Below are 56,740 nucleotides of genomic sequence, written 5' to 3'. Positions count from 1 at the left end.
GCGCTTCGATCGGCAGGGTCCTGCGCTGGTACGCGTCCCAGAAGCCGTCGGCGGCGATTGCCTGCCGGCTTTCAGCTTCTTGGTCGATCCTCGTCTCGGGCATATAGCTAGTCTAACTAACTATTGTTGCGGCGCAAGACGCCGGACGATCTGAGCGAGGAAGAACGCGGTTGAGCATGACTGGCAACTACTGGGCACACGCGGTCCGCAATCCCTTTTCGCGTCCGTTCCGAATGGATGGCAGACGCGGTGCCGCGTCCGGGTTCCGCATGCCGCTCACCCCAGCGGGGGACCCTCGGTTGGCGACAGCTCAGGCCTGCAAGCTCTGGACTGTTGGAAGTGAGGTCCACGATGATGCTCGCGATTGACGCAGCGCCGCAGCTCCCTGAACTGCGGGACGCGCCCACCGCATCCGCCGCACCCGTGGCGACAGGTTCGCAGCGGGCGCGGGCGCTCTCGAAGTTCAAGAGCGTTGCCGCCGCCGATGACAGTGATGAGTTCCTGGCCGGGCTCGCCTCCCTCGGTGACGCGCATGCCTTCGACCTGCTGGTGCAGCGCTACCGCACGCTCATGTACGTGTGCGCCAGGCGGCGCCTCGGCTCGGACGCGGAGGCCGACGACGTCGTCCAGGAGTCGCTCGCGCATGCCTGGATGAAGCTGTCGACCCTCAAGGACCTGGCCGCCGTCCGCTCGTGGATGCTGCGCATCGTCGCATCCAGAAGCATCGACGTGCTCAGGCGACGTCGGGAGCACGACCGCGTCGAGGAGGCCGAGTTCCCGGCGCCGGACGACGGATCGCCGACCACCAACGCGCAGGTTGCGCTTCTCTCCGCGGCCCTCCACGTCGCCCTCTCGCACCTCCCGGAGCAGCAGCGCCGATGCTGGGTGCTGCGCGAACTCGAATCGCTGAGCTACCAGGACATCGCGGACGAACTCGAGCTTCCGGTCAGCACCGTGCGCGGCGCTATCGCGCGGGCGCGCAAGGCGCTTGCGATCGCGATGGCCGAATGGCGCTAGGGAGGGCGTGCGCCGGCGGGTGACCGCTGGTGCAGGTAGGCGCTCGGGGGTCTGGGGGCGCCACCGCGACTTGGGTTCGGTCACGAGCAACCGGCCTCGCCAGCGACGCCCGCCGCGCATTGTGGCTCGGGCTGGCGTTCTCTAGGCTCGTCCCCATGAGGGCGACTCGCGTGCTTGCCGTGCTGGGCGCATCCGTCGTGTCGCTCGCCGGGTTCGCGGGGTGCATGAGCGAGGTGACGTACACGCGCAATGGCGTCGAGGTCACCCCGGATGCGGAGCTCGTCGAGTCTGGCTACGCCGACATCGACCCCTGCAGTGCGATCTCGGACGAGACGCTGAAGGCGGCCGGATTCGCGTCGCCGTCAGCTGCCCAGACGCTGTCGCCGGACCCGGACTGCGAGTGGCGCGACGGCATGAAGTCGGCGCCGACGCTGTTGCTGTGGGTGGATGGGCCGACCGAAGCAGACGAGCTGTCGGAGCTCATCGAGGTAAGCGGCGTCGGGGTCGAGGTGTACTTCCAAGCGGGCGCATCCGGCCGCTACGTGGCCCGGTTCGACGACCTCACGCTGACCCTCAACGCCGACCTCGAACTCGAGGGGGAGTTCGACGAGAACTCCGACGCGTTTGGCAAGGACATTCTCGCGCGCGGGCTGAACGACGCGATGGAGGCATACGGGAAGGTGTAGGGGCGGGAGCGAGCCGGACGATCAGGTCGGCGTGACCTGAGGCGTCTCCTCGAGGGGGGACGCGTCCAGTCGCTCCCCGACGATCGCCATCGCTCGCTGCTGCGCTGGGTTGAGCACCGAGGCCGAGTACTCGTCGAAGAGGCCGGCCGCGTCGGACAGGTCGAGCTCCGGCGCATCCGCGCGCAGCGACTTGACGACCTGCGCGAATGTCGAGACGAAGCGGTCGATGAAGGCGTCGAACGTGTCCTCGCTGGTGTGCTCGCCGAGCTGGTGGAACTCGGCGGTGATCGCGACGATCTGCGGCACCAGCTCGGGGTCGCTGAGCTGCTCGTAGTAGCCGACCAGGTGCGGCATCCCTTCTTCGCCGACGAGGTGCGCGAGGAGCACGGTCTGGTCGCGGTCCATCTGCTCGAGCTCGGGGGAGAGGTGGCCCGAGAGGGTGCCCATGAAGGTGGCGAGCTCCGGCGGCAGGTCGGGTGTCGTGGGGAGGCCGCGCAGCTGAGCGATGAGGGCCCGCTGCGCGGCGAGGCGGTCGATCTGTGCCGCGAGCTCGGCGTCGAGTCGGTCGAGCATCGCGGGCGTCTCGGCACCGTCTTCGTCGAGGAGGCTCGGCATGTCCTCGAGGGCGATTCCGAGTGCGGCCAGGCGGCGGATGCGCAGCACTCGGATCAGGTCGTGCACCCCGTACTGCCGGTACCCGTTGGAGGTGCGGGGTGGCTCATCCAGCACCCCGACCTGGTGGTAGTGCCGCAGCGCGCGCACCGTGACGCCGGCGCGGCGGGCGAGCTCGCTGCTGTTCATCGCACACCACCCGCGTTCGCGCTCGTTGCCTGGGGTTCCAGTGTACGAAGTGGGCGAGCGGCGAGGCCGTAGAGGAACGCGCATCCCCACGCCCCGAGCAGCGCAAGCGCGGCGATGTTGACGCTGGTGTACTCGGTGAGCACGGCCGCGAGCATGATGCCGAGCGACGGGGCAGCCGTGGTGAGGGCGTTCTGGGTGCCCATGATGCGGCCGCGCAGCTGCTCGGGGATGCGCTCGATCATGAGCACGCCCATGAGGCTGCCGAAGAGGCCGCTCGCGGCGCCCATGACGAAGGCGCCCGCGAACACGACCCAGACCGAGGTGAGGAGGCTGATGAGGCCGATGCCGATGGTCGTGCCGATCATGCCCACCACGAACCAGGCGCGGCGGGGGCCGCGCGTGCCGACGACTGCGTAGGTGCCGCCGCCGACGAGCATGCCGAGGGCGAGTGCGCTGAGCACGAACCCGAGCAGTCCCGGCTGCTCGACCAGCGTGAAGTAGACGGGCAGCACGAGTCCCTGCAGGCCAGCGAGCACAAACACCGAAACGAGGCTGAGCGCCGTGGTGGCGACGAGGAAGGGGCTGCGGAACAGGGCCCGCCAGCCGTCGCGCAGCTGCGACCATCCGCTGCCGATCGGGGTGGATGCACGCGAACCGTCGTCGGCGACGATCTCGCCGACCGCCTTCGGGATGAGGAGCGTGATGAGGGCGGCGAGGAGAGAGGTGGCGGCCGTGATCCAGAGCACGGTGGAGCCGTCGAAGAGCACCATGAGGGTTCCGGCGGCGGCGGGACCGATGAAGATGGCGACGGCGCTGAGGCTCTCGCGCACGCCCATGAGGCGTTCGGCGCTGATGTCGCCGTGGCGCACGATCGCGGGAAGCAGGGCTTCGCGGGCCGTCATGCCGGGCACGTCGCCGAGGGATCCGATGATACCGAAGAGCACGAACCAGCCGAGGTTAAGCCCCGAGATGAGGTCGATGATCGGCAGCGCCGCGATCGAGGCGGCCGAGATGAGGTCGGTGACGACGGATGAGGTGCGCCGGTTGATGCGGTCGATCACGACCCCCATGAAGAGGCCGGCGAGCACGGCCGGGATGGCGGTGGCCGCCGCGACCGTGCCAGCCCCGAGGGCGCTGCCCGTCGTCGAGAGCACGATGAGCGGGAGGGCGATGCCGGCGATCGAGTTGCCGAGCAGGGAGAGGACGTGCGAGGCGAGGTACGTGACCGGCAGGAGGTTCATGTACCCAGCAGAAACTATGACGTTGGGGCGGGGTCAACAGGGTCGGCTTGACCTAAAGACCAGATTTGACCTCGTTAGAGCGGTTCCGGGCGTCAAGTGGTGTCCACTTAGAGCTGTGCACGACTATGCTGGACCGGTTCAGAGGAGGAACGTGGTCAGAATCAAACATCGCCCTCGGAGTAAGTGGGGCGTCGCTGCAGCGGCGGTGTTTTTCTTGGGTGCGGCAATCCCCATCTTCGTGGAAAATCGAGTCATGGAGCGGGAACCGAGCGAGGCCGCACTCAGAGCTGCGCTGACGACGTGGTTAGCTCTGGGGCTTCTACTTGGTGGTGCAGGCCAACTGATTCGAGTTGCGGCGCACGGAGCCACATCGGTCGCTGGTGAAGCCGCAGATGGGGCGGGGAAGATCACGGGGTTATTCGGTTGGTCGCCGTGGTTGATTGGGGCTGTCATGTTCGCCTTCGAAGGCACAGAGACCAGCGAGGCCTTGCTTCTGGCGCTGATTGTCTCGGTCTATTTGCTGTTTTTCGGGACTCTTGGGGCAGCACTGCTGCCACGCAAAAGTCAGCCGGACTAAGCGGCGGGTAGGAGTGCGCGTCGCGCCGAGTTAGTGCGCGAAGAGGATTCGTTTTACCCGGGGCTCCGATCTTCCTATTTTCGATGGCGTGTTCGAGCAGGAGTGGAATCTCCTACCTCGGTGTCCGCATGTTGCAGGCACGTTGATTCGATGCCCGGCACGAGTTAACTTCGAGTATTTTGCTCGTGGCGGCGAGGCTCCGGACCATGCACCCAAGGTCCTCGATGTTTCATACCGTGGTCTTGGTGCCGAAGCTGAGCGCGAGGTTGGCGAGAGTTCGGCTCGTAGCTATGCCTCGAATATCTACCCGCGCTCCGGTTAGGGAATCGAACGCGACTTCGATTCTTGGGCAGTCCGGCACCCCCCTACGGTGTTGCTCGATCTGGCCGGCGACGGGCGCAGATCAACTCGAACTCGGAGTCGAGGTGCGAGGCAACGACCATCAGCGGCAGGCAGGTTGTCATGACTTGGGTCACTGACGCTGAATGCTCTACTGAGCTAGCAGCCACTTTGCCCCCTACCGGGGCGTCGGGGGCTCTAAGATTCCGCGAACGAGGCGACGCAGGTAGGCAGAAGCCTAGGCGATCCGATACAGGCGCCTACGTTCGAAGGCGGCGGCTGGCAGCCGCGCTTACGGCAACGGGCGTGACGGTGACCGCGCAGATGATCCGTCAAGAGCGCAGTCCGGCGCTCTCAGCCCGCACGTCCGCGCCTCGAGCCCTGCGTGGCAGCAGGCGCGCGTGGCTGGAATGTCCAAACCGTGGCCGCGCACTAGGTGCTCATGGGAAGGGCCTCCTGCGCGCGGCGGTCCCGATAAAGCGCAGCCAAAAGGCACTGGGCAGTGTAGAGACTAATCGGCAAAGTCGAAGGTCGAGGCCATCTCTAAGCGGTGGCGTTGGTAGAGTCAGCGAGAACTCTTTTGCATAGCTAAAACACCCGGAGGGTCCCAGCGGCCTTGTAGTGCCGGTCGGCCGGTGACGCCTCAGTTCCTTACTGCCTCAGGCCGGGTCAGCTTGCGTTGTCGATTGTCCGTCTTCGCGGCTTCCATTGGAGCCGTGACTAGCTGGTGTGTGGCGCCTCTGCTCGTGGTATAAATTCCCTGGCGGCGAATCCGTGCAGGGCCAGATCGGATCCGGTCTGGCCTGGTGTCACGATCTCGGTGGTAATGATGAATGAAAGAAGAACGCAATGCTCAGTAGAGAGCCGGTTGCTCGTCAGAGTCTGGATGCCGTCGAAGATGACCTGCGCATGACGGACGACCAGGTTGAACCCCTGGACCTCAGTGGTGGTGAGCGCAAGCTCGTTACCCAACCTTACGACCTTCCAGTTAGCGGAATAAGTCGAGATATTGAGGCGGGCAGGATAAAGCTGGCGATCGAGTACCAGCGAAAGTACGTTTGGGATACGGGAAAAGCCAGTCGACTTATCGAGTCGCTTCTGCTTAATGTGCCAATTCCAGTGTGCTACTTCGCAGAGGACTCGGACGGCGTCTACGAGGTCATCGATGGCCTTCAACGACTGCAGACAATCAAGAATTTCGTCGACGGTGAACTGGCGCTCTCTGGCGTATCTGTTCTGTCGGAGCTTGAGGGGTTCAGATTCGATGACCTTGCAGCCAAAGATCAGCGGCGTCTCCAGAACAGAACCGTCCGCTGTATTGTGATAACTGAAGATAGTCATCCGGACATCAAGTTCGACGTGTTCGAGAGGCTAAACACTGGGGCTGCCGCACTCTCGGCCCAGGAGCTGCGTAATGCAGTCTACCGAGGTCCATTCAATGACCAGTTGAAGAAGTTGGCACGGGATAGTAATCTCCTGAATTTAACGGGGAGTATGAAAAATTCCCGAATGGAGATCGAGGAGCTCCTGCTGCGATTTTTCGCGCTCCATGCGGGCATTGAAACCTACAAGCCGCCTCTTCGTCAGGCGTTGAACTCGTATATGCGGGCGAACAGATCGGGTGCGCCTAGCGCTCAAGACATTGGACTCTTCGAAAATACGTGCATGCTTGTTGCGCAAGTGCTGGGCCCGCTCCCATTCAAGGCGCCGGAGTCGAATAATGCGGTGAATCGCGCATTATTTGATGCAGTGATGTTAGCGTTCAGTCGTGCGGACCAAGAAGAGCTCATGGATTCCCGGGCGCAGGTTGCTCAAGCGTTCGCGTCGTTGTTTGCAGACGAGGCTTTCGTCGCGTCGATAGGTAGAGCCACAGCAGATAAGTCTCGAATGAATTATAGGATTGGTGCGGTCGCGCGCTTGCTACGCGGAAATAACGTGTCCGTAGACTTGCCCGCGGAGTTCGGTGCTACAGAATAAGGGTGGTGGCATGATCGTGGAAACCACCATCGGACGCTTCGAAGCGAATAAGGCCGAGGTCGAAGTCCTTCTGCATTCTCTCAGTTCAACCGCCACAACTGACATGGAGAAGGTGGTTTGCAGAGCCTCAGTGGTTCTGCTTGTTGCACATTTCGAGGGCTACCTCAAAGACCTTGCTCTCGAATACGTTGACCAGGTCGACGCCATGGACTATGAGAGCCAGATGCTTCCCTTTGCGCTGAGGGACTTGCACGTGCAACCACGCATAGATGAGATCAGCGCAACTCGCGACGGTCAGCAGAAGCGAAAGCTGCTTGAGAAGCTGCACGGATCCTCGGTGCTCTTCGCAAGCGGTGCGAAGCCTTCCAAAGGCACCTTGAAGTCCGCGGTTCTAGCTCGACGGGTTACAAGTGCAAGGCCTGATGTGATCGATCAGATGTTTGCATATATGGGTAGCCTCGATAAGCCCTGTGATGGCGCGTTAGATTTCGAATCAGTGACCACTGGTGAGTTGGTGACGCGCAACATTCGTTTTTCGCTGGAAGAAGTGGTTCAGTGTAGAAATGATATCGCTCACGGAGATGCTGGCCGAAGTCCGACGCGTGAAGACGCCACGTCTTACAGTGAGTTTTTGCTTCACTTTGCTCGTCGATTGCACCGGGCAAAGAGCGCTCTGGTTTCGGAACTAGAGGAGAAAATCTAGCACCACTAGGATTCAGTGTGGTCTTCGGGTTGCATCCATAAGAGTCGACTCATAGTCAGTTTCGGGGTGGCTCGTGTCAGCGGACTCGCGCGGACACCGGAGCACCGTACTGGTGTTCAGGCTCCTCGCTGGTTGACAATCGGTCATGCTGACCTACGGCACAGTCAACGAGATTGCGTCAGATTCTCCATCTTCTACGCGTTGGCATCGTTTAGGGCTTCCCGTGGGGCCACCCTTCTTCGGCTCGCCCGAGAGGAAGACGTCCCATTGACGCAGGAGCTCACCCGCAAGCTCGGTGTGCCCGGAAGTGTGTTCGTGGTGATCGCGGCCGCCGCGCCCAACACCGTGGTCGCCGCGAACTTCCCCACCATTTTCGGCGTTCCCAGTTTCGTCGGCGCGTCGCTCATGATGCTCGTCGCGACCGCGACCCTGCTGTTCTTCTCGGTCGGGTGCGCGTAAATGACTCCGCATGTGCCCGACTCGGGCGCCCTCCACTCCTACGTCGACCGCAATCTCGGGCGATGCTTGGGCTAGGCGCCGCTTTCATCGCTCTGCTCTTTTTACGTGCTGCTCACTGAGTCGATGACCTGCTACCTCGGTGTGTTCGCCTCCGAGCGCAAGCTCACAACGCTTTACCGCACACGATCGGTACTTTGGTGCCGGCCCGTGGTGTCGATCACGGTTGGGTGCCTGCACCACCTCTGCGGTCAAGCGCCGTTGAGTCGCGAAACGCGGGGCGGACGCGGGTGCCCTGCCGACCATTGACCTGCGGCCGCCCGGACCTTCCCGAACGTAACCTTGAACACAGTGTCGTGAGCTTTAACTTTAAATACTCTAAAGTTAAAAAACTACACGTGCGCCAAAGCGAGGAGAGGGGCCCCGATGGTCTACATCGACCGCATCTGGGAGCCTCAGGACACCTTCGGCGTGAGCCGGAAGGACCGCGCGGGCGGCAAGTACCGCGCATTCGTCCCCGACGAGCTCAACCCCGATCTCGCTCCACTCTCCGCAGCAGCTGAACGCGCCGCGGAGGGCGCGCTCCAGGCGCTCACTCGCGCAGACGAGCGCGTAGGAACAAAGGGTCAATTCCTCAACCACCTGCTCATTCGATCCGAGAGCATCTCCTCGTCCTGGATCGAAGGAAACCGCGTCACGCCCAAGCGTCTGGCGATCGCCGAGCTCTTGCGCCAAGGCAAGCCCGTCGCGCTCGACGTGGTCGCCAACGTGCGCGCCACGGAGGACGCGATCGCCGCCCTCGCCGACCACACGCGACCCATCCAGGTCGCCGACATCGAGGCGCTCCAGCACACGATCGAACCGGGCCTCATGCTCGGCATCCGCACCGAGCAGAACTGGGTAGGCGGCCCGGGCTACTCACCTCTGCGCGCCGACTTCGTCCCGCCGCCCGAAAGTGAAGTGGGTCGCCTCATCGGCAACCTGGCCGAATTCGTGACCGCCACCGAAGGGAATCCCGTCGTGCGCGCCGCCATCGCGCACGCGCAGTTCGAGACGATTCACCCGTTCGTTGACGGCAACGGGCGCACCGGTCGTGCCCTCATCCACACCGTCCTCAAGCGTGCAGATGCCCTCCGCAACATCCTCATCCCCATCAGCACGGTCTTCGCAGGCGCAAAGAACGCGTACATCGACGGGCTCACCGAGTATCGATCAGGACGCGTCGACGAATGGGTCATCGCCTTCTCTGAAGCCGCGGAGCTTGCCGCCGCCAACGCAGTTCGTCTCGCGGACGACGTGCAACGACTCGACGCCGAGACCCTCGAGCAGCTCATCGAATGGCGCACGCAGCGGCGGCTATCGCCCGCGCGGCCCAGACGCGACGCTGTCGCGCTGCGCATCCTCGGTCGGCTGGCAATCGAACCTGTCCTCACTGCCGATTCTGTTGCCACCGCCCACGGCGTCTCCAACGTCGCCGCCCATAAGGCGCTGACGCAGCTCGGCGAGGCCGGGGTGCTCTCCCGCAACACGGACCACAAGGGGCGCGTCGTCTGCTGGAGCGCAGACCGACACCTGGCACTCGTCGCGCTCACCGAACGCAGCAACCGGGTCGGCGGCGCCGACACCGCCGGACGGACTCCACCTCGCGGGCCGGACGCCCCGGATCGCAGTGTCCTCGGGAACCTCAGAGGCGACTAACGCGTCCTTTCTTTACTGCATCCGTGCGTCACGGTGTCGGAAGAGAACGAACTCCAGCCCGGCTGCTCGGCTCCGGGCATCCGGGGGCCCGCCACCCCACTAAAGTTCAGGGGTACCCGCGCGAGCCCACCCCCTTCTCCGGCTCGCCCGAGAAGAGGACACCCCCTTGACGCAGACACTCACCCGCAAGCTCGGCGTGCCCGGAATCGTGTTCATGGTGATCGCGGCCGCCGCGCCCATCACCGTGGTCGCCGCGAACTTCCCGATCATCTTCGGGGTCTCCGGCTCTGTCGGCGCACCGCTGATGGTGCTCGTCGCCACCGCCATCCTGCTGCTCTTCTCGGTCGGCTACGCGTGGATGACCCCGCACGTGCCCGACGCGGGCGCCTTCTACTCGTACGTCGACCGCGGTCTCGGGCGGCGCCTGGGGCTGGGCACCGCATCCATCGCCCTGCTCTCCTACGTGCTGCTCACCGTGTCGATGACCTGCTACCTCGGTGTGCAGGCCGGCAACCTCTTCGAGCTGTGGACTGGAATGCAGCTGCCCTGGTGGCTCATCTCCGCCCTCATGATCGCGATCGTCGGGTTCCTCGGCTACCGCAACATCGACCTCTCCGCGAAAGTGCTCGGCGTCGTCCTCGTGCTCGAGGTCGTCGCGGTCGTCGTCATCGACGCGGGCGTGCTCGCCTCCGGGCGCGAGCTCACGACGCTGCCGTTCAGCGTCAGCGAGGCCGTCTCCGGCACACCCGGCCTCGGGCTGCTGTTCGCGTTCCTCGGCTTCTTCGGCTTCGAAGCGACCGCCGTGTTCCGAAACGAGGCCCGCGACCCCGATCGCACCGTGCCCCGCGCCACCTACATCGCCGTCATCGCGGTCGGTGCACTCTACTTCGTCTCGTCGTGGCTCGTCATCGCGGGCCTCGGAGCTGACAACGCGGTCGCCCTCTCGAACGAGGACCCGGCCGGCGTCGTCGTGGGCCTCGCCGGTGACGTGGTCGCGCCGATCATGGCCGACATCGTGCAGGTGCTCGTCGTGACGAGCATGTTCGCGTGCATGCTCGCGTTCCACAACATCGTCACCCGCTACCTGTTCACGCTGGGGGAGCGGGACGTGCTGCCGCGCACCCTGGCCGCCGTGCACCCGAAGCACTCGGCACCGTCGCGCGCATCCCTGTGGGTGACGATCATCACCGCATTCGTGGTCGTCGTCTCCGCGCTCGCACAGCTCGACCCCGTGCTGCAGATCTACACCTGGTACTCCGGGGCTGGCGCCGTGGGCGTCATTGTCATGATGACCCTCGCCAGCTTCGCCGTCGTCGCCTTCCGTGCGCGCCTGAAGCGGGATGCAGCCGAAGGAACGGCCTCGTCGTGGGTCACAGTCGCGTCGCTGGCCGGCGGCATCGGGCTCGTCCTGGTGCTGATCATCGCGATCTGGAACTTCCCGTTCCTCGTCGGCGGAATCGTCGCGGCGATCATCTGGGGTGTTGTGCTTGCCGGGTTCTTCGCGGTTGGGACGCTGCTGCCGAGCAAGCGCTGAGGTTCGCCCGCGTAGCTGCCTGCTCTCCTGGCTACTCGCCCTCGTAGCGGACCGCAGAGTCGAGACACTCCGCAGTCGTGCCGACTCCCTCAAGCGCGCACCCGCCGTCGATGAGCGAGCGCGAACCGATCGGCTCCGTGAGCTGGACGGTGACCGGAACTGCGTTGTTGCCCGGGCATGTTTGAAGGCCTGAGATTGGGACAACGTCGACGCGAATGATGATCTGCTCCGCCTCGTACGTGACCTGCGGTTCAAGAACCTCACCGGTCTCGCCTCCGGAGCAATCAAGTCGAGTGACCTCGATGTGCAGCTGCTCGCTGGAACTCGAGACCGCGTTCGGGTCCAAGAGCTGCCACGTCGCTGGATCACCCGTGTTCGTGAGGAAGGCCAGCTGCTGGCAACCGGCAAGCACACCCACGGCGGCACTCGCGAGGAGCAGGGAACCCACGATTCGGCACGGCGTCATGAACATATTCTGGCGGAAGCAACCGGTTGCCGGGCCTGCCCCGCCCGGCTCTCGTTCTCGCTAGTGACCTTCAACGTGTGGCCAGAAACGGAGCCGCCACTCGAAGTTGGGCTCACTCGCCGACTCGACATCCCAGTCGGCGTTGGATTCGCGCCCGCAGACTTCGACGTTGTAGCCGACCTCCTCGAAGGCGAGGGGCAACGGCGTCGCGTCCACCGTGGCGGATTCCAACCAAACACCTGGTTCAGTCCGAACGTTCAACGCCTCAAGCGACACCTGGTCCCAGTCTCTTGAGTCCTGCGGCGGGACCCCCGACCAGATTTCCACGCGGAACTTCGCCTGGAAGTTCCACTGCTGTGGGCTCACAACGACGATTGCATTGCCGTCTCCGGCGCAAGGAGGTTGCGAGAGCGCGGCCTCGAGCAACGGCATCGGGTCCAGGAACGGTGCGCAGCAGATGTAGAACTGGCCGTAGTCGATGGCTTGCGTCACCGTGGCGCACTGGAGTCTCTCGGATGTCTGCACGCTAGGAGGCTAGGCGAAGGGCGTCGCCGCGGTCCTGCCCATCACGGGCGTAGGCGCCGATTCGGTCTTCGACTTCGTCGGCCTCGGCCCGGTCACGCAGCAGGCACTCCAGCTGGTCGCGCCCGGCGGAGGGTTCTACCTCTACCTGCAGGGTCGGTTCGAGCTCGACGCCCTCGTCTCCAGCGAGATCACACTCGCCGACGTGCAGGACGGATACGCGTCGCTCAAGAATCCAGAGATCGCGCGTGTCGTCGTCACCGGCCTGAGCTGACGCGACTGCGGGCGGCGGGGCAACCCGCCCGCCGCCCGCGCCCCGCGCCACCGCTAGAGATTCACCGCCCCTAGGACGTGCACCTTGATGCCCATGTCCGCGAACATGGCAGCCTTCGCGGTGAGCGCCTTGTCGGCGATCGCCGCGTCGGGGGCGTACGCCAACTGCACGTGGTTCGCCTTGTGGCGGGCCATGAACTGGTTCCGGGAGATGCCGTGCAGCACCACGTGAGCGATCGGCCACTCTGGGTTCGTCGCCTCCTTGCGGCGCTTCGTCTCCTCGGCTGGCAGCTCGACGACTGATCCGCGGAAGATATCGGCCTGCAGGATGCCCTCCGCGATGTAGACGCGACTCAGGACGACCTCGCCCGGCTTCGAGCATCCATTGATCGTCGCCCCACCGGCAGGGAAGAACACCGGATCCTGACGCCACGCCTCCGCGTTCGACCAGCCGCCCAAGTGCGAGCCAGGAACCGAGCCGGAGATCTCGTAGACCCACACGAACTGCCCGTCGAAGTCCTCGCCCCAACGCACATCGTGCAAGGTGTTGTCCGGCAGAAGATCCATTGCGCGCCACACCCGGTCAGTCACGAGCGCGTCGACGGCGACGCCTTCGTCTGCTTCGTTGAAGTGCGGGAACGCGCGCCCCTCGTGCAGCCCGCGGGCACCGTCGCGCGAGCGCACGGGTGGCCGATCGGTCGAGTTCAGCAGCCCCTCCGCAAGGTCGGAGGCCGGCACCAGATCCTTCAATCCCTGCTGGTACTGGATGCCCAACGCGTCCAACCCGAAGTCATCCGCGATACGCAGCGCGGCGATGTACATCTTCAGCTGCCACTGCACCTGCTCCCGCGTCAGCTGCGTCGCGTCGTCAGCACCGAACCGGAAGTGGAGGCCCTGGTCTACGAGCCACGCGAACGCTTCGTCCGCATCCGCATCTCCGACCTTCAGCATCTCCGCGTACAGCGCCGACTGCGACAGTCGCTCCTTGTAGATGCCCGTCCTGTTGAGTAGCTCGTCGTCGATGATCGCGTTGTACATGCCCATGCAACCCTCGTCGAAGACGCCGATGATCGCCTTCTCCGAGGCGAGCTTCGCCGCCAGCGCCTCGCCAACAGCTCGCTCCGCGCTCACCGGCAGGTCCCGCTGGGGATGCACGTGCGAGTCGTCGTGCGCGATCACCCCGGACTGGGTCCACGATCGCAGTCCATCCAGGAACCACTCGTCAGCGAAATCGACGGACCACAGCGTCGAGTATTCGGTGCCCATCTTCGTGAGCGACGCGTTCAGCCCTAGCAGCCCGACGAGTCCCGGCCACTCACCGCTGAAATTCGCGACCGTCAGAATCGGCCCCCGATGGGTGCGCAACCCCGCGAGCACATGATGCGAGTACTGCCAGACCGCTTCAGCGACGATCAGTGGGGCGTCCACCGGGATGTGTTTGAACACGTCGAGCCCCATTCGCTGGCTCGAGATGAACCCGTGACCGGTCTTCGGGTCGACGTCATTGGCCCGCTGCACGTGCCAGCCAAGGTTCTCCAGCGCGCGAGTCACGCCGTGCTCGAGTTCCAGTTGCGCCGGCCAGCCCGCGATGTTCGCGGACTCGCGCAGGTCGCCAGATGAGATGAGGTACGCGGTCTTCGGGGCCGTAGCTGGGCGGGGGGACAGAGTGGGAAGCGTGTAGGTCACGGGTCTCCGATCAGAGGGGTGGATGCGGCGCTCAGCTGTGAGCGCCGCGGTGCAGTGCTGCGAGTTCGTGGACGACGGACTTCGAGTCCCCGTAGAGGCGCAGGTAGAGCTCGAAGAGTCCGTCGTAGAAGTCCTTCAGAGCCGGGTTCGGGGTGATCACCTCGGTGGGCGGATTCCAGTCAGTGATGCTGGGCAGGCCGTCTTCGCCCGCCGCACGGGCGAACGCGCGCGCCGCGAGGAACGCGGACCCGTAGCTGGCGCCGATCGTCGCCGATGGCACCTCCTGTGGAAGCCCGCAGACATCGGAGACGGTCTGCAGCCACAGCCGTCCCTGCGTTCCACCGCCCACGGCAACGATCCGCTGCAGGGCAGCGCCCGCCTCCCGCATCGTCTCGATGTTGTGGCGAACGCCGAAAGCTGTCGCCTCCAGTGCCGCGCGGTACAGGTCGCCGCGGGTGTGCTCGAGTGTCAGCCCGGCGATGACGCCGCGAGCTTGCGGGTCCTGGATGGGGGTACGCTCGCCCGCGAAGTAGGGGAGCGTCAGCAGCCCGTTCGCACCAGGGCCCGAGGCGGCCGCCTCCTCGAGGAGCTGCGGGTACTCGGCGCCCGTGAGGTTCCGCAGCCACGCCGTCAGCGCGCCTGATGTTGCGAGCCCACCGGCGAGATTGCGAGTGCCAGGGACAGTGCCGACGGTGGTCCACATCGACGGTGAGCGGTGCGTCTCGTCCGTCGTGGCGATGAGGAACATCGTCGTGCCGTACATGACCATCAAGTCGCCGACCTCGAGCGCGCCGACGCTGGCCGCCTCAGCCCAAGCGTCGATCGTGCCGGTGATGACCGGGGTTCCCGGAGCGAGGTGCGTCTCGGCGGCCGCCTTGGCGGTGATGACTCCGGCGACATCACCTGCCCACGCGAGCCGTGGCCGCTCGAGAGACCCGGCGTAGCGGTCCCACCACTCCTCGTGCCAGCGCTCGGCCTCGATGTCATAGAGCGGTGACACCTGGCTCGCCGAATGGTGGTCGAGATAGTACTCGCCGGTCAGCTTTCGCACGAGCCATGAGGCAGGCATGAACAGACGCCGCGCCTGCGACCAACGCTCCGGTTCCGACTCCGCTATCCACGCGATCTTCGGGCCGCCCGCCTGTGAGCTGAGCACCGAGCCGCCGACCGCGGTGATGGCCCCTTCCCCGAGCTCTCGCGTCATCCGGGCAACCTGTTCCGAGGCGCGGGTGTCGATGCCGTAGAGAATCGCCGGGCGCACCGGACGGTCGTCGTCGTCGGCGAGGAGCACGCACGGTCCCATGCCGCTGACGCCGACAGCGTCGACGACAACGCCGGGGAGGGAGGCGACCAGCTCCCGCGCTATGTCGGAGAACTCCGACCACCAGATGTCGGCGTCCATCTCAACCCACCCGGTGCGGGGTCGGTCGACCTCATGCTCGCGCACCGCCTGCGCGACGATGGTGCCGTCGCTGGCGACGAGCACGCCCTTGCTGCTCGACGTGCCGATGTCGACTCCGAGTGTGTAACCCATGGGCGGTACCTCCAGGTTTTGAAAGATGTGGCAGTGCAATCGATTACAAATTGGGGAAAGAGAGGGGGCAGGCCCTTGGTCGCAGGTCAGTCGCGAGCTGCGGCGGCCCGTTGGACGGTGTGAGGCAGCACGACCGTCTGAATCGGGCGCTCATCTCCGGCGATCCGCTCGATGAGCACGCGCGCGGCCACGCTGCCCATCTCCTGGGCGGCGAGCCGCACGATCGTCACGGCGCTCGGTGAGATCGTGCTGAACGGCAGCGAGCCGATGACGGCGACGCCGAAGGTCGGCGGGGTCAGTCCTCGTTCGCCGAGCAGCTGAATTGCCCCGACGCCGATCAGGTTGTTGCCTGCGACGACGGCATCCGGTGGCTCCGGCAGATCGAGCAATTCGCTCATCGCGGCGCGGCCGCCGTCGACGTGGAACGTCGAGAACCGGAGGAGGTTCTCGTCCACGTCCAATGGAGACGCCCCAAGCGCGGCCCGCCAACCCTCAGCCCGTTCGAGCGCCGTGTCGATGTCCGCCGGGCCCGCGATGTGCGCGATGCGCGTGAACCCGGCCGCAAGGAGTTCCTCGGTCGCGGCCGCCCCTGCTGCCCGGTTATCCATCACGACGAGGTCGGCGTCGTGTGCGGTGCGGCGGTCGACGATCACGACGGGTCGGTTCGTGGCGAGCATCTCGTCCAGTCGGGTTGACGCCGAGGCCGGGGCGATGATGACCCCCGCCATCGACTCCCATCCGCTGACTTGCAGATAGCGCGCCTCCTTATCGAGGCGGCCGTCGGAATTGCAGAGCACGACGGAGTAGCCAGCCTCCGACGCGACGTCCTCGACCCCACGGACCATCTCGGTGAAATAGGGGTTCTGCACGTCGGGGATGATGAGCGCGATCGTCTCGGACTCCCGTCGGCGTAGGTTGCGCGCCACTCGATTCGGCGTGAAGTTCAGTTCCTTCGCGGCGGACCTGACCGCTTCGGCTTTCGGTGCGGAGACGCTCGCTCCGTTGAACACACGCGAGACCGTGGCCGTCGAGACTCCGGCGAGTTTCGCGACGTCATAGATCGTCGACATGTCAGCACAGTAATCGATTTCGCGGGGGTGGCACGGAGACAGCGGACGCGGCGTTCGAGTTCGCCGGGCCGGCCTGCGCACCGAAGAGGTGCGCGTGCGCAGGCCGCCCGACTCCATGTGTTCCGCTCCTCGTCGTTCCGGTTACTCGCTGGTTACTCGCTGCTCGCGGCCTTGCGGCGGCGGAGCAAGAGCGCCGCAGCGCCGATGAGGACAAGAGCGAGCGCGGAGGCGGCTCCCAGCCCGGGAACCTCGCCGCCGGTCGTCGCGAGCGAGTCGGTCCCGTCGGCTGTCGCGCTGCCAGTCGACGAGGGCGTGGCCGTCGTCACAGGCGCAGCGGTACCTGACGTGGTGGCCGTCGGTGAGACGGTCGCCTCAGCGTCGGTCGGGACGGGGACAACCGGAGCATCCGTGGGGGTCGTCGTCGGTGCCGTGGTCGCCGGTGCCGTCGGCGTGGGAGTGACACCCGGGGTCGCACCGAGCTCGAGGTCGGCAAGCGGGATGCGCGAGAACTCGACGTCCTCCTTGTTGGTGCCATAGGAGACGTAGAGCGAGTCGCCCCAGACGAGGCTCTTCTGGTAGCTGTAGCCCGGGTTCTTGGACTTGCCCTCATAGCGCTTCGGCTGCAGGTCGGCCGAGTCGCGGATCACGAAGCCCTGGTCGAAGGTCACACCGTCGGCGCTCAGCACGATGACGAGCGGGTAGCGGGTCTTCGTGCCGGTCAGGCTCCCCGTCAGGTACGCGGTGCCGTCGGGCAGGTTGCCCGCGCTCTGCTTCGTTCGCGAATCAGGCACGTTCGTGACGACGGCCTGAGACCACGTCTCGCCGTTGTCCTCGCTCTTCGAGGCGAGCTTGAACATCGTGCTGCCGCCCTGGTCGCGGAAGGTCATGAAGATGGATCCGTCTGCCGCGACGTGCCAGCTCGGCTCCAGCTCGCGCGACATCTCGTTCTCGAGGTAGGGCTGGTTCTCGAACTCACCCTGAGTCCAGCCGCTCACGCCGGTGGGGTCGTCCGTGTAGTACGGCTTCACGTGGAGGCCTGGCTGCACATGGAATGCGGTCAGCAGGCGGCCGCTCGGCAGGGCTTTGACGTCCTGCTCGATGATGCCGAGCACCGGCTCGCCGGCCTCGTCCGTCACGCGCTGTGGCTCCGACCAGGTGACACCGTCGGTGCTGGAGACGTACTCGGTGTACCCGCCGCGAGGTTCGAGCGCTGCCGGCCAGACGTTCAGGTACGCGATGAGCGTCTCTCCGTCTGTCCACCAGCCGCCGTTCGACGTGTACCCGTCGTCGCGGGGTTCGGTGAGGGGGATCGGTGCGGACCACTCGCTGCCGTTGTCGCTCACGCTGTACGTGACGATCGTCTCGGGGGCGTCCTCGTCGAGCGCCGACGACTGCCACTGCGCGTAGAGGCGGTCCTTGAACGGCATGAGCACCGTCCCGTGGTTGAACTTCGCGTCGTCGTCGCCAGGCTCGAAGATGGTCACGGTCTCGGCGTTCTCTGCCTGGGGGAGGCCGAGCGCATTCAGATCCGTGGTGTCGATCAGGCCTTCGGTGACGCCGATCGTGGTCGGTGGCTCGGTGGTGTCCGCGAGGGCTGGGCCCACGGCGATACCTGCGGTGAGCGCGAACGCGCTGAGCAGAGAGCCGCCGATCAAGACAGGGGCGCGGTGCCGGGTTTGGGGGAGCGTCATTGCAACCTTCTTTTCGGTGTGGGGATCGTGCTTCTAGTGGAACCGCGCGACTGCGCGGCGGAGGCGTGCGACGGTGACCTCATCCGGTTCCTGGATGGGCATGCGTCGACCACCTACGTTGTGGCCCGCAAGGCGATGCACTGCACGCATCCGGGCTGGAGAGCCGTCAATCGCCGCGACGGCTTCGTCGATGTCGGGTTGGATGCTCGCAATGCGTGCCTCGTCTCCGTCGATCAGCGCGTCCCGCATCCGCACGAACGGGCGGGAGAAGGCGGAGGCCACCCCGGAGATGACACCGTCGGCACCGGCGGCACCCGCGCGCGCGAAGTCGCCGTCGGAGCCCGTGTAGATCCGGAACTCCTCGGGAAGCTCGCTTCGGAACGAGGTGATGAGCCCGAGCGCCTCACCGCTCACCTTGACGCCGACTACCCCGGGCAGGGTGCTGAGGCGAAGCAGCAGCTCCTGGTCGACGGGGATCCCGGTCCGCGCCTCGAACATGTACACGTAGACGTCGAGCCCGTCGGCCTCGGTGACCACATCGCGGAAGAAGCTGTACACCTCGTCTGGGTGGGCGGGCAGGTAATACGGCGTCAGGACTGCGATTTCCTTGGCGCCCGCCGCACGCGCGCCGGCGATGAGCTGCGTGACCTCATAACGGCTCGCTGCTCCGACGTGCACGATGACGCGGATATCGGTCAGCACTTCGACCGAGAGTCGCGCGACGGCGTTGCGCTCCTCGATCGAGAGCGCCGGGAACTCTCCCGTCGTGCCGAGTACAAGCGCACCCTGTACGCCGGATGCTGCGACGTAGTCGAGGATGCGTCGGCACGCGGCGAGATCGAGCCCGTCGCTTTCGTCGAAGGCGAGGGGGACTGCGGTGATGATGTCGTGCGAGGACATGGGTCGCTTTCTGCTGAGGGGGTATGGCCGGGCTCCGGACGCGATCGCTGATCGCGTCCGGAGTCTCGGGGTCAACTGGAGTACGCCTGATCCATCGACTGGAGCACCGCGTCGGGGTCGGCCTGGCCGGAGAACAGCTGCTGGGTGCCGATGAACAGCGCCGACTGCGCCTTGGCGTTCGGCCAGCCCTGGTCTGGCATCGGTGCGGTCTCGCCCGAATCGATGACATCGGCGGCGCCCTGGAGCACGGGGTCGAGCTCGACATCGGTGTTCGTCACGGCGGGGAGGCCGGGTGCTGTGTCGAACCAGACGCTTGTTGCCTCCGGCGTCGCAAGCCAGTCGACGAACTCCAGCGCGTTCGCCTTGTTGGCTGCTCCCTCGTTGACGGCGAAGGCGACACCGATGCCGCGCGGGATGGCCGTCGTGCCCGAGTCATCGCCGGGGAGGGCGAAGAAGCCGAACTCGGTGCCCTCCGGTGACGCGGATGCGAGCTGCGGGTACGAGGCGAGCACCTGCACGACACCGACCGCTTCGCCGGTGGCCACGAGGTTGTACGAGGCGGTGACGTCGGTGCCGAGGGGATCCTCGTTGAAGCAGCCGGCCTCATCCATCTCGAGGTACTTGTCGAAGGCGGACTTCCAGCCGGAATCCGCGAAGGTGGCGGAGCCGTCTGCGAGGCTCGCATCGAATTCGGGAGTCTCGCCGTAGACCGTGTTCGCGACGAGTGCGTACGGGATGAGCTGCGTCACCCAATCGGTCTGGATGCCCAGCGCGAACGCGACCTTGCCTTGCGCCTTCACATCCGCGCAGTAGTCGAGCAGCTCCGTATAGGTCGTCGGAGCTTCGAGGCCGAGCTCGCTCAAGGTCGCGGTGTTGTAGATCGCCCCGACGGCGTCGAGCTTCGACGGAAGGCCGTAGGTGCCTCCATCGATCTGCAGCGTCTCAGCCGTGCCCGGGTCGACGGTGCCCACCCAGTCGCGATCGGAGAGATCCGCGAGGTAGCCGGCGCCCTGCAGGACATCGATGGCGCCGGGGTTTCCGCCACCGGCCCAGACGGTGAAGACGTCAGGAGCGGTTCCGCTAGAGAGCTGCGTTCGCAACGTCGTCTGGTACTGCGAGGTGTCGGCGACCGTGACGTTGACTTCGATTCCGGTCTTCTCCTCGTAGGCGGCGACAACCGCCTCCATAGGAGCTTGGTTATTCGAGGTGGTGGCGATGTTGAGAGCGTCAGTTGGCTCCATCGAACCCTCGGCGGGTGCGGAGTTCGAGCAGCCCGCGAGGACGAGGGCAGCGATGCTGACACCGGCGACAGCGGCGATGTTGCGCATTTTCATGGTTATGGGTCTCCAGAGAAGGCCGAAACGAAATCAGCCTGAGAGGGGGAGGGGAGGGGGCCGACGTCAGTCGACGGGGAACTGTGAGTAGGTGCCCGGTTCGAGCTGCAGCGTCGTGCACGCCGAGCCGAGCTCGGTCACGGTGATGCCCGTGGACCGGCTGATCTCGATACCTCCTTCCGTGATCGTCGAATCGGATGTGCAGGGAAGCTGTGCGGTAGCGGCGGGCCCCGGCGGAACCGTGACCTGCCAGGTGATCCCGTTCGAATCCCGTTTCCAGGAGCTCTCGACTCGACCTCGTGGTGTCTCGAGGGCACCGGTCGCGTGGTCAAGATGGGGGTCGAATCGTGGCGCGAGCGCCAGCTGCCGGAACCCGGCCGAGGTCTCGGACTGGCGTATGCCGAGGATCCCGGAGAGGAACCACTCGCCGACCGAGCCGAGCGAGTAGTGGTTGAAGCTGTTCATCCGTGCCGATTGGAAGCCACCTTCTGAGCTCCAGCCGTCCCAGCGTTCCCAGATCGTGGTCGCCCCGTTCTTGACGGAGTAGAGCCAGGACGGGTACTGCTCGTTGTGCAGCAGCTGGAAGGCGAGATCCTCACGGCCGATCTCGGCGAGGATCGGACAGAGCAGGCCAACCGTGACGAACCCCGCCGTCAGCGTCGTGCCCGCGCGGACGACAGCTTCCACGAGCCTGTTTGCGATGCGCGCACGCTCGGCCTCGTCGGCGTGGAGGTCGAAGGCGAGCGTCAGGAGATAGGCACCCTGAGTGTCGCCGGCGACGGTTCCGTCGGCTTCGACGAACTCGTTCCGGTAGGCCTCGACGATGCGGGCGTGCAGCGACTCGAGCTCATCGGCCTCTTCCGTCCGGCCGAGCACTCGCAGGGAGCGCGCCGTCAGATCTGTGCTGTACGCGAAGTACGCCGTGGCCAGGAGATCCTTGCGAGTCTCCGCCCCGACCTGCAGCCAGTCGCCGTAGTTGTTGCCTACCTGGTTTCGCCAGATGAGGTCCGTGTTGTGCCGCTCGATGTGCCGGACCCAGGCGATCATCGACTCTGCCGATTCCCGCAGGATGACGTCGTCGCCGGTCGCCCGGTAGATGTTCCAGGGAATGGTGACGCCGCCGTCACCCCAAGCGGGGGCTCCTTCCCGGAGGTGGATGAGGTGCGGCGCGATGTCGGGGAACGCCCCGTCGTCGCTCTGCGCGCTCCGCACATCCCGCATCCATCGGCGAAGCAGAGGCGCGACATCGGCGATGGCGAGAGCTGTCGGCGCGAAGACCTGCGCGTCTGCGAGCCAGCCGAGGCGTTCGTCGCGTTGCGGGCAGTCGGTGGGAATGGAGACGAAGTTGCCGCGCAGCCCCCATTCGATGTTCTGGAAGAGCCTGTCCAGGGCCGGGCTCGACGAGGCGAACTCGCCGATGACGTCGAAGCCGTTGTGGAGGACGACAGCCGAGATGTCGGCAGGATCGAGGTCGCCGTCCAGGCCTTGGACTTCGGCGAACCGGAAGCCGTGGAGTGTGAAGCGTGGCTCGAACGTCTGCTCATCGGCCCCGTTGGTCCAGAACACGTCGACGGGCTCCGCGGTTCGGAGATTGGCCGTGTACAGCTCCCCGGCGTCCAGGACTTCGGCGTGGTTCAGCTGGATGCGCGTGCCGGCAGCCTGTCCTCGCACGGTCAGTGACACGCGGCCGACCAGATTCTGTCCGAAGTCGACGATGTGCCGCCTCGGCTCACGTTCCGTGACCGACACTGCCTTCAGCGTCAGGGTCCGGCGGACCCCGGGGTCGACCTCCGGCGTGAGCTTCGAGTGCTCGTGGTCGACGACGACAGCATTCGACCACCCCTCGAGATCGCTTCCGGGAAGATGCCAGTCAGGTTCTTCATGCCTGGAGTCCTCGTACTGGCCCATGAGCTGGTCCGCGTAGATGATCTCGCTCGGAGCCTCGCGCCAGGAGTCGTCGGTGGCGATGACGCTGCGGCCGCCATCCGCGGCATCGAGCATGAGCTGCACGAGCAGCGCAGGCTCCTTGCCGTAGTGCTGAGCCTGGTGTCGGCGATCCGTGCCGATGAAGCCGACGTACCAGCCGTCGCCGAGGAGGGCGGCGATGCTGTTCTGGCCGACTCGGAGCAGCCCAGAGACGTCCCAGGATTGGTACGTGATGCGGTCGCGGTACTCGGTCCAGCCGGGTGCGAGCTCGTCGGTGCCGACTCTCGTGCCGTTCACGTAGAGACGGTAGATGCCGCGGGCTGACGCGTGAACCCTTGCGGACTCTGGAACCGCGTTGAGCTGGAAGTGGCGGACGAAGCGCCGAACCGGCTGCAGCTTGTTGACGGTGAAGCTGATGTCCGTGTCCTGCGGCGGCACGGCGGTCTTCCGGAACACAGGGTTCTTGCCGATCCAGGCGGCGCTCCACTCATCCGGATGCACGATGCCGGTCGCGAAACCACTCGTCGTCGTGGTCGTCTCGCCCGTCGCATCCTCGATGTCGAGCGTCCATTCGTACGCGGCGGAGCTCGACAGCGGGTAACCGCGATACCGAGCTGCGGTCGTCTCGATCGTCTCGACGCGCCCCGATTCCCAGACTCGCACCCGCCCACCGGGCAGCAGCGCGTCGACACGGATGCGATAGGCCAGCTGCCTCGAGCCGCGGTCGGCCGAGCGGAGTCGCCACGAGAATGTGGGGGAGGTGACGATGCCCTGCGGCTCGCGCTGGCCGTCGACGCTGAGGTCGTACGCTGCCACGCTCATCCCTTCAGCCCTCCTGCGAAGCCCTTGATGATTTGCTTCTGCATGAGGAAGTAGACCGTCAGCACGGGTAGGACGCTGATGATGAGGCCCGCGAAGACCACTGGCCAGTTGGAGACGAACTGTCCGACGAACGCGAAGAGCGCGACGGGGACCGTCTGCTGGGGCGTGCCGCTGAGGTAGAGGAGCGGCACTAGGAAGTCGTTCCAGATGGTGATGGCGTTGAGGATGATCACGGTGCCGGTGATCGGGCGGAGCAAGGGGAAGACGATGCTCACGAAGGTGCGAACTGGGCCGGCCCCGTCGATGGCGGCGGCCTCCTCATAGTCTCGATCGAGGGTTCGGAGGAAGCCCGTGTAGAGGAAGACGGAGAACGGCACCTGGCTGCCCGTGTAGAAGAGGATGAGCGAGAAGAGAGAGCCGAGCAGGCCGAGGTCCCTCATCGTCTGGTAGAGCGGAATCAGCGCCACCTGGAACGGGATCATCATGCCGACGAGGACCACCCAGAAGAGGGCAGTGGAGAGCTTGGACAGCACTCGTGCGAGCGGGTACGCAGCCATGGCGGAGATCGCGACGATGAGCACGACGCTCGTGACTGTCACGATCGCACTGTTGAGCAGCGCCGACGCGAGTCCTGCCTGGTTCCAGGCCTCGATGAAATTCCCGAACGTCGGCTGGGTTGGTGGGAGCAGGGGAGAGGACGTGTCGCCGGACGGTCGGAGCGCCATGTTGACGAGGATGTAGACGGGGAAGACGAAGACCACCGCGAGGGCGAGCATGACGACTTCACGGGCGAAGGTCGCTTTCGAGTATCGGAACATCAGCTGTTCGCCTTCCTGGACAGACGCTGCTGGCCGACAGAGAAGATCGCGACGACGACGGCGAGCACAAGCGCCATGGAGATGCCGTAGCCGAACTCGTTGAACTGGAAGGCCGACTTGTAGAGCAACGTCGACAGGGTCTCGGTCGACCCACCCGGGCCGCCAGCGGTCAGCACGAACACCTCGGTGAACATCTTGAGCCCGCCGATGATCGTCGGCATGATGTTGATGGCGAGCGCCGGACCGAGCAGGGGGCGAGTGACGTACCAGAAGCGCTGCCAGGCGCCGGCGCCGTCGATCGCGGCTGCCTCGTTGACCTCCTGGGGGATGGACTGCAGGCCAGCCAGGTAGATCACCATCGAGTAGCCGGCGTGCTGCCACACGATCATTCCGATGACCGAGACCGACGCCCAGAAGGGATCGCCGAGCCAGCTCGGGGCGCTTTCTCCGAGGCCCACCCCGCCGAGCAGGGCGTTGACGGCCCCGTCGGGTGCCAGGAGGAACTTCCAGAGGTAGGCGACGACAACCGGTGTGATGACGACGGGTGCGAAGAAGAGGACGCGGAGGAAGTTCTGCGACTTGAGTCCGCTGTTCACGCCGAGCGCGAGCAGGAGGCCGATCAGGTTCTGCAGTACCGTGACCGCGAGGGCGAAGATCAGCGTCATTTTCAGCGCATCGAGTGAACTCTGCGTCGTGAAGATGCGCACGAAGTTGTCGATGCCCACGAAGTCGTAGGACTGGGAGAGGCCGTCCCAGTTGGTGAACGCGAGGACGGCGCCGCGGAGCGAAGGCACCACGACGGCGAACCCGTAGAAGACCAGCGCCGGGATGGCGAAGACGAGCAGCGTCTTCGAGCGACCGACCGCCACGAACTTCCGCTTGGGGGCGCTCGCGGGCAGGGGCTCAGCCACGGTATCGGGGGTGCTCGCCGGGAGCGTCGCCACCGTGGTGTCGGGGGCGCTCACGACGCGATCTCGTTCTGAGGTCCGTCTGCGAGCAGTCGCACTGCGTGCGCCATGCGTGTGCGTGCGCCATCGAGGTGTTCGCGCAGCTCGGACTCGAGTTCCTTCGAATCCCCCAGCTCGATCAGGTCGACGAGTCGGCCGTGGTCGAGTGCTGATGGACGCAGGTCCACGTCCTCCTCCACGGTGAGCTGCATGAGGCTCGCGAAGACGGACTCGTGAGCGACCCAGACGTCCTGGAGACGGCGGTTGCCGCCCATGACGTAGAGCAGCGCATGGAAGCGCATGTCGGCTTCCGCGAAATCATCCGCCGCCGATTTCTCGGCGTGCTTCACCATCTCGGCCACGATCTCCCGGGCCTCCGCGATCTGCGTGGGGGTGACGTGCTCGATCGCGCGGAGGCAGGCAGTGATCTCGATCGATTCGCGCAGCTCATAGAGGTCGTTGATGTCGTCCTGGGTGAGGCCGACGACGAAGAAACCGCGGCGACGCGACTCGACCAACCCCTGGGCTTCGAGGAGTCGAAGGGCATCTCTCACCGGTCCGCGACTCACGTCGTGTTCCTGCGCGAGCGCATCCTCAACGAGGTGTGTACCTGGCTGTCGCTGGCGGCGCACGATCTGGTCGCGCAGCACTGCAGCGAGCTGTTCGCCGAGGGCTGGCGCTCGGGTGGGCTTCATCGTCACAACGTCACTCCTTCGTGGACCGTTAACGATTGACAGTTAACTGCAACCGATTACAAGAGTCAAGAGAGTCGAGCAAACGAGAGCCAAGACGCCTCGGTTCAGCGTCGGACGTGCCGGAGGGGGCAGACTTCGGGCATGCCCTTCGCCCCGCCCCAGCTCGACCGCGCACGCGGCGCCGTCCTCGCCTCCGCCGTCGGCGACGCCCTCGGCTCGCAGTCCGAGTTCGGGCCGCCGCTCTCGGACGCAACGCCCGTCTCCTACGGCGTCGGCGTGTTCGGCCACGGGGTCGGCGAGTGGACCGACGACACCTCCATGGCCATGCCGATACTCCAGGCCCTCGCCGCGGGGGAGTCGCTGAACGACGCTCACGTGCTCGCCCAGATAGTCGTCGCCTGGCGCGAGTGGGCTCGGGATGCGAAAGACGTCGGAGCGCAGACGCGCACCGTGCTGTCCGCCCTCGAAGGCGACGTCACAGAAGACAGAGCCCGCGGCGCGGCCCGCGACGTCCACGTGCGCGCCGGCCGAAGCGGCGGCAACGGCGCCCTCATGCGCACCGGCCCCGTCGCCCTCGGCTACCTCGCCGACGGCCAAGAGCGCGACCTCGTCGACGCCGCCACCCACATCGCGCAGCTCACCCACTGGGAAGACGACAACGCCGACGCCTGCGTGCTCTGGTGCCTCAGCATCCGCCACGCCATCCTCACCGGCGAACTCGACGTCCTCGGCCAGCTCGACGTCCTCCCCAGCGAACGCCGCGACCGGTGGCGCGGGTTCACCGAGGAAGCGCTTGCGCCCGGCGCCCACCCGCGCGACTTCTCCGAACAGAACGGCTGGGTCGTCCGCGCCTTCCAAGGCGCACTCGCCGCGATCGCCGGCGCGACCTCCGCAGTGGATGCACTCGAACGCGCCGTCCGCGGAGGCAACGACACCGACACCGTCGCCGCCATCGCAGGCTCGCTCGCCGGAGCCGTCTTTGGCGCGGACGCCTTGCCGCCAGCCCTCGTCGACCCCGTGCACGGCTGGCCGCGGCTGCACGCCGTCGACCTCATCACGCTCTCCGACTCAGCCGTCCTGAAGCGGAGCGCCTGACGTATCCGCGTCCCTCAGCGCACGCGTACGGGGTGCGTCCGCCTGCTGACGCACACGCGAGCCGATACCTCGTCCTGGTTGCATGCACCGATCGGTCTCGCCGCCGGCCCGTAGCCTGTCGGTATGTTCTCCGCGCATCCACGACGCCTGGCGGCACTCGCGATCGCGCTGGTCGTCTCCACCGTGCTCAGCGGATGCGGGCCCGCCTACCCGGAGATCCCTCGCGACGCCGAGACCGGCGGGCAGACGCTCGTCGAGCTCGAGGACACCCTCGACTCCATTGAGGGGCTCACCTTCTCCGACGTCGGCGGTCCGGATCCCAACATCAAGGGCAACACCGGGTTCGGGGTGAACGTGACCCTGGAGGAGGGGTACCAGCTCGCCAACCCTGGCGCGCTCCTCGTCTTCCTCACCGAATCGGCGTGGTCGGTGCGCGACGGCTACATGCCGAACATCGCCGTCGAGATCCGCTACACGGGACCCGTGGGCGACGACATCGACATGACCACCGTCGGCATCGAGGCGGGGTGGGTGCCGAGCACTTACTCGACTCCTGGGGTTGCCGACAACGGCTTCACCAGCGTGTCCGTTCCCGTCGCCGACTACGCCACCGAGAAGGGAGTGCCCGAGAACGCGGTGCGACTCGGGCCGTGGCCCGGCGACGTGCCCGAGGTCCCGATCGGGATGGTCGTCGAACGCCGAGACTGACCGACGCGCCGACCCCGCAGGCCGCGGGGAAGCATTCGGCCGCTCGCGTCGCATACTGGATCGGTGGCACACGCAACCGAGACCCCAGACCGACGCCAGTGGATGCGCGAGGCGATCCGCGTGCTCGAGGCCGACGCCAACCGCAGCGCCGACACGCACCTCCACGTCTTCCCGCTTCCGCCCGAGTGGGGTATCGACCTGTACCTGAAGGACGAGTCGGTGCACCCGACGGGGTCCCTCAAGCACCGCCTGGCTCGCTCCCTCATCCTCTACGCCATCGTGAATGGGCAGGTCGGCCCGAGCACGACGCTCGTCGAAGCCTCGAGCGGGTCGACCGCCGTGTCCGAGTCGTACTTCGCGCGGATGCTCGGGCTACCGTTCGTGACCGTCGTGCCCCGCACCACGAGCCCCGAGAAGATCGAGCTCATCGAGTTCTACGGCGGCCGCTGCCACATGGTCGATGAGCCCCTCCACGTGTACTCCGAGGCGGAACGGCTCGCCGCCGAGCTCGACGGGCACTACCTCGACCAGTTCACCAACGCCGAACGCGCCACCGACTGGCGCGGCAACAACAACATCGCGAAGAGCGTCTACGAGCAGATGACCCTCGAGCGCTTCCCCATCCCTAGCTGGATCGTCGTCAGCGCCGGCACCGGCGGCACCTCCGCCACCTTCGGCCGCTACGCCAGGTACTGCGGGCACGACACCCGTCTGGCCGTCGTCGACCCGGAAGGCTCGGCGTTCTACGAGGCCTGGAAGACCGGAGACCGCAGCCACGCGACCGGTCGGGGCTCGAAGATCGAGGGCATCGGCCGCCCGCGCGTCGAGCCTTCGTTCATCGAGACCGTCATCGACGACATGATCCAGGTGCCGGACGCCGCCTCCGTCGCCGCGATCCGCGTCCTCCGTGAGCGCACCCAGCACTGGGCGGGCGGATCCACCGGAACGAACCTCGTGGGCGCCTTCCAGATCATCGCGCGGATGCTCGCCGCCGGTGAGAAGGGCAGCGTCGTCACCCTCATCTGCGACGGGGGAGCCCGCTACGCGAACACCTACTACGACGACGCCTGGGTTGCGGCGCAGGGATGGGACCTCGAACCCCACCTCGACCGGATGCATTCGTTCCTCGACACGGGCAAGTGGAACGACTGAGACCAACTCGAACCTGCACCACACGTCGTCCACTTTCTGGACAACAGTCCGAAACTTGCTAGGCTCGTCGTGTGCCAACGACCGCCACGCCCCGCTCGCCTGACCCTCGCCCCGCCCGGACGCAGGCCGCGATCGTCGCCGCCGTCGAGGAGCTCTCAGCTCGTGGCGAAGAGGTCACGGTGCCTGCGATCGTCACCGAAGCCGGCGTCAGCCGCTCGACCTTCTACGCGCAGTTCCGCGACCTCGACGCGCTCGCCGTCCGCATCCTCACCGAGGTCTTCACGCAGATCGAGGAACTCGACCTGAGTTTGCGCGCGTCCGCGACCCCCATCGAGACGGCCCGGGCGACGACCTCGCAGCTCGTCGCCGAGTTCGCGAAGCGCCGCACGCTCTACGCCGGGGTGCTCGGCAGCCGCACGACCACGGAAGCGGCCCGGGCCGTCCGCGCGGCCTTCGCCGAGCAGGCCCTCGGCACGATGCAGCTCACCGTGCCCGCAGGCCTCGACCCGAAGGTCGCCGCCGAGTACGTCGCTGGCGGCAGCCTCGCCGTGATCACGGCCTGGCTGCTCAGCGACACCCCAGAACCCATCGAGCGCGTGCAGCACCAGCTGCTCGCGCTTCTCCCCGCCTGGCTCATCAACGACGATAAGGACACCCCCTCATGACCCGCACCTACGTAGTCACCGGCTCCGCCTCCGGCATCGGCAAGGTCACCGCCGAGAAGCTCCGCGGCGACGGGCACACCGTCATCGGCGTCGACCTGAAGAACGCCGATATCAACGCCGACCTCACGACCGCCGAGGGCCGGGCCGAACTTGTCACCCGCGCTGAGGAGCTCAGCGGCGGCGTGGTCGATGGCGTGCTCGCGATCGCCGGCCTCGTTATCCCGGCTCCGGTCACCGTCGCTGTGAACCATTTCGGCGCCGTCGCCACGCTTGAGGGCCTCCGCCCGCTGCTCGCGAAGTCGGACGCGCCCCGCGCAGCTGTCGTCGCATCCCTCGCCGCGCTCGAGGAGGTCGACCAGCAGCTGCTCGACCTCATCGAGTCGGGCGACGAAGCTGGCGCGCTCGCCTACGCCGACTCGCTCGGTGCCACCGCCAACGCGGCGGGCTCTTCGGTGCTCTACACAACCTCGAAGCTGTCGATCGCCCGCTGGGTTCGGAAGAACGCCCCCACCGCCGAGTGGGCGAAAGCTGGCATCGCGCTCAACGCCGTCGCGCCCGGCGTCATCCTCACCCCAATGACCGCGGCCGCACTCGATACCGAGGAAGGCCGCGCGGCGATGGATGCGGGTGCCCCGGCACCATACGGCGGCCCGGCCGCCGACCCCATCCAGGTCTCGAACCTGCTCGCGTGGCTCACCAGCGTGGACAACGGCTACGTCACCGGGCAGATCATCTTCATCGACGGGGGAGCGAAGAGCATCCGCCGGCCCGAGCAGGTCTAGCGAGCCGGGCCGTCTCTTCGGAGTATGCCGGCCGGCGGCGGAGTCTTGCCGTCGGTCGGTCCGTAGGTCCTCGGTGTCATACGACCTTCTTGACCACGCTCGACTTCAGCTGCATCTGCCCGAACGCTTCGGACTCTGGTGATGCGGCGCAAAGTATCGCGTCACCGAGGTAATAGGTATCGAGCTTTAGGCGCGGTGGCTATCCTCGCTAGCAAATACCGTGGCTCCTGCTTCAGAGAGCGCGGAAAGTGAGGCGCTCGGTCCGTGGCGAGCTTTCCGTGGGTAATTTCAATGACATTGACGGTGGAGTCGCCAATCTGACCAGTTCGATTTCTTCGGAAAGAGTCCGCGCGGCCAAGATCGGAAGGCTGCAACAGGGCAGCGAAGTAACTGGGGGAGAACATGGGATTCTGGGGCGACCTTCCGACTTGGATCACGACTGTGGCCGTTGGCCTCGCGGTCTGGCAGTTCTGGCACGAGCGGCAAAGGCGGCGAGCAGAGGTGGACCTTGATCGCCGCGCGCAGCCTTCGCGCCTCACCACATGGGTCGTGGCCAGAATCGGAGACCAGCCGTACCCCATTTCTCGTGGGGTGGTCGTGAATAACCACTCCGGTACGTCGTTCAACAGTGTGCAGATCTCAGTGAAGTTCGATAATCAGGAGATGAAGCCAATCAATATCAGCGTACTGCCGCCAGGGGAATTCTTCGTCGAGTTTGATGCCAATTCGAAGAGGTGGAATTTTGCTGAGCGTTGCGAAGATGCCAAGGCTGATGGCACCTGGTTGCGTCCCGTGATGCAGACAGAGAAGTACACCGTGGAATCAGTTGAGTTCTCTGACAACAAAGCTCAACGTTGGCGGACGAACGACCGAGCGATTCTTGAGCTCGTCGCCACGTGAGCCCCGGGCATGGCAACTTGTGCGCGGAACGTCAGCTGAACGGAGCCGGGGGCTCGCGCAGACTCGCGCTGGCCTTGGTCAGTCGTAGGTCGAACGAGTAAGCGGGGCGCGGTGCGTGGCGTCTCCTCGACGCCGTTCTGTCACGGAAAGGCGCCCGGCGGATCGATTTCGAGGGGCGGTCCGCCGGTCGTCAGACGATCTTCTTGACCACGCTCGACTTCAGCTGCATCTGCCCGAAGCCTGGCACCTTCGCGTCGATGTCGTGGTCGCCGACGCCGTCCGTGATCAGGCGGATGCCGTTGACCTTCGTGCCCACCTTGACCGTTCCGCCGCCTGCGCCCTTGACCTTGAGGTCCTTCGCGATCGTGACGGAGTCGCCGTCGGCCAGCACGTTCCCGACCGAGTCCCGAACCTCGACGTGTGCCTCGGCACCGTCGGCGTCACCGGGCGCCCACTCGTGGCCGCACATCGGGCACACCAGCAGCGCACCCATCTCGTAGGCGAGCTCGCTCGCGCACTCGGGACACGGGGGAAGCTGATCAGGCATCGAGGCTGACCTCCAGGAAATCTTGCCGAACTCGGAACGTCGACAACGCTAGGGCACGAGGCGTCGCCGCATCGAACGATGGCGTCGGAAACCCGAGAGGGAACGCGACGACGGCCTGCTCCGTACGATGGTGCAGATGGATACCCCCTTTGCCGTTCGAATCGTTCTGGCAATCGTCATGGCCGGATCCGGGCTCCTCACCATGTGGATGGCCCAGGCCGCCGCCTCGGGCCAGCTGAAGCGGAACGACATCGCCGGCATCCGCACGCCGAGCACGATGTCGAGCGACGTCGCCTGGCTTGCGGCGCACGTGCGGTCGAAGCGCGCCACGATGACCGCCGGCATCCTGGCGCTCGTGACCGGCCTGGTGGTGATGATCCCGATGCCCAACCCGGTCATGATCGGGGTTGTCTTGGCGGGATGCGCGGCCCTGCTCGGGTTCGTCCTCTACGGCGCCCGCGTTGGCGTCCGAGCGGCGAAGGCGGTCGGAAGAAGCTCGCAGAGCTGAGGCTCTCACTTAATGCATCGAGATGTTCGCGGTCTTCATCGGGTTGGCAATCCGGGGACTGCCCGGGGATACGCATCGTGAGTATTTTCCCTAGCCTTCAGGCAACTCCCAGTTTCCGTCAGAAGGTTTCCGAATGTCCCTTCCTCCAGCAGCACCCAACTTCGGTGCGCAGTCGCAACCTCAGCCTCCGCAGAACGGGTACGGCCAGCAACAGAATCACCACAGCTTTCTCCCGGCTCAATCAGTTGGGAGGAAGCTCAAGGGGCTCGCGGTGACGGCCCTTGTAGTCGGCATCGTCGCTTTCCTGATCGGGCTCGTTCCGGTTCTTGGATTGCTCGTCGGGTTCGTGGCGATCGTGTTCGGTGTTCTCGCTCTCAGCAAGGGGCAGAGCCGGCCCATGGCGGTCGTTGGAATCGTCCTCGCGTCGTTGGCTGTGGTCGCGTCGATCGGCACCACGATCGGACTGGGCGGTTCGGGAGATGCAGACGAGCCGGTAGCGGCCGTTGCGACGACGGAAGCGACCGCTGCCGCAGAAGTAGAAGCTGTCGTCGAAGTGCCCGCTGAACCCGTTGAGGAGGCCCCCGCGGTTACTCCCACGCAAGCGCCGGCGGAGCCGGTTCCAGCTGACGCCTACGGTGGTTACCCCGACCAGCAATTGTCATTTGTCACGGTCGCTGATCAGCACCTGGACGCTTACGACGCAGCGTCTACAGAACTTCAGGAATCGGAAGCCATCCGTTCGAGAGATGCAGCGCTCTGCGAAACCGTCCCTGGCGGTGCTACCCAGCAGTGGGTGGGCAAGATCATTGAGATCGGGGCCAACGATGAGGGCAAGGCGCACGTTCGCATCGAAATTGCGGAGAACATGGTCTTCCAGACCTGGAACAATGCGTTCTCGGACATTGGCGACAACACTCTGATCGAGCCTGGGACTCCGATGTTCACCGCCCTGACCTCAATGGAGGAAGGGCAGCTCGTCACCTTCTCTGGGACGCTCCTGACCGGTACCGACTCGTGCCTCAAGAAGGCGAACCTGACGGACGCCTTCTATGCCGTCGACCCGAACTGGCTCATGGTCTTCTCCGACATCCGCGCACAGTAAGACTTCGAGTGAACTGAACCGTCGTGGCTGCTGCCAGAGCAGTGGCGACGACGGTTCATCCGCGTCCGAACGACTCCACCTGAGTGCGCTCGCCGGCGCTGAACTCCTCCAAGGCACGATCGAACGTGTACGACGAGGCGCGGAACATGACGGACTCGTCGTCCCCGACGAGGATCATGCCGCCGACGCGAACCGCGCGGAACACCGCGACCCCGCCCTCGAATGGCACCGCGCGCAACGGGTGAGGGGACTCCTGACCGGCCTTTGCCGCCATCACGCCGAACAATCGTCCGGCGGTCAGCGCGAGCCGCCGCTCATCTGGCGTCAGCGCCACGAACGAAGGGTCGGTCTCAAGGTTCTGCTCAGTCCCGGGCTCCTCGGGGTCTCGTTCGGGAACCGCGTCGGAATCTCCGGAACCGGAGTCGACGCTGTTTGCGTCCCTCACGCGACGGAGCCCTTCGCCTCGACCTCCACGAACGTGAACTGCTCGTCGCGGTCGTTCACGATGTTGTGGCGTGCGCCGGCCTCGCGGCTGTAGCTGACGCCTGCTGTGCACTCCATCGCGAACGGGTCAGCAGTCTCGGTCTCGACGGTCAGGGTCCCCGTCGTCTGCGGCACGACGACGTACGGCATCGTGTGCGTGTGCCAACCCGTCTCGGCACCGGGCGCGAAGCGCCATTCGGTCACGCGGAATCGCTCGTCGTCGACCTGGACGGTTGGGGTGGCAGCTGGGCGCGTCATGACACGACGCTAGCGGTCACAACGGCCTGACGTGCCCATCCGTCTAGTTCTGCTCCTCGGCAGGGTCCTCTTCCTCCTGCTGCGTCTCCTCGGTGCGGTCGCGGAGCTTGTCCGCCATCGCGGCCGCGCCGTCGCGCCCGTGCTCGCCCTCGACCTCCTCTATGAGGTCGCGCAGGTTCTCGTCGCCCGTCGAGGAGTCGCTCGAGTCGCCGGACGCGGGGGATACGTTCTGTGGAGTGGTCATGGCGCGACCGTACGCACCCAGGCTGGACGGCCGCAGATCATCGCCTGACTGCGGGCTCCCATGAACCCACGGTGCGCTCGCTCCGCCCCGGTTCCAGCTTCTCGATCGCCCGCACCGCATCCCGCCCCGCTCGGTTCGCGCCGACGGTCGACTGCGACGGTCCGAACCCGATGAGGTGGATGCGCGGCTCGTCGGCGACCTGCGTGCCCCGCATCGTGATGCCGCCGCGCTCGTTGCGCAGCCCCAGCGGGTCGAGGTGCGCGAGGTCGGCGCGGAAGCCGGTCGCCCAGAGGATCGCGTCCACCGGGGTGAGGGTGCCGTCGGCCTCGCGCACCCCATCCGGCTCGATCGACGCGAACATGGGCCGCCGCACGAGCGCCCCGCGGTCGCGCGCGGCGATGGCATACGGCGACCAGCCGAGGCCCGTGTACGAGACGACGCTGCTCGCCGGCTCGCCCGCCTCGACGTCGGCGGTCACCCTCGCGATGGTGTTGCGCCCCTCGACCTCCGGGTTGAAGCCGCCCTCCAGGAACACCGGCTCGCGCCGCGTGTACCAGAACGTCTGGGCCGTGCGCGAGATCTCCTCCAGCTGCTGCACGGCTGAGATGCCGCCGCCCACGACCGCCACCCGCTGACCCGCGAACTCCTCCGCCGACACGTAGTCGCGCGTATGCAGCTGGTGCCCCGCGAAGGTCTCCCGGCCCGGGATGCTCGGCAGCAGCGAGTTGTTCCAGGTGCCGGTCGCGTTGATGATCGCGCCGGCACGCCACGGCCCAGCCGCATCGGTGTGCACGAGCAGCTCACCGCGGGGGTCTGCATCGACGCGCGAGACGTCGAGCACCCGAACCGGCCGCACGATGGGCAGCGGATGCGCCCGCTCGAACGCAGCGAAGTACCGCGGCACCGCATCCCGGCTCGGCTCATCGTCACTGCCGGGCGTGCGCGCGAACGTCGGCAGGTCGAAGATGCCGTTCACGGTCGCCATCGTCAGCGACTCCCACCGGTGCTGCCACGCGCCACCCGGCTCGGGGTTCGCGTCGAGCATCACGAAGGTGCGTTCGGCCCCCGGCTCGTCCAGGGCACTCACGAAGCCCCGCCGCTGCAGGTGGAACCCCGCCGAGAGGCCGGCCTGCCCGGCGCCGATCACCACGACCGTCGCGGAGCGGGCGTTGTCAGCCAAGATCGGACCCGCCCTCCGGCTCGTCGAGTCCCAGATGCCCGCGAAGCGTGTCCGTCAGCGCCTCCACCTGAGCGAGCTGTTCGGGGGAGAGGGCGTCGAGGAACAGCTCCTGCACGGCCTTGAGGTGCGGTACCGAGCCGCGGCGGAAGGCGGTCGCCCCTTCCTCGGTGAGGCTGACCACCGACCCGCGCGTGTCCTCGGGGCACGGGTCGCGGCGCAGCAGTCCGCGCTTCTCCATGCGGCCGAGCTGATGCGAGAGGCGGCTGCGCTCCCAGCCGACCGACGCCGCGAGCTCGGACGAACGCAGTGAGCGCCCCGGCGCCTCGCGCAAGGCGAGCAGCACACCGTAGTCGCCCGTCGACAGTGCGGACTCGCTCTGCATGCGGCTCGCGAGGCGGGAGTTGAGCACGCCCGTCGTCTCGATGAACCCGCGCCAGACGCGCAGCTCCTCGGCGCTGATCTGCGTTCTCGGCGATGCGTTCATGAGGCCTCCAGGGTTAGGAATGCCTCCATCATGCCACGTAGTTGACATATCAACTACTTCGGCGCATGATTGACGCGTCAACTACTTGGAGGAGCCATGAGCACGCAGCAGGGAACGCAGATGAGCGCAGTGGATGCAGGCCGGTTCCCGTTCGAGATCGGCCTCAACTCGTTCGGCGACGTGCCGAACGTCAACGGCACGCCCCTGTCGGATGCCGAGACGGTTCGCCTCCTCGTCGACGAGGCCCGCCTCGCCGAGCAGGTCGGCCTCGACGTCTTCAGCATCGGCGAGCACTACCGCGACGGCTTCGTCGACTCCGCGACCCCCGTGATCCTGGCCGGCATCGCGACCGCGACCGAGCGCATCCGCCTCGGCTCTGCCGTCACCGTGCTCAGCACCAACGACCCCGTTCGCCTCTACAACGAGTTCTCCACCCTCGACGCGCTCTCGAACGGGCGCGCGCAGATGGTCGTGGGCCGCGCATCCCAGACCCAGTCGTTCCCGCTCTTCGGCTACGACATCGCCGACTACGAGCAGCTCTTCGAGGAGAAGCTCGACCTCTTCATGCAGCTGCAGCGCAGCGACTCGGTCACCTGGTCGGGCAGCGTGCGCGCGCCGCTCGTGAACCAGACGCTGCACCCCACCATGCGCCCCGGCGGCATCCCCACCTGGGTGGGCGTCGGCGGCAGCCCGGACTCGGTCGTGCGCGCCGCCCGCTACGGCCTGCCGCTCATGCTCGCCATCATCGGCGGGCAGCCCGAGCGCTTCGCCGGCCACGTCGACCTCTACTTCCGGGCGCTCGAGAAGTTCGGGATGCCCGCGAACCGGGTCGGCCAGCACGCCCTCGGCCTCGTCGCCGAGACGGATGAGGAAGCCGCCGAGACCTGGTGGGAGTCGTGGAAGCCCATGGTCGAGATGATGGGGAAGGAGCGCGGCTTCTACCCGCCAACCAAGGAGCGCTACCTCATGGAGCTCGAATCCGGCGCCCTCTTCGTCGGCTCGCCCGACACGGTCGCCGCGAAGATCGCGCGCATGGTGGAGGTTCTCCGCATCAGCCGCTTCGACCTCAAGTACGACGTCATCGGCCTGCCAACGGAGGCACGCGCCCAGACCATCAGCCTGCTCGGCACCGAAGTCGCACCCCGAGTGCGCCGACTGCTCGCGAAGGAGTCCATCAATGTCTAAGGCCCAGCTCGACCCGAACCGCCCCAGTGAGGCCCTGCCGACGATCGGCATCCTCGGCGCAGGCAAGGTCGGCACCGTGCTGGCCCGCCTCCTCATCGGCAGCGGCTACCGGGTACTCATCTCGGGTTCCGGGGCGCCGAGCAAGATCGACCTCATCATCGACGTCCTCGTGCCGGGCGCGACCACGGGCACGAGCGCTGAGGTGGCGGCCGCGGCCGACGTCGTCATCCTGGCCCTGCCCCTCGGCAAGGCGCTCCCGCTCGGCGCGCGCGAGACGCTCCCGCTCGACGAGCTGCGGGGCAAGCTCGTCATCGACGCGATGAACTACTGGTGGGAGATCGACGGCGTGCGCGACGACCTCAACGACCCGACCGTGGCGACGAGCGAGCTCGTGCAGCGGCTCCTCTCCGACTCGCACGTCGTGAAGGCGTTCAACCACATGGGCTACCACGACCTCGACGAAGGTCCCAAGCCGACCGGTGCCCCCGGCAGGCGGGGGATCGGCATCGCGGGTGATGACGATGCCGACCTCGCGGCAGCGGCAGCGCTCGTGGATGCGGCCGGCTTCGACCCCGTGCGCGTCGGCACCCTGCACGAGAGCTTCCTGCTGCAACCGGGCAGCGGGCTCTTCGGCGCGAACTTCCCCGCCGACGAGGTTCGTGCCGCCGCCGCGCGCTTCCCGAGCACCGAACGCGGCCTCGAGCTCGCCGCGCAGCGGGCCGAGAACGACCGGACGGTACCAGCGGACACCGTGCGAGTCTGACCGCACGTCAAGCTCCCGCACACCCCGCATCCACGTGCGGATGCTCAACTCGGTGCAACGCAATCGCGTTGATCCGACGAAGCGAAGGAGACCACCATGGTGTTCGAGAACATCGGCGACAAGGCAGCCCAGGCAGCGAACAGCGAGCAGGGCGAGCAGCTCACCGACCACGCCTTCGACGCGGCTGGCGACCACGCGGAGACCGCGATCGGCAACCAGCACGACGAGCACATCCAGAAGATGCGCGACGGCGCTGACGCGGCAGTCGGCAACGAGTGACGACGAGCCACTAGCTCGCGCGACAGCACAGGAAAGGCCCGCCACCGGCGGGCCTTTCCTGCGTCAGGGCCGCTTCCTGAACGAAGCATCCATGATCCTGGGTGTCCCGTGAATCCATTTGACTGACCCCAGACCCAGCCTCATAGGGTCGAAGACGTCGGGCCACAACCGGCACTCACGCAACATGCACTCGATGAGCACACTCACGGAGGAAACATGAAGCTGAAGAACACCGTCACCCTGGCCACATCCATCGTCGTCGCTGGAGCCCTCGGCGTCGCAGGCAGCACCGCCGCGAACGCCGCCCAAGCACCTGTCGTCACCGCAGCGTCCGCCACCGCAGACAGCGGGGGCTACTCGCAGGAGGCATTCGCCGCAGAAGTCGAATACACCGCCTCCCTGAGTGCCGAGGAGCAGGACGCTCGCGTCCAGCAGCTCATGGCAGAGGCGAGCGCCGAAGCAGAGGCCGTCGAAGGCCGCGCCGCGCTGCCGCTCATCCCGTTCGCGGTCGTCGCGGCCTGCATCGGCTCCGCCGGATACGGCGCCTACTCGACGTACAAGTCCGGCGACCCCGTCGACTTCATCGCGCAGACCGTGATCGGCTGCATCCCCTTCGGTGCCGCAGCCAAGCCCGTCGTCGTGACCCTCATCAACGCCAACAAGCCGCTCGTCATCTCCGGCCTCAAGGCGCTCGGCCTCGGCGCGAACTCCGCCATCATCCTGGCCCTCGGCGGCGACAGCTGAGGCAGGTGATCTGAGAACGCGTCCACGTCCGCAGGCGACAACCACGAACAGGAGTCCCACTCATGAGCAGCAGCACTGAACAGCGAGACGGCAGCCGACTGGCCGTCACGGCGTCAGCGGTCTTCTTCGTCGGCACCGCCGCCGCATCCGCCGTGCACAGCACGGCAGGGTGGGCGGATGCGCTCCTCGCGGGTCCGGTCGTGCTCGCGCTGATCCTGCTCGCCGCGACAGCGTGGGTGGCGCGATCCCGTCCGGCCGCCGCCAGCCGCCGCGCATCCGCGACCTACCTCGGTGTCGCCCTCGTGGCCAGCGTCGGGATCGCGGTCGCGCTCGCGCTCACGGGCGCCGAAGCTGGCCTCCTGCTCTACGCGCTGCCGCTCGGATCGGCGCTGCAGCTCGCGCAGCTGGCACGCTCCCTCACCGAGGGCCGGGCAGGCCGACCCGTGAACGGCTGACGGGCGCGCAGCGGCACGTCGCACGCCCCGAACGACAGACTGCGGGCGGTGGAACAGAGGTTCCACCGCCCGCAGTCTGCTGGCGTCTCCGCCGCTGACTTTTCGCTGGCTCGTCGCTGTCAGCGAGACGCTGCCTGCTAGACGTTGCCTGAGCGACCTCGCCGGATGAGCGTGAGTGCGGCGCCTCCTGCGAGGAGCGCGAGCGCCCCCAGCACCCAGGCCAGCGTCGATCCGTCGGCGCCCGTCGCAGCGAGCTCGTCGCCAGCGGCTTCGGATGCATCCGGGCCGTGCGCCTCACCCGTGCCGTCAGCCTCACCAGAGCCGTCAGGGGAGTCGCTCTGCTCAGGATCCGATGGTCCCTCCGTCTCGGAGGGGCCTCCCGGAGCAGACGTCTCACCGGGCTCACCGGGCACGCCGGGCTCGCTCGGCCCCGGCGTCTCTCCGGGCCCCGTCGCTTCGATGACCGTCAGCTCGGACACCCGCGACAGGCTCACCGCACCGAACGGGTCCGCGGTGCGCACGTACCAGCCGAGCTCGCCGAGGGGCGCATCCGCCCAGCTTGCCGTGAGGGTGGTGCCGCTCGCCACGTCCTGGAACGACGCGATCTCGTCGCCCGTGAGGATCTCCGCGGCGAAGGAATCCGTGCCGAGCGTCCGCTCGCCGGGTTCGATCCCCAGGTCCGCGTAGGCAAGCTCGAACTCCTGCGGCGCATCCGCGAGGCTCGGGTCGTCCGAGTTGTGCACATCCAGCGACGGCGAGTAGGTGCGCACGATCATGCGCTCGCCCTCGTTGTCGAAGTGCATGAGGCGCAGGAAGCCGAGGCCGCCCTCCGGCAGGCCCTGGTAGTCGAAGAGCATCGAGTGCACCTTGCGGTCCGGGGTTCCGTCGCCGTTGTCGTCGAACTCGTCGACCCGCGTGAACGCGTCGTGGTAGTGCCCCGAGATGACCATCTTGACGTTCGGGTTCGGAGCGACGACCTCGTCCATGACGCGCTGGGGGATCTCACCGAGACCGCCGGTCGTCAGCATGAACTCGTGCTGCGCGATCACCGCGACCCGGTCGGGGTGCTCGGCGAGCACCTCGTTCATCCACGCGATGCTGTCGTCGTTCGGCAGCCATCCCGTGTAGAGCATGAGGAAGTCGATGCCGCCAGCCGACACCAGGTCGAAGTGGCCGCGGTTGTCCTCGTAGGAGCCGCCGTACCAGGGGTTGCCCGCGAAGCGCTCCTCCCCGAAGTACTCGCCGTAGTACGAGTAGTCCTCGAGGTCGTTGCCCACGTCGTGGTTCCCGGCCAACACGCCGTACGGCAGGCCGGCGTCGTCGAGGCGCTGGTACTCGGGGTCGGCGTTCTCCCACTGGTAGCGCTGGTCGTAGTCGTCGATGATGTCGCCCGTGTGGAACAGGTACTGCAGGTTCAGCTCCTCGCGCTGCTCCAGCAGGTAGGAGTGCATCGCCTGCTGGTGCTTGTACGGCTCGCCCTCCATCGTGTTCTCGTTGTAGTACTGCGTGTCCGACTCCCAGGCGAGCGTGAAGTCGTACTCCGAGCGGGGCGTGTCCGCCTCGTTGTTGGGGGTCACGGGCGTCGTGCGGTCGCTGAGGTTCTCTCCGGCGAAGCCCTCCGAGTGCTGCACGAGCACCTGCACGCTCCCGTCGCGGGCGTACGAGGCCGCAGCCACGGTGCCTTCGAGCGAGATCTTCTCGTCGTCGGCGGATGCGGTGTGCCGGGTCACCTCGTCCCAGCCGCTCCCGTCCGCTCGCAGGGCGGAGAGGATGACGGTGCCGTCGGCGTTCGCGGTGCCGTCCCAGCTGACGCGCACCTGCGCATCCTGCTCGCCGTCCCGCAGCGCGACGTCGAAGAGCTGATACGGGAACTCGGCGTTCGAGGTCACCTCGGCGGTCAGGCCATCGACGCTCGCGAGCTGATCGAGGGACTGCCCGGTCGGGACGCTCGTCGGGTCGCGGTCGACGCTGGCCGCGTCGTTCACGGTTCCAGCTGCCGTCGTGACGCCGCCATCAGCGAGGTCCGCCTGGCGACCCTCGAGGAACGTCACGTCGAGCGCGTCACCGGTCGGGTCCTCGACCTTGGCCTGCAGCTCCACGCCGCCCGCCTCGACCTCGGCTCCCTCGGCTGGCCAGATCGACGACGAGGAGGGGTGCTCCTCGGGGGTCGTGAAGCCGGTGCGCCACGTCTCGGCGTTGCCGAGCGCATCCGTCGCCGTCACCTCGACCTCGTGGCCGCCAGCGGGCAGCGTCACCGAGGAGGCGGTGTGCGGCAGCTTGATCGGCGCGCCGTCGAGGGTCGCGGTGACCTCGCGGACCCCGGACCCGGCGTCGCTCACCTGGGCGTCGATGACGAACTCGCCCTGGTACTCGCCGCCGTCGCGGAGCTCGGAGGAGACCGTGGGGGCGGTGTTGTCGACCAGCACCTGCCTGGTCACGCTGTCGGTGCCGTCGGTCGCCGAGATCTCGACCGGGCCATCCGCCGCGCTCGTCGTGTCCCACTGCGTCGAGGCCGCGGCGAACGCGTCGTCCGGCAGGGCGAAGCGCGCGTCGTAGAAGTCGTACTTCCCGGCGCTGTCGCCCATGGCCAGGCGCAGAGCTGGGTCGTCGTAGCCGATGGGGCGCAGGGTGCGGCCGTCGGGCAGCACGAGGCGCAGGTCCCAGACCGTGAAGTCGTCGTTGTTCTCGGCCTCGTCGATTTCCGGCGCCTTCTTCGAGCCGGCCCAGATGCTCACCACGAGCTCGTCGCCGAGCTTCGTGAACTCGAGCGGCACGGGCGTGACGATCGTCTCCGACCCCTCGTAGATGCCCTGGTCGAAGATCGTGAGCACGTCGTCGCCCACTCGCACGCCGTTCTTGAAGTAGTAGTCGACCCCGGTCGCCTCGAAGGCGAAGACGGGAGCCCCCTCGAGCGACGGCGACGTCTGCTGCCGCTGCCCGCCGATCGACAGCTCGATCGGGCTCGGGTACTGGTCACCCGCGGCGGCGATCGTCGTGGTGCCGCCCACGTACTGGCCTTCGTCGACGTTCAACCGCACGGGGGCCGAGCTCGCGCCGGCCACCTGCATCCGCCGCGGCTCCGTGACGACACGGTTGGTGCCGTCCGAGACCGTGACCGTGTACTCGTACCAGCTCTTGCCCGTAAGGTCGGCGACGTTCACCGAGGTCGTGAACATGCCGTCGCCCGCGTCCGTCAGGTTCAGCTGCACCGGGGTCGCGTCGACGTCGTTGCGGAGCTCGACGGCGACGGTGCGCAGCTGCGTCTCGTCGCTCGCCGCGAAGCGCAGCTCGAAGTCGGCGGCCGGGTCGATCCCGGCCGCGGTGCGGTCCTCGATGGTGGGCGGCGTCGCATCCGCCGGCACGATCGTGAGCCCGGCCGGCACCTGGTCGGCCTGCACCGAGCCCGGGGTCGCCGGGGCGAGGCCGAGCAGGTCCTGCTTCGTGAGGTCCGCGGCCGACGTCGTGTAGCGGATGCCCTGATCCGCCTGCGTGTCATCGGTGCCGGGGGTCACGTTGTAGAACGCCTGGTTGACGGTGTGCCCCGTGTTGGTGGCGATCTCCATGCCGCGGGCTCCGCTGTTCGCCATGCCGCCGGAGAAGACCTCGACGAGGTTCTCGCCGAGCGTCAGCTCGGTGCCGAACGTGGCGTTGAACTCGGCATCGCCGAGGTCGTCGTTCTGGCCGTTCTTCACCCACAGCACGAGGGTCTCGCCGGCGGGGATGCTGACCTCCGCCGGGGTGGCGGGCCAGAGCGCGGACGTGCCGCTGTCCGGGTACAGGTAGGTGAGGGCATAGTCGCCGAAGCCGATCGCCTCGCTCGACGCGTTGTACACCTCGATGAACTCGTAGCCGTCGCCCGTGCCGACGTTGCTCGAGTCGGGGAGCAGCTCGGTGATCTGCAGCGGCGACGTCACGACGCTCGCGTCCGGCTGCGGGTCGAAGCCCGGTTCTGGTGGGAGCGTGGGCGTCGGCTCCGTGGGCGTCGGCTCGGTGGGCTCCGGCTCGGCGGGTTCCTCCTCGCCGTCCTCTGGCGTGCCGGGCTGGAGCGCCTCCGGCACGACCACGCCGGGGGAGCGCTCGGCCTGCTGCCCGAAGACGTCGAGGCTCAGCTTCGAGGCTTCCTCAGGCACCCGGAAGTGCACGGCGAGGTCCTCGCCCATGGAGTCCTTGGGTGCGTGCGACCACGAGGTCAGCGCCTCGCCGCGGAGGACGCGGATGCCGCGGTCGCCACCGTTCGCCATGCCGGCCTGGCCGCTCACGCGCGCGACCTGGACGCCCGCATCCACCCCGTGGTGGTCGCGGAACTCGTCGACGGTGCGGGCCGACGAGTCGACGGCGCCGTTCGCGCTCGTGTAGCTGAGCCAGAGCACGGCGGTCTCGCCTGGCGCGAGGACAAGCGGCTCCTCGACGCTGAGGGGGACGTCTCGCGACCGGTCGTCCGAGTCGACGTACGAGTACGCGAACGAGTAGCCCTCGGCCGCGAGGTCGACGGGGGCCGCCGACGTGTTGTGCACTTCGAAGTACTCGAAGTTGTCATCGCCGACGTTGTTCGCGACGATCTCGGTGACGATGATGGCGGACTGGCCCGCGTCTGCGGGCGACGAGACGGGCGCCGCTGGCAGCCGGCCTGAGACGGCGGCGGACGCGGCGGGGGCCATCGTGAGGACGGCGGCCGCGACGCAGGCGGTGGTCAGCGCCGCGAGCGGGGCCCTGACGTGGTGGCGTGGCATGGGGGAATGCACCTCCGGGAACATGTGGGGGACCCGGGGAACCGTATGACTCGCGAGCAACCGGCCGGTGACATGAGGTCGATGGCAGGTGACGGGGAGGTTGCCGACCACGTTACCGACGTCTGCTACCGCGCGAGGCGGGGCGGGGGCGCCGACTGGCGACCCCGCCCCGCCTCCGTGCGTCAGGTGGTCAGCGGATGCGCGTGCGCAGTGCTTCCGTCGACGTCACGCCCTCGTCGATGACCGCGCGCGCGGCGTCGCGCAGTGCCTCATCCTCGCCGACGTCCCAGAGCAGCACGCCAACCGGGGCACCCGAGTCGTCGCGGTAGTAGAAGACGCGGCTCGCGTCGGACTCGCCCGATTCGGGCAGTTCCGCCTCGAGCACGTCGAGGTCGGGATCGAGCGTGCCGACCGCCTCCCACCGCGTGCCGAAGACCATCGAGTAGAAGTACGGGGTGTGCGAGTAGGGGTCGGTGGCGCCTGCCATCGAGCGGCCTACGGCGGTGCCCATCTCGGTGGCGTTGTCGACGTGCTCGACGCGCGTCTGCCCGAGCACAGGGTCGGGGTAGACGGCGATGTCGCCGGCCGCCCAGATGAACGGGTCGCTGGTGCGCAGCTGCTCGTCGACGACCACGCCACCCTCGTCCACGACGAGGCCTGCCTCCTCCGCGAGGTCGACGACGGGGGTCACACCCAGCCCGAACACCACGAAGTCGGCCTCCGTCTCAGCGCCGTTGTCGAAGACGACCGTGACACCCGTGGTGGCGGTCGGCGATGCTCGCACCTCGGAGGCGGCGGCTTCCGCCGCGACCCCGTCGGCGGCCTGCGCGGACGCATCCTCGAGCGTGTGCGCATCCGCGGCCACCTCGAAGTCGGCACGCACCTCGTCGCGCACCGTCTCGACGCGCCGCCCCGGGATGAGGCCGACGCCGTGCTCGACGTAGAGCTCCTGGAATCGCGACGCGAGGGCGGGCGGGAAGGTCGACGCGCCGAGCACGTCGTCGGGGAACACCAGGTCGACCTCGACGTCGTTCTGGGCGAGGGCCGCGGCGATCTCGGTGCCGATGTAGCCACCACCGACGACGACGGCGTGCGAGCCATGGGCCGCCAGCGCGCGGAGGCGCCGGTAGTCGCTCGCCGAGCGGAAGAAGAAGATGCGGTCGCTCTCGGGTGCGGCCACCTCGACGGGCTTCGAACCGGTCGCGATCAGCAGCCTCCCGTAGGTGATGGACTCACCGCCGCCCGTCGTCACCGTCTTCGCTGCACGATCGATGCCGGTCACGAGGGTCCCGAGCGTGATCTCCGCACCCGTCGCCTCGCTCGTGCCGAGCGGCGTCTGGTCCCAGGTGAAGTCGGGGTCGACCCAAAGCTTCTTCGACAGCGCGGGCCGCGCGTAGGGTTCGTCGACGTCAGCGCTGAGGATGCCGATGGTCCCCGCCTCGTCCCGTTCCCGGATGCCGCGGGCCGCCGCATCCGCCACCATTCCGCCGCCGATAATCAGGTAGTCGTAAGCGCTCATGCCATCGAGGCTACGAACCGCGCTCGGGTGGCCGCTGGGAACGGTCAATGCTCGAGGGCGGAAAGGGCCGCAGCCGTCGTGCTGTGCGCAAGTCGTCGCACACGGATGCTCTCGCGGCGGTTGCGGGGGGGTGACCCACCCCGCAACCGCCGCGAGAGTCGTCGTGCCGACCTCAGTTGAGGCTGAAGGTGGTGGTCTGGGCGTTCCCGGCCAGGTCGAAGACGGTGAGGGTATTCGTTCCGGTGACGGCGCCGAATGCTCCCGGTGCGATGTGGTTCACGTCTGACCACGTGTTGTCAGTGAGGTCCTTCACGACCCCGTTGAGCTCGACGCGATCGACCTTGCCCGCATCGTGCAGCTTGTAACTCACCATGTCGTAGCCCGCACCCGTCTGCGTCGTGAACTCCGGCCCGGATTTCAGCGTGATGCTCGGTCGTGTCGCGTCTATGGTGAACGCCTGCGTTCCTGTCTGTGAGACGTTCCCCGCGTTATCGTGGGCATTGAATCTCAGGGTGTAGTCACCATCCGGAAGAGCGACGGTGGCCGTGTGGGAGCCGCTCGTGACTCCGTTCAGCGCGGTCTGGGTGCTCTTGACCAGCTGCGAGCCCCGATACACATTGGCGACGATCTTCTGCAGGCCTCCTTCATCGTCGGCATCCACGGAGATGGTGAGCTCTGGGAGCGGTGTGTTCGAGGTGGGGGCGATCAGCGTGACGCTCGGACGTTCCTTGTCGGGTTCGGGTGCTCCCGGTGCGTCGACATAGGCGATGTTCGGAACCGGTGGCTCCTCCATGTCGTGCCCGAGGAAGTAGTCGACGTTGTTCGACTGCTGGTAGCCCTTCAGCGTGACGCCGTTGCGGTAGGCCGGATTGTGGGCGAGGGTGGAGAGGCGGGTGTCGGTCGCCTGATCGGTCGTGAAGATGACGAGCTCGTCGAAGGCGGCGTTCGGCAGCACGACTTCCTCACGCCAGTCGCCGAGGATGTCGGCGATCAGCGTGGGGTAGACCGAGTTCCCGGCGCCGGTCACGGCCCCGAAGTCCCCGAACGTGAGGATGCGCGGCACGGATTCGCGATCTGTCGGATTGGCCGGATCCCACTTCGTCAGACGTGCATCCCGGTTGTCTGGGACAGGGGCGTTGTCGAACAGCTCGCGCAGCGGGTCGCCGTCCCACCAGACCCCCAGGTGCGGCCAAGGCTGCTTCGAGGTGTCCGGTTCTGTCAGCGAGTTCGTGGGTGCGTTGTAGACGCCCGTGGGCACACTCTCGTGGTAGTTCACCTCGCCGTCGTTCGACCATGTCTCCATCCCGGGGAAGCGCGGGTCGATATCGGCGACCATCCCGCGCCCCGCGTCTGCGAGTGGTCGATCGGAGTAGTGCTTCCAGATGATCTCCCCGGTTGCCGCATCGTAGTAGTAGTCGAGCAGCTTGGCCGGGTGGTCCTGCTGAACGCCGTAGCCCTCGAGACCCGGACGGCTCGGGTCGATGTCGGCGATGTACCAGCGGTCCCCATGGATGATGTCCTGCGGGGCGAGGCTGTAGCGCAGCGTGCCGTCGCCGTTCAGCAGGAAGCCGATCTCGCCGAGTTCGTCGCGTCCGTCGCCATCGACGTCGATGATGCGGGTGTTGTGCCCGTCGGGCAGGTCTTGATCGCCTCTGAGGAACTTCCATTCCTGTGTGAGGGCCTCGCCGTCGAACTGCCAGGCCAGGTACATGAGGTTGAAGCCGGCGCCGCTGCCTCCGCTGTTCCCGATCCGATTCTTCAGGAACCCGACGAGGCTCGGGCTGACGCCATCCAGGTGGCCGACCCCGAGCCTTGCGTACATCGGACCGTCTGAGCGGTAGTCGCCTGGCACCGGGGCGTGCGCACGGAGCGCGCCCGTCGTCCCATCGAGGATCGCCATGGACTGGCCGACGTCGTCGGTGTGCTCCTCGAAGACCGTTCCGTCACCGAACGTCACGCCGTTGGCGATGCGGATCGCGACTTCGGCCGTGCCGTCGCTGTCGAGGTCGTAGACGGTGACGCCGTCGTTGTGCCCGACGTCGATCGTCGAGGATCCGCCCTCGATGTTGTTCTGGTCGATGCTGTTGCGGCCCAGGTCGACCGCCCAGAGGAACGTGCCGTCGCTGCGGTACGCCTCGATGGATTGGGGGCTCGTCTGGCGGTCCACCACGTAGTCGTACGCGCCATCGCCGTCGAGGTCGCCGACCCACACGAACTTGATCGGGCCGCCTTCTCGCAGCGGGACCCGCACGGCCGGCTCGATCGCGTGGTCTGCGTCGAGGGTGAAGGAATCGCCCGGGGCCGGCTCGATTGCCGACCCCGCGACGCGCACGCGGTAGGTGTTCGAGGAACCGAGGTCCGCGGTCTCGTCGATGAAGCTCGTCGCTTCGACGATCGGCTGCTCGGTCAGCGGCGTGAACGGCCCGTCGTCGGTCGACCTCTCCAGGGTGAAGGCGGTGTCGGCGGGATCGAGCCCCAGCAGTCGCCAGCTGACGTGCACGCTGGTCTCCGAGGCGCGGACCGCGACGATCCCTCGGTCAAGCCATTCCATCTGGCGACTCGTGCTCGCATCCTGCGCCGCGTCCGAGGCGGTCGGGGTGCTCGGTGATGCGGCCGCGGGAACTGCGTACAGCGCTGATCCCGCGATCACGCACGCAGATACGACGGCCAGGTACCGGGTGAGGGCAGTCCTCGGTGAACGTCTTGGGAAGTCCATCCATCTCCTCCTTGAAATGGGATGCACCCGCGGTGGGTGCTGCATCGAGCATCCACTGCAACGCTTCCCAGGATCGAGAATCGTGCAAAACCGTTCAGAGCTCGAGCGCCGGCCGTCCGAGCGCAGCGAGATCGCGTGCGCGCACGTCGATTCCCGGCTGGACGCATCACCCGCGCGTCCTTCGCTGCAGCGGCGCTGCAGCCAGCTGCTTCGCGTGCTGCGTGCGTGAGCGGTCACATCCGTCGCCCGCGCCCGCAGGGATTCAGAAAGCTCAGGCTATGGTCGCCAGGTCGTGGGGATGGATCTCCGACCGTATGCTCCGCGTCGTCAGGTAGAGCTCCACCTCGTCGACGACGTGGTCGCCGATGCGCCGCAGCTCGTTGCCCATCGAGCCCGCGATATGCGGTGTCAAGACGGCATTGGGCAGGTCGAACAGGGGGTGGTCGCCTGGAAGCGGCTCAGGATCGGTCACGTCGAGCACTGCCCTGATCCGTCCGGTGCGCAGCTCGTCCACGAGCGAATCCGTGTCGATCAGTCTGCCGCGCGCCGTGTTGATGACCGTGCAGCCGTCGGAGAGCAGTGCGAGCTGCTCGGAGCCGATCATGCGATAGGTCTCCGGCAGTGACGGAGCGTGGATGCTGACGATGCGCGAGCGGCGCAGCAACTCCGGCAGCGAGACGAGCGTCGCGCCAAGCGCGGCTGCCTCCTCGGAGGAGATCGAGGGGTCGTAGAGCAGCGCTGTCATGTCGAACGGTCGGAGCAGCTGGAGCACGCGGCGCCCGATGCGCGAGGCGCCGATGATCCCGACGGAGATCTCATACGTGCCCACGGGGGCGATCGGGCGCGCCGACAGCAGATCTCGCGTCTGCGTGAACCGGCTCGCCGAGCGGAAGACGCCCTTCGCCTCCTGCAGGATCATGGCGAGCGTGTACTCGGCGACGGGCAGCGCGTTCGCGTCAGCGCTGCTCGAGACGCGGATGCCACGCTCCCACAGGGCAGGTGAGACAATGCGCTTCACTGATCCTGCTGCATGGAAGATGGCCCGAAGCCGCGGCCACTGCTCGAGCATCGCCTCGTCGAATCGTGGCGCGCCCCATCCCGAGATGATGAGTTCCGCCTCAGCGGCCGAGTCGGGGATGCGGGGGGACTCGCCGCTGATGACGGGGTCGGCGAGGCCGACCGACGCGCGCAGGCGCGCCATCGCCGCGGGCTTGAAGAGCTCAGGCACCAGCGCGGCCGAGTCCATGACCATGAACGCGGTCGGCTTGGTGCTCGTGGCCGGCACCGCGCTGAGGACGGGTTCGGCGCTCACGCTGCCGCCTCTGCACTCGAACGTCGAGGCACCTGGTGCGTCGTCCCGTCGGCCCAGCGGATGACGATGACGGTCTCGGAGACCTCCACCTGAGGCGGAACCAGGTCCTGCGGCAGGGGTGCGGAGGTCAGGCTCACGTGTGCGGCCACGACCTCGCCCTCCTCCACCTCGCCGGTGCCGCACCAGGGTGTGGCCGTCGACGCCCCGCCCATCGGGGTGTCGCCGGATCGCTCGGTGACTCCGGCGGTCGCGAAGCCGCGCAGGCCACGGACGTGCGTCGTGAGACCGTCAGCGCGGGAGGCAGTCGCTGTCGGCGCATCCGTCAGACGCCTCGCCGCCGCGCTGGCCTCAGCGGGGGAGCAGGGCAGGGGCCAGCCACCCATGCGGATGCGCCATGGCCCAGCATCGCGAGGCCACACGGCGTCGGCGACCACGGCTGCGCCCGGCCACGCGCCATTCTTCGACACCTCACCATCAGCCACGTCCCACCACGCGAGCCGCACCTCGTGCGCGTCGTGAACCACAGAGGCGACCGTCAGCACAGGCCCCACCCGCAGCCCGGACCACGAGGCCACGTCCCCGACACCGCCGTTCCCGTCTGCGCCCGGCAGATCCAGCCAGTGCACTCGCGACCGCGACACGGCCACCGCGTCCGACTGGAACACCCGCTCGATCGCGTCCCGGTGGGAGGCCAGACCGCGCGCATCCAGGAGCGCGACGTGCGAGTCGAGCGGTGCCGCGATCGATTCGCGGGAGAGATCGGGAGATGTGAGGTTCGAGTAGGTGATGCGCCCGTAGAAGGGGTCGTCGGCACGCGGTGACCCCGGTGCCCACTTCGCGCCGTCGGAACCGTGATTGAACATCCGCACGATGCCGTCCCGGGTCCGGGCGACCAGCCAGCCTGGCGCTCGCAGCGACTCGATCTGGTCGCGTGGCGCCTCGAGGCCGCTCGGCTGGGTCGACCATTCGGCATGTTCCGGTGGGAGGAGCAGCCCTAAGAACCCCTTGCTGGCCCAGTAAGGAGAAGAGGAGCTCGTGTACACCTGTCGGATCCGCTCGAACTCCCCGTGCCAGCCGATCGTGAGGAGGCCGCGCCCGTCGATGGCACCCGCGTCGATGAAGTGGTCGAGCACGCTGCCGGCGAGCTGGCGAGTCGCCCCGGTCTCGAACGGGGAGGCCTCGGCGAGCACGCCAGCCCAGAACGGTGCGAGCATCCCGAACCTGTACGTGAGCGACCGGCCCTGGAACAGCGGGGCACCGGTACTGCCGACGAAGAGCCTCGCCTGCGCGAGGTAGGCGCTCAGCCGCTCCCGATGCAACGGCTCGAGCGGTCGTCCGTCGATGCGAGCCCTCAGCAGCGGGTAGACGTGCCAGGCCCACCCCGCGTAGTAGTCGTAGTGGGAACGGCGCCCCGTGGCGCTCCGGCCGTCCGAGTACCAGCCGTCGCCGACGTACAGAGCTTCCTGCGTATCTTCGTTCCGGTCGAGGTCGGCCTGGCTCCACGGTCCGCCGACGCTTCTCAGGAAGGCCTCGATGACGTTCTGGAACCAGATCCAGTTGTTCGTATAGCCGGTGGTCCCGACGATTCCGCTGAGCCACTCGACCGTGCGCTGCCTGACGGCATCGTCGAGCACGTCCCATAGCCAGGGGCGGGTCTCCGACAGGGCGATGGCGATGGATGCGCCCTCGACGACGGCCTGTCGGCGCTCGGCGACCGTCGGCCACCGCTCACTGCTCGACGGGTCCGTTCCCGCGGCGAGCCCCCGCGCGTAGCGCTCGAGGAGGCAGGACGGGTCCTCGCCGCGTGCACCACCGACGCGGAACGAAGCCAACAGGAACGTGCGTGCGTAGCCTTCGAGCCCGTCGCTCCACCGCCCTGACGCGCTCGAGAGGCCGGGGAGGTTCCAGAGCGACTGAGACGGCGAGGCATAGCTCGAGGCGGCACCGGCGAGGCGATCCGCGAGCACCTCCAACCCCTGGCGCGTGCTGAGATCGGCTTCGCTGCCGTGCGACGTGGTCATGACGTCGATGGTGCACGGAATCGTGCAGCGCGTACAGTAAACGCACAATAACGATCAGACGCGGGCAGAGCCGCCTGCGTCCAGCACGGTCTTCAAGGGAGAAGAGATGCCGGACTCGACACGCGGTCCCCTGTCAAGAACACGCCACGCCTTTCTGCTCCGCGAGCTCGAGCTCCGAGGGAGCGTGACGGCGGCGGACGCCGCCCAGTCCCTCGGCGTCTCGCAGGTGACGGTCCGCCGCGACATCGTCGAGCTGGAGAACGCCGGGAAGCTGGCCCGGGTCCACGGTGGCGCGATCCGCGCGGTGGCCAAGTCGGCGCCGAAGGCCGCGCGAGTGGACGTCGGGGTCATCGTGCCCTCGTCGGTCAGCCACTTCCCGGGGATCGTGCGTGGCATGGAGGCCGCCTCCCACGCGCTGCGTGCCCGCATCGTGCTCGCCGTGTCGCACTACCGCCCTGAGCTCGAGCGGCGCCAGGCGGAGCGGCTCATCGACATGGGGGTGCAGGGCGTCGTGCTCGCGGCGACCCTCAACCCGAGCCGCGAAGACGAACTCGGGGCTTGGGTGAGGGGCCTCCCTGTGCCCGTGGTATTCCTCGAGAGACGCCTCGACTCGACGGCGCTCGCATCCTTCGATGCCGCCAGAACAGACCATGCGCGAGGGGCGACGCTCGCCGTCGAGCACCTCGCCGGTCTCGGCCACGGGCAGATCGCGCTCGCCCTCTACGAGCGCACACCCACAGCGCCGCTCATCCGCGACGGCTACGAGCGAGCTGTGCGCCGGCTCGATCTGGCACCTGCACCGCAGATCGCGCTCCCCAAAGGCGAGGGGGACGCATCCGGCACCGAGCTCGACATCGCACTCGAGCGCATCCTGGACGACTGCATGAGCTCGAAGACGACGGCGATCGTCGTGCACACGGACGTCCACGCGGCCAGGCTCGTCGAGCTCGCGAGCGACCGGGGGATGCGCGTTCCGGAGGATCTCGCGGTGGTGGCCTACGACGACGACACGGCTGCGTTGGCCATGGTCCCGCTGACGGCCGTGACGGCGCCGCGAGCCGATCTCGGACGCGAGGCCCTGCGCATCCTGGTCGAGCGGATCGCGCAGACCGACGGAGGGGCCACCGCCAAGCATCTCGAGCTCGTGCCGACGCTCACGGTGCGAAGCTCCTGCGGTGGAGCCTGATCATTTTTGTCCATTTGCTCACTCCCAAGACCGTCCGTGCCTACAGTCGGGGAACCGCGACGGGTGTCGGAGAGCAAGGAGGCTTTCATGTGCGGAGCGTGCAGGCAGACGTCTCGCATCCATCCACCCGCCGCGCAGATCTCGCTGTTCGACCGGCCTGCTCCAAGGCCCAGTGCACGCACAGCCCAGACCCGACATCTCGGAGGACCCCTGCAATGAAGCACTCAACTCGCCTCGTCAGCCTCATCGCCGCATCGGCCGTCGGAGCCACGGCGCTCGCCGGATGCGCCAGCGGTGGGAGCGACTCGGAAAACGTGACCCTCAACGTCGTCTGGTGGGGCAATGAAAGCCGCGCCGACATGTACGAGCAGGCCATCGATCTGTTCGAGACGCAAAATCCCGGCATCACGGTGAACGGCAACTTCGCCGACTTCTCCTCCTACTGGAACGCACGCTCGACGGAGACCGCAGCCCGCTCGCTGCCTGACGTCATGCAGTTCGACCAGGCCAACCTCGTGCAGTTCGGGCAGAACGGGCAGCTGCTCGACCTGTCCCCGTACCTCGGCAACCAGGTCAACACGGGCGAGATGGACGACGTCGTCATCGATGCGGCCACCGTCAACGGCACGCAGGTCGGCGTGCCCGTCGGGACGAGCACGCTCGGGCTGTTCGTCGATCCCTCGCTGGTCGAGCAGGCTGGCGTCGCGCCTCTCGACCCCGACTACACCTGGGAAGACCTGAACACCTGGGTCAGTGACGTCACTGCCTCCGGCATCACGACACCAGACGGCAACGCCGTCTACGGGGGCTTCGATCACGGCATCACGATGTGGTTCTTCATCCAGTGGCTGCTGCAGGAGGGCGTCGAGCCGTTCACCGAGACCGGTGAGTTCGGTTTCACCAAGGACGACGTCACCGAGTTCATGTCCTCGACCTCCGCGCTCCGCGACGCCGGCGCATTCGTGCCGCCGGCGCGCATCACGCAGCTCGCGCCCGCCGACGGCTTCGCGGCCGGCGAGGCGGCCAGCTCGCTGACCTGGGACAGCTACTTCGCCCGCTACACCGACATCGAAGACCTCCAGACGCTGCCTGTTCCGACGGGCTCCAACGGAGAGAAGGACATCTTCTACACCGTCCTGCACATGGCCGGCGCCGCCAACACGGAGCATCCGGAGGAGACGGCGAAGCTGCTCGACTTCTTCGCCAGCGACCCGGAGGTCGCCAACATCTTCGGCACCTCGCGGGGCATCCCCACGAACCCGGCCCAGCTGGACGCACTCGAGGTCGAGGATGGCTCCCTCGAGGCTCAGTCCATCGCCTACCGCGAGTCCCTCGAGGGCTACGAGACCGTCAACACCCCGCAGCTCCCGCCGTACTTCGCAACTCTCGAGTCCGCCTGGGTGAGTCTCAACAGCGACCTCACCTACGGCACCATCACGGTCGAGCAGTTCGCCGACCAGTGGTTCGCGGAAGCCCAGCAAGCCGCGCTCTGAGCCCCTCCGAACCGAGTTGAGGACATCATGACGACCACCGTCGACCCGCCGAAGACCAGGGCACCGGAACCGAGACCACCATCGAAGCCGCCGCGCGCGTCCGGGCGCGCGCCGAAGCGACTCCACGGCAACCAGAACCGGGCGGGCTATACCTTCCTGCTCCCCTGGCTCGTCGGCTTCATCCTGCTGACGGTAGGGCCGATGGCTGCGTCACTGTACCTGTCCTTCACCAGCTACAACCTCTTCCAGCCGCCGCAGTGGATCGGCTGGGGAAACTACGCACAGCTCTTCAACGACCCCAAATTCCTGCAGTCATCGCAGGTGACACTCGTCTACGTGCTCGTCGGCACGCCCATCAAGCTCGCGGCGGCGCTCGCGGTGGCGATGCTGCTGAACAACGCCCGTCGCGGCCAGTCCTTCTACCGGTCGGCGTTCTATGTGCCCTCGCTCATCGGCGCCTCCGTGTCGATCGCGATCGTCTGGCGTGCGATGTTCATCGATGACGGCATCGTCGAGCGCATCACCTCAGCCATGGGCCTCGACTGGGGTGGCTGGGTCGGCAACCCCGACTTCACGATGTCGATGTTCATCCTGCTCGCGACCTGGCAGTTCGGCGCGCCCATGGTCATCTTCCTCGCGGGGCTGAAGAACGTCCCCCGCGAGCTCTACGAGGCGGCAGAGGTCGACGGTGCCGGTCCTTGGCGGCGCTTCTGGAGCATCACGCTCCCCATGCTCTCGCCGGTGCTGTTCTTCAATCTGCTGCTCGAGACCATCAACGCGTTCCAGGTGTTCGCCTCGGCGTACATCATCTCCGACGGGACGGGCGGTCCTGCCGGCTCCTCGCTCTTCTACACGCTGTACATGTACCAGCGCGGCTTCGAGGACCTGCGCATGGGGTATGCCTCGGCCATGGCCTGGGTGCTGCTCATCGTCGTGGGCATCATCACGCTTATCTTCTTCCGCACGTCGAAGGCTTGGGTCCACTACGGGGGTGACACCAAATGACACAGGATGCTCTGGTCACGCGCTCGATAGCCACGAACGGCGACGAGACGGTGCAGGTCGGACGCAAGCGCCCCAGGCAGAACCTCCGATCGACGGTCTTTCACGTCTCGTCGCTCGCACTGCTGATCGTGGTGCTCTACCCGGCGGTATGGATGATCATGTCGTCGTTCAAGCCGAACGACCAGATCGTCGGCAGCGTCAACATCTGGCCGGAGGAGTTCACCCTCGAGAACTACGCGCAGGCGTTCGACGGCATCGCCGGCGTCTCCTTCTGGACGTTCTTCGGCAACTCGCTGCTCCTCGCCGTGATCTCCGTGGTGGCCGTCGTGGCATCGTCGTCGGTGACGGCCTACGCGTTCGCGCGTATCAAGTTCGCCGGCCGGAAGGTCTGGTTCGCGCTGATGATCGGCACGCTGCTGCTGCCGTTCCACGTCGTGATCATCCCGCAGTACATCGTGTTCAGCCAGGTCGGGCTCGTGAACACGTTCGTGCCGCTGCTGCTCGGCAAGTTCCTCGCCACCGAGGCGTTCTTCGTCTTCCTCATCGTGCAGTTCATGCGCGGGGTGCCGCAGGAACTCGACGAGGCCGCTCGGCTCGACGGTGCCGGCCACGGGCGCATCTTCTTCTCGATCATGCTTCCCCTCATGCGCCCGGCACTCGTGAGCAGCTCGATCTTCGCGTTCATCTGGACCTGGAACGACTTCTTCGGGCCCCTCCTGTACTTGAAGAATCCCGACCTCTACACGATGCCGATCGCGCTCCGCCTCTACGTCGACTCCACCTCCACGTCCGACTTCGGAGCTCAGATGGCGATGGCGGTGCTCGCCCTGGTCCCGGTGCTCGTCTTCTTCCTCATCTTCCAGCGCTACATCATCGGCGGCATGGCGTCGTCGGGAATCAAGGGCTAGCCGATGACGAAGACGGTGAAGCGCGCCGAGCGTGCCCGGGCGCTGCATTCCGCGGGGTTCAGCCTGTTCGGCGAGATGCTCCTCGTGGGGGTCGTGTGCGCGCTCCTCTTCGTGCCGTTCATCACGGCGGTGGCGGGTGTGGCGGCCGGTGTCAGGCACCTTCGCCGTCACGTCGACGGCCGCAGCGACACCATGCGCGAGTTCCTGGCGGACGCGTGGCGGTGCGTGCGCGCTCTCGTCGGCTTCGGCGCCCTGTTCGTCCTCTGGATGCTGTGGCTGGGGTTCGACCTCTGGGCGCTGACCCGGTTGGAGATCCCGGGAGCCTCGGTGGTCAGCGTGGTCGTGGCGCTGGCCGGGGTCGCGAGCCTCGTTGCGGTGCTGCGGCTCGTGGGCCGCTGGAATCCAGCTGCGCCCATCCGTCATCAGTTGCGTGCGGCGGTGCGGCTCGTCTGGCGGGACCCTGCTGGCAGCGCGCTGCTGGTGTTCGCGCTCGGCCTCGCGGTCCTGCTGGTCTGGATGTACCCGCCCATGTTCATCGTCACGGGCGGGGTCATCTCGCTGGCCGTCGTGGGCGTCGAGCTGCGGCCACGGTCTCGCGCGCCG

Annotated in this window: 52 protein-coding genes (2 of these 52 cut by a window edge); 26 read left to right on the top strand and 26 right to left on the bottom strand. The window is 67.0% G+C overall.

The window, feature by feature from the left end; all coding sequences use genetic code 11:
- Positions 1–103: the 5' portion of a hypothetical protein gene (locus tag ACQFZP_RS14570; RefSeq protein WP_179557278.1), read on the bottom strand. Its footprint begins 68 nt before the window's first position; only the first 103 of its 171 coding nucleotides appear in the window; the start codon lies at positions 101–103; its stop codon lies off the left edge, out of view.
- A 248-nt stretch (positions 104–351) separates the two neighbouring features.
- Here ACQFZP_RS14570 and ACQFZP_RS14565 point away from each other — a divergent pair, with 248 nt between their 5' ends.
- Together ACQFZP_RS14565 and ACQFZP_RS14560 are read left to right on the top strand one after the other, a co-directional pair.
- Entirely contained in the window at positions 352–1,017 is a 666-nt protein-coding gene (locus tag ACQFZP_RS14565; RefSeq protein WP_249312510.1) for an RNA polymerase sigma factor, read from the top strand.
- Between the two features lie 155 nt (positions 1,018–1,172).
- Positions 1,173–1,703, top strand: a complete 531-nt coding sequence (locus ACQFZP_RS14560) for a hypothetical protein (RefSeq protein WP_211891790.1) — start codon at positions 1,173–1,175, stop codon at positions 1,701–1,703.
- Between the two features lie 21 nt (positions 1,704–1,724).
- Here ACQFZP_RS14560 and ACQFZP_RS14555 read toward each other — a convergent pair whose 3' ends face one another.
- A complete protein-coding gene (locus ACQFZP_RS14555; protein ID WP_211891789.1) occupies positions 1,725–2,504 on the bottom strand; it encodes a MerR family transcriptional regulator in 780 nt (259 codons plus the stop codon).
- Positions 2,501–3,745: an MFS transporter gene (locus ACQFZP_RS14550; RefSeq protein WP_211891788.1), complete on the bottom strand. Its 1,245-nt coding sequence runs from the start codon at positions 3,743–3,745 to the stop codon at positions 2,501–2,503. The genes ACQFZP_RS14555 and ACQFZP_RS14550 overlap by 4 nt, the downstream gene beginning before the upstream one ends.
- A 151-nt stretch (positions 3,746–3,896) precedes the next feature.
- On the opposite strand from ACQFZP_RS14550, the gene ACQFZP_RS14545 reads away from it, so the two are divergent.
- The 6 genes from ACQFZP_RS14545 (at position 3,897) to ACQFZP_RS14520 (ending at position 11,029) form a co-directional block, all read left to right on the top strand.
- Positions 3,897–4,322, top strand: a complete 426-nt coding sequence (locus ACQFZP_RS14545; protein WP_211891787.1) for a hypothetical protein — start codon at positions 3,897–3,899, stop codon at positions 4,320–4,322.
- Positions 4,323–5,570: 1,248 nt separating this feature from the next.
- Entirely contained in the window at positions 5,571–6,638 is a 1,068-nt protein-coding gene (locus ACQFZP_RS14540) for a DUF262 domain-containing protein (RefSeq protein WP_211891786.1), read from the top strand.
- 10 nt (positions 6,639–6,648) lie between these two features.
- Positions 6,649–7,341 carry an MAE_28990/MAE_18760 family HEPN-like nuclease gene (locus ACQFZP_RS14535; RefSeq protein WP_211891785.1) on the top strand — a complete coding sequence of 231 codons (693 nt, stop codon included), beginning with the start codon at positions 6,649–6,651 and terminating at the stop codon, positions 7,339–7,341.
- Between the two features lie 267 nt (positions 7,342–7,608).
- Positions 7,609–7,800 (top strand): hypothetical protein, encoded by a 192-nt coding sequence (locus ACQFZP_RS14530; protein WP_211891784.1) that lies wholly within the window; start codon positions 7,609–7,611, stop codon positions 7,798–7,800.
- 423 nt (positions 7,801–8,223) lie between these two features.
- Positions 8,224–9,495: a Fic family protein gene (locus ACQFZP_RS14525; protein WP_211891783.1), complete on the top strand. Its 1,272-nt coding sequence runs from the start codon at positions 8,224–8,226 to the stop codon at positions 9,493–9,495.
- 166 nt (positions 9,496–9,661) lie between these two features.
- On the top strand, positions 9,662–11,029 hold the full coding sequence (locus ACQFZP_RS14520; RefSeq protein ID WP_211891782.1) for an APC family permease: 1,368 nt from the start codon (positions 9,662–9,664) through the stop codon (positions 11,027–11,029).
- 31 nt (positions 11,030–11,060) lie between these two features.
- Here ACQFZP_RS14520 and ACQFZP_RS14515 read toward each other — a convergent pair whose 3' ends face one another.
- From ACQFZP_RS14515 to ACQFZP_RS14460, 12 genes are all read right to left on the bottom strand, one after another.
- On the bottom strand, positions 11,061–11,495 hold the full coding sequence (locus ACQFZP_RS14515) for a hypothetical protein (protein ID WP_211891781.1): 435 nt from the start codon (positions 11,493–11,495) through the stop codon (positions 11,061–11,063).
- A gap of 60 nt (positions 11,496–11,555) precedes the next feature.
- On the bottom strand, positions 11,556–12,020 hold the full coding sequence (locus ACQFZP_RS14510; protein ID WP_104311165.1) for a hypothetical protein: 465 nt from the start codon (positions 12,018–12,020) through the stop codon (positions 11,556–11,558).
- 324 nt (positions 12,021–12,344) lie between these two features.
- Positions 12,345–13,976 (bottom strand): fucose isomerase, encoded by a 1,632-nt coding sequence (locus ACQFZP_RS14505; protein WP_211891780.1) that lies wholly within the window; start codon positions 13,974–13,976, stop codon positions 12,345–12,347.
- A gap of 31 nt (positions 13,977–14,007) precedes the next feature.
- Entirely contained in the window at positions 14,008–15,510 is a 1,503-nt protein-coding gene (locus tag ACQFZP_RS14500) for an FGGY-family carbohydrate kinase (protein WP_211891779.1), read from the bottom strand.
- Between the two features lie 86 nt (positions 15,511–15,596).
- A complete protein-coding gene (locus ACQFZP_RS14495; RefSeq protein WP_211891778.1) occupies positions 15,597–16,580 on the bottom strand; it encodes a LacI family DNA-binding transcriptional regulator in 984 nt (327 codons plus the stop codon).
- Positions 16,581–16,732: 152 nt separating this feature from the next.
- Positions 16,733–18,271: a sialidase family protein gene (locus tag ACQFZP_RS14490; protein WP_211891777.1), complete on the bottom strand. Its 1,539-nt coding sequence runs from the start codon at positions 18,269–18,271 to the stop codon at positions 16,733–16,735.
- A 33-nt stretch (positions 18,272–18,304) separates the two neighbouring features.
- Positions 18,305–19,171 carry a dihydrodipicolinate synthase family protein gene (locus tag ACQFZP_RS14485; RefSeq protein WP_104311171.1) on the bottom strand — a complete coding sequence of 289 codons (867 nt, stop codon included), beginning with the start codon at positions 19,169–19,171 and terminating at the stop codon, positions 18,305–18,307.
- Between the two features lie 71 nt (positions 19,172–19,242).
- Entirely contained in the window at positions 19,243–20,505 is a 1,263-nt protein-coding gene (locus tag ACQFZP_RS14480) for an ABC transporter substrate-binding protein (RefSeq protein ID WP_104311172.1), read from the bottom strand.
- 66 nt (positions 20,506–20,571) lie between these two features.
- Positions 20,572–23,253, bottom strand: coding sequence for an alpha-L-rhamnosidase (locus ACQFZP_RS14475; RefSeq protein ID WP_211891776.1), 2,682 nt, complete (start codon positions 23,251–23,253; stop codon positions 20,572–20,574).
- Positions 23,250–24,071, bottom strand: a complete 822-nt coding sequence (locus ACQFZP_RS14470; RefSeq protein ID WP_104251358.1) for a carbohydrate ABC transporter permease — start codon at positions 24,069–24,071, stop codon at positions 23,250–23,252. Before ACQFZP_RS14470 ends, ACQFZP_RS14475 begins: the two co-directional genes overlap by 4 nt.
- The gene (locus tag ACQFZP_RS14465; RefSeq protein ID WP_211891775.1) at positions 24,071–25,036 is read right to left on the bottom strand and encodes a carbohydrate ABC transporter permease; all 966 of its coding nucleotides are present in this window, start codon (positions 25,034–25,036) and stop codon (positions 24,071–24,073) included. Before ACQFZP_RS14465 ends, ACQFZP_RS14470 begins: the two co-directional genes overlap by 1 nt.
- A complete protein-coding gene (locus ACQFZP_RS14460; RefSeq protein ID WP_249312583.1) occupies positions 25,033–25,713 on the bottom strand; it encodes a GntR family transcriptional regulator in 681 nt (226 codons plus the stop codon). The genes ACQFZP_RS14465 and ACQFZP_RS14460 overlap by 4 nt, the downstream gene beginning before the upstream one ends.
- A 141-nt stretch (positions 25,714–25,854) precedes the next feature.
- Here ACQFZP_RS14460 and ACQFZP_RS14455 point away from each other — a divergent pair, with 141 nt between their 5' ends.
- The 6 genes from ACQFZP_RS14455 (at position 25,855) to ACQFZP_RS14430 (ending at position 31,015) form a co-directional block, all read left to right on the top strand.
- Positions 25,855–26,808: an ADP-ribosylglycohydrolase family protein gene (locus ACQFZP_RS14455; RefSeq protein ID WP_211891774.1), complete on the top strand. Its 954-nt coding sequence runs from the start codon at positions 25,855–25,857 to the stop codon at positions 26,806–26,808.
- Between the two features lie 123 nt (positions 26,809–26,931).
- Positions 26,932–27,516: a hypothetical protein gene (locus ACQFZP_RS14450; RefSeq protein ID WP_211891773.1), complete on the top strand. Its 585-nt coding sequence runs from the start codon at positions 26,932–26,934 to the stop codon at positions 27,514–27,516.
- A 102-nt stretch (positions 27,517–27,618) separates the two neighbouring features.
- Positions 27,619–28,668: a PLP-dependent cysteine synthase family protein gene (locus tag ACQFZP_RS14445; protein ID WP_211891821.1), complete on the top strand. Its 1,050-nt coding sequence runs from the start codon at positions 27,619–27,621 to the stop codon at positions 28,666–28,668.
- Positions 28,669–28,739: 71 nt separating this feature from the next.
- Complete coding sequence (locus ACQFZP_RS14440) at positions 28,740–29,333, top strand: TetR/AcrR family transcriptional regulator (protein ID WP_211891772.1); 594 nt, start codon at positions 28,740–28,742, stop codon at positions 29,331–29,333.
- On the top strand, positions 29,330–30,115 hold the full coding sequence (locus ACQFZP_RS14435) for an SDR family oxidoreductase (RefSeq protein WP_211891771.1): 786 nt from the start codon (positions 29,330–29,332) through the stop codon (positions 30,113–30,115). Before ACQFZP_RS14440 ends, ACQFZP_RS14435 begins: the two co-directional genes overlap by 4 nt.
- Positions 30,116–30,556: 441 nt before the next feature.
- Positions 30,557–31,015, top strand: coding sequence for a hypothetical protein (locus tag ACQFZP_RS14430; protein WP_146080742.1), 459 nt, complete (start codon positions 30,557–30,559; stop codon positions 31,013–31,015).
- A 190-nt stretch (positions 31,016–31,205) separates the two neighbouring features.
- Here the strand turns inward: ACQFZP_RS14430 and ACQFZP_RS14425 are convergent, their stop codons facing one another.
- Positions 31,206–31,562 (bottom strand): zinc ribbon domain-containing protein YjdM, encoded by a 357-nt coding sequence (locus tag ACQFZP_RS14425; RefSeq protein WP_104311180.1) that lies wholly within the window; start codon positions 31,560–31,562, stop codon positions 31,206–31,208.
- A gap of 136 nt (positions 31,563–31,698) precedes the next feature.
- Between ACQFZP_RS14425 and ACQFZP_RS14420 the strand changes: the two genes are divergently transcribed.
- On the top strand, positions 31,699–32,070 hold the full coding sequence (locus ACQFZP_RS14420; RefSeq protein WP_104311181.1) for an SdpI family protein: 372 nt from the start codon (positions 31,699–31,701) through the stop codon (positions 32,068–32,070).
- A 133-nt stretch (positions 32,071–32,203) separates the two neighbouring features.
- A complete protein-coding gene (locus ACQFZP_RS14415; RefSeq protein WP_146080744.1) occupies positions 32,204–33,172 on the top strand; it encodes a DUF4190 domain-containing protein in 969 nt (322 codons plus the stop codon).
- A gap of 55 nt (positions 33,173–33,227) precedes the next feature.
- Here ACQFZP_RS14415 and ACQFZP_RS14410 read toward each other — a convergent pair whose 3' ends face one another.
- Genes ACQFZP_RS14410 through ACQFZP_RS14390 form a run of 5 tightly spaced genes read right to left on the bottom strand, consistent with a single transcriptional unit; the run spans position 33,228 to position 35,821 of the window.
- Entirely contained in the window at positions 33,228–33,617 is a 390-nt protein-coding gene (locus tag ACQFZP_RS14410) for a hypothetical protein (protein ID WP_104311183.1), read from the bottom strand.
- Positions 33,614–33,913 (bottom strand): cupin, encoded by a 300-nt coding sequence (locus tag ACQFZP_RS14405; RefSeq protein WP_211891770.1) that lies wholly within the window; start codon positions 33,911–33,913, stop codon positions 33,614–33,616. The genes ACQFZP_RS14410 and ACQFZP_RS14405 overlap by 4 nt, the downstream gene beginning before the upstream one ends.
- A gap of 43 nt (positions 33,914–33,956) precedes the next feature.
- The gene (locus tag ACQFZP_RS14400; protein ID WP_211891769.1) at positions 33,957–34,157 is read right to left on the bottom strand and encodes a hypothetical protein; all 201 of its coding nucleotides are present in this window, start codon (positions 34,155–34,157) and stop codon (positions 33,957–33,959) included.
- A gap of 37 nt (positions 34,158–34,194) precedes the next feature.
- Positions 34,195–35,337 carry an NAD(P)-binding domain-containing protein gene (locus ACQFZP_RS14395; protein WP_211891768.1) on the bottom strand — a complete coding sequence of 381 codons (1,143 nt, stop codon included), beginning with the start codon at positions 35,335–35,337 and terminating at the stop codon, positions 34,195–34,197.
- Entirely contained in the window at positions 35,330–35,821 is a 492-nt protein-coding gene (locus ACQFZP_RS14390) for a MarR family winged helix-turn-helix transcriptional regulator (protein ID WP_211891767.1), read from the bottom strand. The genes ACQFZP_RS14395 and ACQFZP_RS14390 overlap by 8 nt, the downstream gene beginning before the upstream one ends.
- A gap of 96 nt (positions 35,822–35,917) precedes the next feature.
- Between ACQFZP_RS14390 and ACQFZP_RS14385 the strand changes: the two genes are divergently transcribed.
- From ACQFZP_RS14385 to ACQFZP_RS14365, 5 genes are all read left to right on the top strand, one after another.
- Positions 35,918–37,006, top strand: coding sequence for an LLM class flavin-dependent oxidoreductase (locus ACQFZP_RS14385; protein WP_211891766.1), 1,089 nt, complete (start codon positions 35,918–35,920; stop codon positions 37,004–37,006).
- A complete protein-coding gene (locus tag ACQFZP_RS14380; protein ID WP_211891765.1) occupies positions 36,999–37,769 on the top strand; it encodes an NADPH-dependent F420 reductase in 771 nt (256 codons plus the stop codon). The genes ACQFZP_RS14385 and ACQFZP_RS14380 overlap by 8 nt, the downstream gene beginning before the upstream one ends.
- Before the next feature lie 96 nt (positions 37,770–37,865).
- A complete protein-coding gene (locus tag ACQFZP_RS14375; protein ID WP_104251373.1) occupies positions 37,866–38,048 on the top strand; it encodes an antitoxin in 183 nt (60 codons plus the stop codon).
- 216 nt (positions 38,049–38,264) lie between these two features.
- Positions 38,265–38,792, top strand: a complete 528-nt coding sequence (locus tag ACQFZP_RS14370; protein ID WP_104311189.1) for a hypothetical protein — start codon at positions 38,265–38,267, stop codon at positions 38,790–38,792.
- A gap of 62 nt (positions 38,793–38,854) precedes the next feature.
- Positions 38,855–39,247 carry a hypothetical protein gene (locus tag ACQFZP_RS14365; protein WP_211891764.1) on the top strand — a complete coding sequence of 131 codons (393 nt, stop codon included), beginning with the start codon at positions 38,855–38,857 and terminating at the stop codon, positions 39,245–39,247.
- A gap of 137 nt (positions 39,248–39,384) precedes the next feature.
- Here the strand turns inward: ACQFZP_RS14365 and ACQFZP_RS14360 are convergent, their stop codons facing one another.
- The 5 genes from ACQFZP_RS14360 to ACQFZP_RS14340 all read right to left on the bottom strand — a co-directional run bounded on the left by ACQFZP_RS14360 (position 39,385) and on the right by ACQFZP_RS14340 (position 51,545).
- Positions 39,385–43,977, bottom strand: a complete 4,593-nt coding sequence (locus ACQFZP_RS14360) for a metallophosphoesterase (protein WP_211891763.1) — start codon at positions 43,975–43,977, stop codon at positions 39,385–39,387.
- Positions 43,978–44,167: 190 nt separating this feature from the next.
- On the bottom strand, positions 44,168–45,496 hold the full coding sequence (locus ACQFZP_RS14355; RefSeq protein WP_211891762.1) for an NAD(P)/FAD-dependent oxidoreductase: 1,329 nt from the start codon (positions 45,494–45,496) through the stop codon (positions 44,168–44,170).
- Positions 45,497–45,668: 172 nt separating this feature from the next.
- On the bottom strand, positions 45,669–48,212 hold the full coding sequence (locus ACQFZP_RS14350) for an Ig-like domain repeat protein (RefSeq protein WP_211891761.1): 2,544 nt from the start codon (positions 48,210–48,212) through the stop codon (positions 45,669–45,671).
- 271 nt (positions 48,213–48,483) lie between these two features.
- A complete protein-coding gene (locus ACQFZP_RS14345) occupies positions 48,484–49,524 on the bottom strand; it encodes a hydroxyacid dehydrogenase (RefSeq protein ID WP_307852878.1) in 1,041 nt (346 codons plus the stop codon).
- Positions 49,521–51,545 carry a DUF2264 domain-containing protein gene (locus tag ACQFZP_RS14340; protein WP_211891760.1) on the bottom strand — a complete coding sequence of 675 codons (2,025 nt, stop codon included), beginning with the start codon at positions 51,543–51,545 and terminating at the stop codon, positions 49,521–49,523. Before ACQFZP_RS14340 ends, ACQFZP_RS14345 begins: the two co-directional genes overlap by 4 nt.
- 106 nt (positions 51,546–51,651) lie before the next feature.
- Between ACQFZP_RS14340 and ACQFZP_RS14335 the strand changes: the two genes are divergently transcribed.
- The 5 genes from ACQFZP_RS14335 to ACQFZP_RS14315 form a co-directional block, all read left to right on the top strand.
- Complete coding sequence (locus tag ACQFZP_RS14335) at positions 51,652–52,731, top strand: LacI family DNA-binding transcriptional regulator (protein ID WP_211891759.1); 1,080 nt, start codon at positions 51,652–51,654, stop codon at positions 52,729–52,731.
- Positions 52,732–52,946: 215 nt separating this feature from the next.
- On the top strand, positions 52,947–54,224 hold the full coding sequence (locus ACQFZP_RS14330) for an ABC transporter substrate-binding protein (protein WP_211891758.1): 1,278 nt from the start codon (positions 52,947–52,949) through the stop codon (positions 54,222–54,224).
- Positions 54,225–54,251: 27 nt separating this feature from the next.
- A complete protein-coding gene (locus tag ACQFZP_RS14325; protein WP_211891757.1) occupies positions 54,252–55,229 on the top strand; it encodes a carbohydrate ABC transporter permease in 978 nt (325 codons plus the stop codon).
- Complete coding sequence (locus ACQFZP_RS14320) at positions 55,226–56,137, top strand: carbohydrate ABC transporter permease (RefSeq protein ID WP_211891756.1); 912 nt, start codon at positions 55,226–55,228, stop codon at positions 56,135–56,137. The genes ACQFZP_RS14325 and ACQFZP_RS14320 overlap by 4 nt, the downstream gene beginning before the upstream one ends.
- A 3-nt stretch (positions 56,138–56,140) precedes the next feature.
- On the top strand, positions 56,141–56,740 hold the 5' portion of the coding sequence (locus ACQFZP_RS14315; protein WP_211891755.1) for a hypothetical protein. It continues 45 nt past the right edge of the window; only the first 600 of its 645 coding nucleotides appear in the window; it begins with the start codon at positions 56,141–56,143; its stop codon lies off the right edge, out of view.

The sequence above is a fragment of the Pseudoclavibacter sp. Marseille-Q434 genome, from assembly GCF_050315415.1.
Lineage (GTDB): Bacteria > Actinomycetota > Actinomycetes > Actinomycetales > Microbacteriaceae > Pseudoclavibacter.
This window is presented reverse-complemented; position numbering and strand designations above follow the sequence as displayed.

Bases quoted from the DNA above. Each gene is read 5' to 3' on its own strand.
- ACQFZP_RS14565 (WP_249312510.1), top strand. From the start codon at position 352: ATGATGCTCGCGATTGACGCAGCGCCGCAGCTCCCTGAACTGCGGGAC.
- ACQFZP_RS14560 (WP_211891790.1), top strand. From the start codon at position 1,173: ATGAGGGCGACTCGCGTGCTTGCCGTGCTGGGCGCATCCGTCGTGTCG.
- ACQFZP_RS14555 (WP_211891789.1), bottom strand. From the start codon at position 2,504: ATGAACAGCAGCGAGCTCGCCCGCCGCGCCGGCGTCACGGTGCGCGCG.
- ACQFZP_RS14550 (WP_211891788.1), bottom strand. From the start codon at position 3,745: ATGAACCTCCTGCCGGTCACGTACCTCGCCTCGCACGTCCTCTCCCTG.
- ACQFZP_RS14540 (WP_211891786.1), top strand. From the start codon at position 5,571: ATGACGGACGACCAGGTTGAACCCCTGGACCTCAGTGGTGGTGAGCGC.
- ACQFZP_RS14535 (WP_211891785.1), top strand. From the start codon at position 6,649: ATGATCGTGGAAACCACCATCGGACGCTTCGAAGCGAATAAGGCCGAG.
- ACQFZP_RS14525 (WP_211891783.1), top strand. From the start codon at position 8,224: ATGGTCTACATCGACCGCATCTGGGAGCCTCAGGACACCTTCGGCGTG.
- ACQFZP_RS14515 (WP_211891781.1), bottom strand. From the start codon at position 11,495: ATGACGCCGTGCCGAATCGTGGGTTCCCTGCTCCTCGCGAGTGCCGCC.
- ACQFZP_RS14500 (WP_211891779.1), bottom strand. From the start codon at position 15,510: ATGGGTTACACACTCGGAGTCGACATCGGCACGTCGAGCAGCAAGGGC.
- ACQFZP_RS14495 (WP_211891778.1), bottom strand. From the start codon at position 16,580: ATGTCGACGATCTATGACGTCGCGAAACTCGCCGGAGTCTCGACGGCC.
- ACQFZP_RS14490 (WP_211891777.1), bottom strand. From the start codon at position 18,271: ATGACGCTCCCCCAAACCCGGCACCGCGCCCCTGTCTTGATCGGCGGC.
- ACQFZP_RS14485 (WP_104311171.1), bottom strand. From the start codon at position 19,171: ATGTCCTCGCACGACATCATCACCGCAGTCCCCCTCGCCTTCGACGAA.
- ACQFZP_RS14480 (WP_104311172.1), bottom strand. From the start codon at position 20,505: ATGAAAATGCGCAACATCGCCGCTGTCGCCGGTGTCAGCATCGCTGCC.
- ACQFZP_RS14475 (WP_211891776.1), bottom strand. From the start codon at position 23,253: ATGAGCGTGGCAGCGTACGACCTCAGCGTCGACGGCCAGCGCGAGCCG.
- ACQFZP_RS14470 (WP_104251358.1), bottom strand. From the start codon at position 24,071: ATGTTCCGATACTCGAAAGCGACCTTCGCCCGTGAAGTCGTCATGCTC.
- ACQFZP_RS14460 (WP_249312583.1), bottom strand. From the start codon at position 25,713: ATGAAGCCCACCCGAGCGCCAGCCCTCGGCGAACAGCTCGCTGCAGTG.
- ACQFZP_RS14455 (WP_211891774.1), top strand. From the start codon at position 25,855: ATGCCCTTCGCCCCGCCCCAGCTCGACCGCGCACGCGGCGCCGTCCTC.
- ACQFZP_RS14450 (WP_211891773.1), top strand. From the start codon at position 26,932: ATGTTCTCCGCGCATCCACGACGCCTGGCGGCACTCGCGATCGCGCTG.
- ACQFZP_RS14445 (WP_211891821.1), top strand. From the start codon at position 27,619: ATGCGCGAGGCGATCCGCGTGCTCGAGGCCGACGCCAACCGCAGCGCC.
- ACQFZP_RS14435 (WP_211891771.1), top strand. From the start codon at position 29,330: ATGACCCGCACCTACGTAGTCACCGGCTCCGCCTCCGGCATCGGCAAG.
- ACQFZP_RS14425 (WP_104311180.1), bottom strand. From the start codon at position 31,562: ATGCCTGATCAGCTTCCCCCGTGTCCCGAGTGCGCGAGCGAGCTCGCC.
- ACQFZP_RS14420 (WP_104311181.1), top strand. From the start codon at position 31,699: ATGGATACCCCCTTTGCCGTTCGAATCGTTCTGGCAATCGTCATGGCC.
- ACQFZP_RS14415 (WP_146080744.1), top strand. From the start codon at position 32,204: ATGTCCCTTCCTCCAGCAGCACCCAACTTCGGTGCGCAGTCGCAACCT.
- ACQFZP_RS14405 (WP_211891770.1), bottom strand. From the start codon at position 33,913: ATGACGCGCCCAGCTGCCACCCCAACCGTCCAGGTCGACGACGAGCGA.
- ACQFZP_RS14400 (WP_211891769.1), bottom strand. From the start codon at position 34,157: ATGACCACTCCACAGAACGTATCCCCCGCGTCCGGCGACTCGAGCGAC.
- ACQFZP_RS14390 (WP_211891767.1), bottom strand. From the start codon at position 35,821: ATGAACGCATCGCCGAGAACGCAGATCAGCGCCGAGGAGCTGCGCGTC.
- ACQFZP_RS14385 (WP_211891766.1), top strand. From the start codon at position 35,918: ATGAGCACGCAGCAGGGAACGCAGATGAGCGCAGTGGATGCAGGCCGG.
- ACQFZP_RS14380 (WP_211891765.1), top strand. From the start codon at position 36,999: ATGTCTAAGGCCCAGCTCGACCCGAACCGCCCCAGTGAGGCCCTGCCG.
- ACQFZP_RS14375 (WP_104251373.1), top strand. From the start codon at position 37,866: ATGGTGTTCGAGAACATCGGCGACAAGGCAGCCCAGGCAGCGAACAGC.
- ACQFZP_RS14370 (WP_104311189.1), top strand. From the start codon at position 38,265: ATGAAGCTGAAGAACACCGTCACCCTGGCCACATCCATCGTCGTCGCT.
- ACQFZP_RS14365 (WP_211891764.1), top strand. From the start codon at position 38,855: ATGAGCAGCAGCACTGAACAGCGAGACGGCAGCCGACTGGCCGTCACG.
- ACQFZP_RS14360 (WP_211891763.1), bottom strand. From the start codon at position 43,977: ATGCCACGCCACCACGTCAGGGCCCCGCTCGCGGCGCTGACCACCGCC.
- ACQFZP_RS14355 (WP_211891762.1), bottom strand. From the start codon at position 45,496: ATGAGCGCTTACGACTACCTGATTATCGGCGGCGGAATGGTGGCGGAT.
- ACQFZP_RS14350 (WP_211891761.1), bottom strand. From the start codon at position 48,212: ATGGACTTCCCAAGACGTTCACCGAGGACTGCCCTCACCCGGTACCTG.
- ACQFZP_RS14340 (WP_211891760.1), bottom strand. From the start codon at position 51,545: ATGACCACGTCGCACGGCAGCGAAGCCGATCTCAGCACGCGCCAGGGG.
- ACQFZP_RS14335 (WP_211891759.1), top strand. From the start codon at position 51,652: ATGCCGGACTCGACACGCGGTCCCCTGTCAAGAACACGCCACGCCTTT.
- ACQFZP_RS14330 (WP_211891758.1), top strand. From the start codon at position 52,947: ATGAAGCACTCAACTCGCCTCGTCAGCCTCATCGCCGCATCGGCCGTC.
- ACQFZP_RS14325 (WP_211891757.1), top strand. From the start codon at position 54,252: ATGACGACCACCGTCGACCCGCCGAAGACCAGGGCACCGGAACCGAGA.
- ACQFZP_RS14320 (WP_211891756.1), top strand. From the start codon at position 55,226: ATGACACAGGATGCTCTGGTCACGCGCTCGATAGCCACGAACGGCGAC.